Below are 56,417 nucleotides of genomic sequence, written 5' to 3' on the forward strand. Positions count from 1 at the left end.
ACACGGCGCTCGAACTACCCGAGCCCACCACAGTCGCTCTGAACAGCCTGGATTCCGGGCCCTGTTACTCCCACGGGTTCATGCAGATCGACAAGACGGAGCCGGGCGTGGTCAGCGTTCGGCACTCCTGGGGTGTCGCACGCGTCCCGCAGGTCACTGCCGACGCGGCTCTGGACCGGCTGGAGGCTCGGCTTGCCGCCCGGGGGTGGACGCGGACCTCCGATGATGACCGAAGCGGTCCGGGATGGAGCGAGCTCGGTTTCCGCTACGAGGATCCGCACGGCGGCGACAAGCTCGACGCGCACTGGAACAGCTCCGGCGGCGGCCTGTACGTCGACGTCTACGCCCCCTGCGCCACGATCCCGACCGGCAATCCGGCCCACGACGACGCGCCCCTGACGTGGACGCCGCATGCTCCCTTCCTCGCCACCAGCCGGCGCGGTTCCTGAGGACAGGGGTGGGCCCGGGCCCGCCTGCGGTGGCGCAGCGTTCAGGGCTGCTGGCGGTTGAGCGCGCGGAGCCGGTCCAGGGAGGAGTGGTCGGCCGGGGCCGGAACGTACTGGCCGGCATTGGGAACGAAGTAGCCCCGGGTGCCGCGACGGCCCTGGCCGCAGGTGCGCGGACCCAAAGCCCGGTCAGTTGCCCGGGGCTTGGTGGTCGGGATCACCCCCGCAGGCGCGGGGACCACACGATGCCTGCGGCGCCCGCGTTGCTGCCGCCGGGATCACCCCCGCATGAGCGGGGGACCACAGGCCGCGACCTGTGGGTTCGGTCGGTCGGGGAGTGGATTCTACTCACTTTCACAGAGTCTGGCATTTCCATCAAATAGCCAATGTTGGCCGAAAGTTGTAGCTCGTGGGGGTGCTTCTCGCAGCAGGTCACCGGTGCTCCAAGCATCCGCAGTGCCCTTAGAACTCCTAACAGAATGATCAGCACCCGCCCCCGGGGACTGGTCGGCTGAGGGCGTGTGCATGATGAGTCGGCGCACTCACACGGCCCAGGAGATATGACATGACCGAGCGCGGTCCAGTGGACCTCATCCACCTTGTTGATGAGGAGAACAGCGTGGTCGTTCGGGTAGCGGGGCCAGCATTCGCAGTGTCCCCATGGGACGGCTGCCTTGAAGTCGACATCGTGGTGACCAGCGAGTTCGCGAAGGGCCACCTCGCAGGGGTGTGCCTACTGCCCGAGGATCTGGATGATTGGGCAGAGGCGCTCGAACTGCTCGCCGTTGGCCAACCGGCGCACTGGATGGACGACGGTCGGAACCCGGAGATCCGGATCACGCCGAAGGGGCCGTATCCTCCCGCGGTGAGATCCTCAACGCGATCGAGGTGGTGGTGAGGGACACAACGGTGTCCCTCACGTCGGTTTGTGTATTGGCGCGCCTGCCCGACGACTGGGTCGATGCCCAGCGTCTGCGGCTCGCCCAGGTGCGTGCCGCGTGGCCCTTCGGCCAGGGTTGAGGACAGCAGCTCTCAGCTGCGGGTAGTGGCCTCACGGGTGATGAGGCGCCTCCAACAGATGAGTGCGCATCCGAGCGTGAGGAAGGCTTCGTGGATGTCATCGCGGATCTCCCACCGGATGCGCAGGCGGCGGAACCAGTGCAGGTGGGCGAAGGCGCGTTCCACGACCCAGCGTTGGGTTCCCAGTCCGGAGCCGTGTTCGGTACCCCGCCGCGCGATCAGCGGTTTCACTCCGAGTGCGCGGACGAGGCGGCGGTACTTGTCGTGGTCGTAGCCACGGTCACCGAGTACGACGTCCGGGCGGCGCCGGGGCCGGCCGCGCTTGCCGCGTACCGGCGGAACGGCTTCGAGCAGCGGAATGAGCTGGGTGACGTCGTTGCGGTTGCCGCCCGTCAGGGTGGCGGCGAGCGGGATGCCGGTGGCATCGGTGATCAGGTGATGCTTGCTGCCGGTTCTACCTCGGTCCACGGGGCTTCGTCCCGTCTTGGGCCCCCTTTTAGCGCCCGGATGTGGGAGCCGTCGACCGCCGCCCGGGAGAAGTCCAGGGCGTTCGCGCTGCGCAGCTCCGCCAGGAGCACCTGGTGCAGCCGGGGCCACACATCGGCCTCGGTCCACTCGGCCAGGCGGCGCCAGTACGTCATGCCCGAACCGAAGCCGAGTTCCTGCGGCAGGTGTTCCCAGGCGATCCCGGTGTGCAGGACGAACAGGATGCCCTGAAACATCAGCCGGTCCGGATGCCGCTTCCGTCCCGGATGCGGAGTTCGGCGTTCCATCTTCGGCAGCAACGGCTCGATCACCGCCCACAACTCGTCATCCACATGCCACGGCTTCGGACGAGCCACCCCACACCCCCGGATCAACAGTCCCGGAGCGATCCAACCACCTCGAAGATCATTTCGTTAGGAGCTAACAGAGCGGATGTCGGCGGTTCGGAACCGTGCGTGCTCGCTTCGCCGCAGAGCCGATCACGGCGGGAGATGTTGATCTCGCCCGGTTGTTGGCCCGGGGGAAGGGGGCGTGCAGGAACGGGACCTCAACGCACGGTGCCACGGTTGTGCGTATCGAAGCGGCGTCGTGCGGTGTCGATTTCGTCGAGGTAGCGGCGGGTCCAGGCGCACATGCCGTTGACCGTGTCGCGCAGCGGCGCGCCTGCCTCGGTGAGGTGGTAGTCGACGCGGGGCGGCACCGTCGCGTAAACGGCCCTGTGCACCACCCCGTCCCGTTCCAGCCCGCGCAGGGTCTGAGTGAGCATTTTGTGGCTGATGCCCTCGACTTCGGCTCTGAGCCCGGTGAACCGCAGCGTGCGCGTCCCCAGGGCGTTGATGACGAGCGGTGCCCACTTGTTGGCCACCCCCGAGAAGATCTCGCGGGCGAGGGAATGGGCGCGTGCCACGTCCGCGTCGTCGGGGACGGGCTGGGGCTGCTCGGTTTCCATGAGGTTCCTCTCTCATCGAAAAGTGCGTTCTTCCACGCCCGAGGCTACGCACCTACGGTTCCAGAGAACCCGGAAGAGACTTGAGCCGGCGGAGACTTGAGAGGGCACGGCCATGACCATCCTGAAGGCCTACGCACGCCTGTGGACCGACGACCTCGACCGCGCGCTGCCTCTCCTGGAGCAACTTACTGGCGAGCAGCCCCACTTACGGCTGGACTTCCACACGGTGGGCCTCGCCGCCATCGGTGACTTCCTGGTGATCGCGGGCCCGGCCGAGGAGCGAGCGAAGTATGGCCACGCCTCCGCCACCGTCGTCGTCGAAGATCTCGACGCCCTCCATGCGACGCTGGTGTCTGCGGAGGCCACCATCACCACTCCCGTAGCCGATGGCCCGACGGGGCGGTTCCTCTATGCGCGCCATGCGGATGGGGCAGGCGTGGAGTATGTCGAGTGGAATCGGAGCTGGTTGACAGGCTCATCCGTGCGTAGGCCCTGATACGGCCCAGATGGTGGGCTGTCCGTACCGGAGTGTGCCGTTCTCACTGCGGATGCGGGCGTGTTCGCGGCGGACGGCCTGCATGGTGAGGTGGCGGACGTCGAGGGCGTGCTGCCGCAGTAGCCCGAAGTCCGCCTGCGTGTACGTGGGGGGGGCACCCGCGCCGTCCACCTTCCTGGTCCGCCAGGTAGCTGGACGGTGTCTTCGGCAAGCCGCTCGGCATGAGGCCCCTGAGTGCGCCCGGCGGGCCGTATCCCGACTGTCATTCACCCGGGCGGGGACGGTTCATGGGTGGTCGACGGGGGATGGGCTCGCGGCCCGGGAGGGGGCGCCGCTTGCGTGGGCCGTGGCCGTGGCCGCGCCCGTGACAGCCTTCACGTCGTACCGGATCAGCCGGTGACCCAGCTCGCCGATGAGCAGGCCGGTGGCGATGATCGCGGCTGCGGGAAGGCCGAGGTGGTTCACGGACACCACGTCGTCCAGGAGGAAGCCGCCGACGATGGGGGCGAGGGAGACGCCGATGTAGTTGGCGGAGGAGCTCAGGGAGATCGAGAGCTGGGAGGCGGCGGGGTTCACGCCGACGAGCCGGTGCTGGATCGGGACGAGCATGGCCCAGCCGCAGGCACCCCAGATCACGACGGCGATGAACGCTGATACGAGGTGTCGGCTGCTCCATGGGGTGGTGAGGAAGACGAGGACCGCCGTGACACCCGCGGTGTTGATGACGATGCGGTTGCCGAACGTGTCGGTGAGGCGGCCGGCGAACAGGTTGCCCACGACGGCGGCGGCGCCCCAGGCGAACAGCAGCCAGGCGAGGGTCGTGCCGTCGCCGCCGGTGGCCGGTCGGAAGACCTGGCTGACGTAGGTGTAGAGGACGAAGAGACCGCTGTAGGCGACGAGCAGGAGGAGCAGGGTGAGGGTGATCCGTGCGTCGGTGAGCGGGGAGAGGCGCTGCTTGAAGGGGACGGCGGGTGGGCGGGGGATGGCGGGCAGCCCGATGAGTACGGCGACGACGGCGAGTGCGCCGACGACGGCCACGAACATCATGGTGCCGCGCCAGTCGGTGATCCCGCTGATGGCGGTGCCGATGGGGGAGCCGAGGGCGGTGGCGGCGCTGAGCCCGCCGAAGAGGATCGACAGGGCGGTGGCCCGCTTCTCGGGTCCGGCCAGGGCGACGACGGCGCCTGCGGCGGTGGGGGTGAACATGGCGCCGCCGAGCGCCGCGACGACGCGGAAGGCCATGGCTGCTTCGAAGGTGGGGGCGAGCCCGGTGCCGACGTTGCCGACGACGAAGACGGCGAGTCCGCCGATGAGCAGCAGCTTGCGGGAGGCCCGCCCGGCGACCGAGGCCACGAGCGGCGACAGGATCGCGTAGGCGAGGGCGTAGGCGGTGATGAGTTCGGCGCTGGTGGGGACGCCGACGTCCAGGTCCTCGGCGACGCTCGGCAGGATGCCGGCGACCACGAAGCTGTCGGTGCCGATGGCGAACATGCCGATGGCGAGCGCGATGAAGCGGAGGTTGAGGCGCTTGTGCGGGTCGGTTGGTGTCATGGGTTGTTCCTAGGTAGGTGCCCTTGGCCGAGAACTCGCGCCCTAACGGTAAGGGCTTTTATTTGCCGTTGTTGGCTGGTCGGCGTGACGGTACGTCGAGTCACGGCAAATCTCAACTGATACCGTTAGGGGCGTGAACGCCGCCGAACGATCTTCCTCAGCGCAAGGGCCCGCCCCTGGCGAGGCCGAGCACCACTCGCTGGCCCTGGTCAACACCGAGTTCGAGCTGCCTGGTGGGCCGTACGAGGGGCTGCCCGACGGGCCGGCTGCGGGCCGGTGGCTACGAGAGCGCGGCCTCGGCCCCGTGGGGTCGGTGACTCAGGCGGAGCTGAGGCGGCTCAGGCTGCTGCGCGAGGCCACGCGAACGATCTTCAGCGCGCACATCGCGGGCGAACGCCCGGAGGAGCAGGCCCTGGAGTGCTTCAACGACGCGTTGGCTGCGGCGCCGGGCGTACGCGAGCTGGCCTGGAGCGTGACGGGCCCGCGACTGGCCGTGCGGGAGAGGCCGGGAACGCGGATGGAGGCGGTGCTTGCGCAGTTGGCCGAGGACGGGGCAGACCTGCTGACCGGGCCGTCGGCCGCCAAACTCTCGATCTGCGGCGCCCAAGGCTGCACGCGCCTGTTCATTCGCTCGCATGCGGCTCGGCGCTGGTGCTCGGACCGCTGCGGGAACCGGGTCCGGGCGGCGCGGCATTACGCGGAGCGGGAGCGCAACCCGAGGTGACGACCGGAGACTGGGGCCCCGTCTATGGCCCATTCTGCTTCAGTGGCGAACGGGCGCTGGAGGGCTCGGCGTTGGCGCCCCTGGGTGTCACGGCGAGAGCTGTCGAACCGCCCGGCCGTCACGGTGAAGGCGGTTGAACTGCCCAGCCGTCACGCCCCTTCGCGCCGCGATCTCGACGACGGCGGTGATGGGATGGTCAGCTCGGCGCGGGCGGCGGTGAGCTCCGCGGCCGCGGCTGAGGCTGTGAGCGACACACGGAGGACCGCGCCCTCGCCCGGGCCGGTCTCTACAGCTCCACCTGGCCGCCGTGGGCACCAGTGCCGAGCCGATGGCCAGGCCGAGACCGACGCCGCCGCCGGTCTGTAGGCTGCGCGAGGCGACGACGCAGCAAAAGCGTGCGAAGACGCGGGCAGCCTGTTCGAGCGCGAGCCCGCGACCCGAGCCGACGACCTCGAAGATGTCGCGGCCTTCCGCGGTGCCCACCCCGATGCGTACGGGAAAGCCCGGAGGTATGTCGCGACGACGTTCACGACGAGGTCCGCGACCACCTGGCGCAGCCGCGCCTCGTCGCCGGGTACCGGGTAGTACATGAGTCCGGACGCCACCGGCGCGGACGAGTCACTCTCGCGTCGGCGGGAAGCACATCGCCAGCGGCAGCAGCGGCACCGGATCACCCCCGCACTGGCGGGATTGATGGGGCTCGTTGAATTTCCCGTGCTCAAGGGTGGGAGAGACCTGCTCAGCGGGATTCCCCACCCGCGTCGACAGCAGCGTCAGTGGGGAACCCTTCCGGCAGTGAAACCCTCGCCGTCCTGGAACTCGATCAGCACTCCGCTGTCGACGAGGTAGATCCAGCATTCAGGAGAGCACGCCAACACCGCTTCCGCCTGGACTGCTACAAGCGCAGCAGGCAAAGCCACGGACGGGACTGCGAGATTGCTCCAGAACACAACTGCGAGTTCGTCTGTCCGAGCACACGAGGCCACCAGCCTGCGCAGCTCGTCCGCGTCGAACGACTCGCACCGCTCGATCACTTCGGCCCCTGCCCAGTCCAACCGAGCCGATCCCACAGCCCCGAAGCGCCCCACACTGAGGGCGGCGAACGCGCGGTCCTCCCGGAAGGACAGCACCATCGCTGCATCGCCGACAGCTTCCAGAAGCGCCGCGATCTCCTCTGGGTGCGTCCCATACATTTCGCCAACGCTCAAAGCGGCCCCTTACCTGCCTCAACCCTCAACGATGTGCCGTGTGGCAGCAGGCTACGTCTTTGCAGACAAGTCAATCGATCATCGGTGTACGGGCGGGGGCTGAGGAACGAAGAGCAGGCCAGACCTGGACCGGGGGCGTTTCTCCCAGATCCCCATCAGGAAGGACGCACGGGAGCGGCGAACGGCACTGGCGGATCAACCCCGCACCGGCGGGAAGCACGGACCAGGTGGTGAAGCCGATCCAACCATCGGCGGATCAACCCCGCGTTGGCGGCAAGCACGGCCGTCTCTCCAATCCCGCTCGGACGCAGAGCGGAACACCCCGCGTCGGCGGGAAGGACCGCGGCTCGGGATGGGACCGGTTCCCGAGGAGCGGAACACCCCCGCGTCGGCGGGAAGGACACTTCCTGACCTGCACTTCAGTAGGGGCTTTGCATTTCCTTTGACTTGGCCGAGGTGCGTGGGGTGCAGAGCATGCGGTCACTGTATAAGACCCCATACCGCGACGGCTTGGCCTGTCCTCTTCTGCCTGCTGGAACAGCCTGCCGGAAGCGAAGCGGGCCTGAACAGCCTCGCCAGCCATCATGAGGAAGCGCCCGAAGTCGACCACCCTCCCTGGCGGGTAGCCGAGGAGCTGTGCTGACTCACCGCACGACGCAGCCCCAGCGCTGAGCCCTGCGAGACGTCGCCGAAGACCACCCCGCACTAGCTACGCCATCTCCCGAACGCTGAAACCCCAACGGTTCCCCGAGACTTGCCAGACTGATCGTTTCCTCCTCTGCCCGTTAACCGGCCAGTCGCAGCCGGCCCGAATCCAGGAAGAGAAACTGTCTGCCGCGAAGAACGAACCACCCCGCCCCGAACACAACGCTGACTGCTCCGCTCGCGCTCACCCTCAGCCCGTCAGAACCCCCGAAACGGAACTCACCGGAGACGCATCACCCGGCACCGACACCTTCACAGCCTGCCCGTGATCCGTGAAGTCCACCGTCACCGCCACATGACCCTGACCCAGATCACAACGCAGACGAGCCCGCACCAACCTGCCCTGACCGTCCACCCACGTGTCCGCGTACATCGGCACCTCCCCGACCGCGCCGCGCAACTGGCTGGTCTGCTCGCGCAGCTTGGCCGAGCCGCGGAGGGTCAGCGCATCGGCGCTGAGGAGTCCGTGATAGCGGACGGCCGCCGTACCGTTCACCTGCTCCGTCTCCTCCTTGGAGATCTTGCCCATGGCGCCGAGCTGGCGCAGCACATGCTCCGGATCGTTCAACGGTGCCCTCAGCAGATAGTGTGCTTCCGCCTTGTCGCGGCCGATCACACCCCATTCGCCATCCAGGCCCGCCGCACCCCGCACGTACACCTTGTTCTCCGCGAACACCTCGTCCACGTGGCTGATGCCGCCCTCAGGGAAATCGACGGCGAGCATCCCCTTGTCGCCGCCGAAGTCGAAACGGCCCTTGACTCCGATCGCGAAATTCTGGCCGTCGCCGGCGATCTCTACCTTCTCGTCGAATGCCGCCGTCGACTTAATCATCGCGGCTACAGCCGTCCGTACCGTCGGGCCGTAATCCGGGGCAGGCGACTCGGCCGCCCCATCCGTCTTCGTACCCGAGCAGGCCGCACAAAGCAGCAAGGCAGCACTGGTCAGTGCGAGGTGAGGGCGGCGCATGAGTGGTTCTCCGAAGTCGTGCAGGAGTTGTACAGGACCGGCCACAGCCAACGTCCGTCCGAGTCCAGGGAAAAGAGGAGTGAGGCCCTGCGTTCGGGGGATGTCGCAGGGCCTCACTCACATCCACTTTACTCTCTCTTTTCCAACCCGGCAGCGGTCGGTCAGCCGATCGGCCAGAGGGTACGGACTACCCGCTTCACCTCCGCCAGAACAAGTGATGCACCACCCCACTCGAACTCGGCACCACCTCCAAATGGAAGCGGTCCCGCAGTTCATCCGGTGAATCCCACAGCCGGATCCCCGACCCCAGCCGCACCTGCGGCGACACCACGACATGCATCGTGTCGACCAAGTCCGCCTCAAGGAACTGCCGGATCGTCGTGACTCCGCCGCCCAGTCGTACGTCCTTGCCCCGCGCAGCCTCCCGCGCCTGCGCGAGCACCGCCGCCGGATCACCGTCCACGAAGTGGAACGTGGTGTCCGAGAGCGTGAACGACGGCCGCTTGTGGTGCGTCATCACGAACACCGGCGTGTGGAACGGCGGCTCATCCCCCCACCACCCCTGCCACTCCTCGTCCTGCCACGGCCCCCGCAACGGCCCGAACTTGTTCCGGCCCATGATCTCCGCACCGATGTTGTGCGCGAAGTCCCGCGTGAAGTAGTCGTCCAGGCCCCGGCCGCCCCCGGGATCGGTACGCATCGGCCAGCTCGCCGTCGCGCCCGCCCAGGCGAACAGCTTGCCCGGATCGGGAAGGCCGAACGGGCTCTCCAGGCTCTGGTCCTCGGCGGCACCCGCGCCGATACCGTCGCTCGAAACGTTGAAGTTCTGCACCCTCAGTAGCTGTGTCACTTGGTCCCTCCTGCTGCTGGCGACATTGCCGACACCGGTGTGACTGTTCGGGCCGCCCAAACTCATCGGCGCGGCGGTCACCCATGACAACGGGCTGCCGCGATGGGCAGGGCCGCGTGGGCACCACCTGATGGGTTACGACGCGCTGTCGGCGGGGCGAGGGCGGGGCCACTCCCACGGCCGGCCCACGCCGAGGCAGCGAAAAAGCTGGTGTGCGGGGCCGACGGAACCGGGTAAGGTCCTTGTCATGTTCTTCCAGACGCCGATTTACGAGTGAGAGCGTGACGGGCCCCCGCTGACGTCCTTCTACGTCGCCGCCCGTCCCCCACCGTTGAATCCGTAGATCACTTCACATCATTACCGGGAGAACCCGTGACCGTGAGCAAGAACATCAACAACCCCGTGGGCCAGGGCGGCGGCCAGCGCAAGAAGCTGTCCCGCGCCGAACGGCAGAACAACGGGCCGCACCGCAACCGCGACCGCCAGAGCGCAGCCGAGCAGAAGGCCGAGCTGGTGCGCAAGATGCGCGAGAAGGCAGCCGGCGCTGAGGGCGCCGCGCAGGCGGGCGACGACACCGCACAGAGCTGACGCACCGCCGCCGCAGGGCGGCACAGCACGGGGCAGGGCCCGGACCGCGACGCGCGGTCCGGGCCCTGCGTTTGCCTCCGCGCCGTACGGCAGCAATACAGCGCACCGTCTCCGCCTACCCCCCAGCACGCCGCCGCGCACAACGGCCTGCCCTCCGCCCCGACGCCTCTGCTCTCGGCATCGGGAGCAGCCCCGGCCGCCGCCAGCCGCAGGCCGGGTGATCTCCGCCTTCCCGTTCACCACCTGGCTCGCGCGCACGAGCTATGGCTCCCGGCCGACACCATCGCGGCTCAAGCCACCGGTTCAGCCTCGATCTCGATCACCTGCGCCGGCCCCGCCCTGAACGCCGGGCTGGCGGCGTCCGCGGCAACCATGTGGGCAGTGACATCGTGGGCCGCCAACGCCTCCCGCGACGCCCACAGCTCGACGAGAACGAACCGATCCGGATCACCGACCACCCGGTGCAGGTCATATTGCAGACACCCCTGCTCAGCCCGCACGGTCGGCGCGAGTCGCTCAAAGGCATCGACCTGCTCCTGGCCGCGGCCCGGAAGGGTGGTGATCAGTATGTGAAGGCGTACGGGCTGTGACATGCGTGCGAGCGTAGATCAGCGGGCACGGCAGGAGAACCGGGATCTCAGCAGGCAGACACCAGCGGTACAACCTGCCCGTGCCCAGCTGGCAACCCCACCAACCCCACCGATCCGGCAGCCATACCAGCTCAGCCGCCATTCCCGGTTGTAAACCTGGCCCTCGCACCCGCACACCCCATCCACCACCACCCCCCACCCCATCGGCCCATCCCCCCGCGCGCCCACCCCGCCCCCCACCTTCCAATAAGAACGTGACCGCCGGACCGCTCACCGCGGTGCTGCCGCCCACCGACGCCGCGGCACCCCACGACTGCCTCGCGCGCAACGAATGGATCTGCGGTGACTACCTCTCCTCCCGCCGCCAGATCCTCTGGGACGCCGTCGTCCAGCACCTCCAGCTGACCGCCGTCTCCGTCGTCATCGGGCTGGCCGTCGCCCTGCCGCTCGCCGTCGCCGCGCGGCGGTGGCGATGGGCCGCCGGGCCCGTCCTCGGGGTCACCACCGTCCTCTACACCATCCCCTCCCTCGCGATGTTCTCGCTGCTCCTGCCCGTGTACGGGCTCTCGGCGACGCTCGTCGTGGCGGGACTGGTGCTGTACTCGCTGACCCTCCTCGTACGGAACATCCTCGCCGGGCTACGAGCCGTACCCGACGAGACGCGGCAGGCCGCCCGCGGCATGGGATACGGGCCCGTACGGCTGCTCCTCGCCGTCGAGCTGCCGCTCGCGCTGCCCGCCGCCATGGCCGGGCTGCGCATCGCCACCGTCTCCGCCGTCTCCCTCGTCACCGTCGGCGCCATCGTCGGATACGGCGGCCTCGGCAACCTCATCTACTCCGGCATGAACACCTACTTCAAGGCGCAGGTCCTCACCGCCTCCGTCCTCTGCGTCCTCATCGCCATCGCCGCCGATCTTGTCCTCCTCCTCGCCCAGCGGCTGCTCACCCCCTGGACCCGGGCGGTACGCGCATGAGCACCCGCGCTGAGTCCCCGGGGGGTACGGACGCGGGCGGTACGGACTCACCCCCGCACCCCGTGCCCCCGGCCGGTACGGCCACAACCCCCCACCCCCCGCCCCCGGCGGTACGACGCCCATGACCACCCTCTCCCACGCCTGGTCCTGGCTCACCACCTCCAGCCACTGGCACGGCGAGAACGGCATCTGGCACCGGCTCGGCGAGCACCTCTGGCTCACCGCCCTCTGCCTCGTCCTCAGCTGCCTCATCGCGCTGCCCGTCGCCCTCGTCCTCGGCCACCTCGGCAAAGGCGGCGCCCTCGCCGTCAACCTCTCCAACATCGGGCGGGCCGTGCCCACCTTCGCCGTACTCGTCCTGCTGCTCCTCACCCCCCTCGGCAGGCACGGCGAGGCACCCACGATCGTCGCCCTCATCCTGTTCGCCGTACCGCCGCTCCTCACCAACGGGTACGTCGGCATGCGCGAAGTCGACCGCGACGTCGTCCGGGCCGCCCGGGGCATGGGCATGACCGGCAGCCAGATGCTGTGGCGCGTCGAGCTGCCCCTCGCACTTCCGCTGCTCCTCACCGGCGTACGCATCGCCGCCGTCCAGCTCGTCGCCACCGCCACCCTCGCCGCACTCGCGGGCGGCGGCGGGCTCGGGCGGATCATCACCGCCGGGTTCAACCTCGCCTCCACACCACAGGTCGTTGCCGGGGCCGTCCTCGTCGCCGTCTTCGCCCTCCTCGTGGAGGCGATCTTCGAGGTCGTCCAGCGCCTCGCGCCCGCCTGGGCGAGGGGCGGCCCCGCATGAGAGTCCGACACGCGCTCCCTGCCGCGCTCCTCACCCTCACCGCCTGCACCACCGGCCCCACCCTCGAAACCCAGGGCACCGTCACCGCACCCCCCGGCGACAGCAAACACCTCACCATCGGCACCGCCGGGTTCACCGAAAGCGACCTGCTCGCCCAGATGTACGCCCTGCTGCTCCAGCAAGCCGGCTACCGCACCACGATCCTTTCCGTCACCAACCGCGAGCTCTACGAACCCGCCCTCGAAGCCGGGCAGATCGACGTCGTCCCGGAATACGCCGCCACCTTCGCCGACTGGCTCAACGCCAAAGCCCACGGGCCCGACGCGCCGCCCGTCGGCTCACCCGACCTCGCCACCACCATGGCCGCCCTCCGCCGCCTCGCCGCCCCCCGCGGCCTCACCGTCCTCGAACCCGGCAAAGCCGTCGACCAGAACGCCTTCGCCGTCACCGCCGAGTACGCCCGGCAGCACGAACTGCACACCCTCAGCGACCTCGGCGCCGCCAAACTGCCCGTACGGCTCGCCGCCGGTGACGAATGCGTCCAACGCCCCTACTGCGAACCCGGGCTGAAGAAGACGTACGGCATCGACATCACCGCCGTCGACCCCAAAGGCGTAGGCACCACCCAGTCCAAACAAGCCGTCCAGAACGGACAGGACCAGATGGTCCTCACCACCACGACGGACGCCACCCTGGACGCCTTCGGGCTCGTCCTCCTCGCCGACGACAAGCACCTCCAGAACGCCGACTACATCGTGCCCGTCGTCAACCGCTCCCGGGCGGGCAGTCAGGGAGTCACCAAGGCCCTCGGTGCGCTCAACACCGTCCTGACGACCGGCGACTTGGCCGGTCTCAACCAGCAGGTCGACAGCTGGCGGCGACTGCCCAAAGACGTCGCCAAGAACTACCTGGTGTCGAAGGGATTGCTCCGGTCCTGACGTCCCCAACGGTCCTGACGTCCCTAACGCTCCCGACGTCCCTACCGGTCCTGACGCCCCTGTCGACCCGGAATCCTGTCCCGCAACCGATCCTTGCCGCGCCGGTGCAGCCGCCGCTGGACACGCCCGAGCGTACGGTCCGGTGGCGCCTCCTCCACCAGGTCGTCGGCGCCCTCCTGCACGCACACATGGACGTGCACGTCGTGCCAGCCGTCCGCGTGCAACTGCGCGCTGCGGCGCGTGCTCTCCGGGACGAAGCCCGACTTCAGGGCCACCCGGCACGCCGCCTCGTTCGCCATCGGATGCGCGATCTCGATCCGGTGCAGCCCCACCGTGTCCAGCGCCCACGACGCCAGCGTGGCCACCGCCGCAGGCGCCACCCCATGGCCCCGCACCGACGGCAGGATCCAATACCGGCAGTCCGCGCGGCCGACCGCCAAGTCGAGGCTGCACAGGGCGACCCACCCGATCAGCGCCCCGTCATGCGCCTGCACAATCGCCCAGTGCGCGTCCGTCTCCGCACGCCAGCCCTGCCGCCAGCGCGCGATCCACCCCCTCGTCTCGATCTCGCAGTCCGCGCGCCGCCGCGTCCAGTGCTGGATCGCCGGATCCTGGTACGCCTCGTAAACGAACGGCGCGTCCTCAAGTTCCCACGGCCGCAAGAAAAGACCGGCTGACACCGCCAGGGCCGGTTGGTCGGACCGACCGAGACGGCCTGCCGGGACAACGGCAGGGACCAACTGGGGCATGGACCCATCATGGCAGCGGATCACCGCCGGAGGGGGCCGCTCCAGACGGACCACCCACCCGATTTTTCACGTCCACATTTTCACGTCCCTACGGGACTTGACGAGACCCGATGTCACTCCCGTACCGCACCCGCGCGACCCGCCCCAACGGCCCGACCCCGACAATGGCGGATAAGAGGAAGCATCGGCGAGAGGGACACGAGGGTATGGATCACGACGAGCTCCGCAGCCGCTTCGCGACACTGACCACCGCACACCTGGCGGACGCCTGCCTCCGCGCGCGCGTGCCCGTGCGGTGCGCGCCGTCCGCAGTACGTCCCGTGGTGGACGGCGGACGCGTCGCCGGGCGGGTGGCACCCGCCCGGCACGTCGGCAGTGTCGACATCTTCCTGGAGGCGTACGAGGAGGCCGCGCCCGGAGACGTACTGGTCGTCGACAACGGCGGACGGCTCGACGAGGCCTGCGTCGGCGACCTCGCCGTCCTGGAGGCCAAGGACGCCGGGCTCGCCGGGGTCGTCATCTGGGGGCTGCACCGCGACACCGCCGACATCCGGGCCATCGGGCTGCCCGTCTTCAGCATGGGCGCCACCCCGGCCGGACCCCAGCGGCTCGACGGCCGCGCCAAGGACGCGCTGGAGGCCGCCACAGTGGGGGAGTGGACTGTCAGCCGCGCGGACGTCGCCTTCGGGGACGACGACGGCGTCCTCTTCGTGCCCGCCGACCGGGCCGCCGAACTCCTCACCGTGGCCGAGACCATCCGCGACACCGAACGCCGCCAGGCCGACCGCATCCGCGAAGGCAACTCCCTGCGTGAACAGGTGCAGTTCGCCCGCTATCTCACCGACCGACGCGGCAACCCCGCGCTCACGTTCCGTGAGCATCTGCGCGCTGTCGGTGGGGCGATCGAGGAATAGCATGGTGTACGTGGCGTATGGCGCGCATGACCGTGTACCTCTCGACGGAAGGGACGGGTGACCGATGCTGATCGGCGCGCACGAACCCCTCGCCGTCGACGTGACGGCGGCGATCCGCACCGGTGACGTCCGGGGCCTCCAGGAGCTCCTCGCCGCCCACCCCGGTCTCGCGGCCGCGCGGCTGGGCGACGAGCTGGTGAACCGCACCCTCCTCCACGTGGCCACGGACTGGCCGGGCCACTTCCCGAACGGCCCGGCGGTCGTGGCCGCGCTCGTCGCGGCGGGCGCGGACGTGGGGGCGCGGTTCACCGGCCCGCACGCGGAGACCCCGCTCCACTGGGCGGCCAGCTGCGACGACGTCGACGTCCTCGACACGCTGCTCGACCTGGGCGCCGACATCGAGGTCGACGGCTCGGTCATCGCGGGCGGCACCGCGATCGCGGACGCGGTCGCGTTCGGCCAGTGGCGGGCCGCCCGCCGCCTGTTCGAACGCGGCGCCCGTACGACCCTGTGGCAGGCGGCCGGCCTCGGCGAACTCGACCGCGTCGCCGCCTACTTCGCCCCCGGCACCCCGCCACCGCCCGCCATCGAGATCACCGAAGCCCTGTGGTGCGCCTGTCACGGGGGCCAGCGGCCGACGGCCGCGTACCTCCGCGACCGGGGCGGCGACATCGACTGGGTCGGCTACGACGAACTGACCCCGCTGGACGCGGCCGTCCGCGCGGGCCACGACGAAGTGGCCGCGTGGCTGCGGGGGCTGGGCGCGAGGTCGGCCAAGGAGCGCACGTAAGGCGTAGTCGTATCTCCTCGACACTCCGCCGTCGCACTGACTCCTCGTGATGACCGCGCCCATTGTCAGTGGGGCGTGCCATGGTGGTTCGCATGGGAACGACACGTACGGCACCTGACGGGCGGCCCATTCCGCCGCCGCACGCCGATGAACGCGCCATGCTGGAGAGCTGGCTGGACTTCCAGCGGGCCACGCTCGCGCTGAAGTGCGACGGCCTGGACGACCACCGGCTGCGGCTGGCGTCGGTGGAGCCGTCCGCGATGACGCTGCTCGGCCTCGTCCGGCACATGGCGGAGATCGAACGGAACTGGTTCCAGCGGGTGTTCGCCGGTCAGGACATACCGTTCCTGTTCGGCAAGGACGGCGACGCCGGGTTCACGCTGGACCCGGACCGGGGAATCGAGGACGAGCTGGCGCTCTGGCGCGCGGAAGTCGCCCGGGGCCGCGAGCTCATCGCCGACGCGTCCCTGGAGGACGCCGGGCCGCTGAGCGCGGAGAACGCGGCCGTCCTGGGCGAATCGACCGTCTCCCTGCGCTGGATCCTCATCCACATGATCGAGGAATACGCCCGGCACAACGGGCACGCGGACCTGCTCCGGGAGCGCGTCGACGGGGTGACAGGCGTCTAGGGGCGCATTGAAGCAGAGGGAGGTTCTGGAGCGCCCAGGTCGCACATCGATCGGACCTGTCGACGTGGGCAAGGCGCTGCCCTTGAAGCACTCCGTTCGGGACACTGGGGTGCGGGGGCGGGGCGCGCGCGGTCCTGTTCCCGTGTGTCGGCGGACGGGAGGCAGTCATGGCCTTGCATCGCAGCACGCGGTCGCGGCCCGTGGCCGTCGCGATAGGTGTGCTCCTCGCCCTGGTGTCCGTCGCGGGCTGCTCGGACGATGGTCTGCCGAAGCGGCGCACCGTACCGATGAACCAGGGGGACCAAGGCAGCGGTGCCGACGACGCCTGGACGGCGGAGGCCCGGGACGCCGTCAAGGTGGTGGACGACTTCTGGCGGTCGCACTGGAACGAGCACTTCACCGGTACCTATCGCTCCCCGAAGGTCGTCGGCACGTACACGCCCCACACTCCCCAGGCCCCGAGGTGCGGGAGCGAACCGGCCACCCCGTACAACGCGTTCTACTGCCCCGCCGGGGACTTCATCGCCTGGGACGGAAAGCTGATGCGCGACGGATACGCCCAGGGCGACTCCTGGGTGTATCTGGTCATCGCCCACGAATGGGGCCACGCCGTGCAGCGCAGGGTGCTGGGACTCAAGGACGTGGCCCAGGAACTCCAGGCGGACTGCCTGGCCGGGGCCACGCTCTTCGGCTCCGAGGAGCTGCGGTTCGAGCCGGGGGACACCGACGAGCTGGCCCAGGCGCTGACCGCGCTCGCCGACGAGTCGCCCTGGACCAACTCCCAGGACCACGGCAACGCCGACCAGCGCCTGTCGGCCTTCAGCACGGGCGGCCGGGGCGGGGCCGACGCCTGTCTGCCCAGGTGAGCGGCCGGGACACCTCCGTCGTCAGCGATTCCGCGCGGACCGGCCCGTACGCTCACATCCCGCCGTGGTGCTCGACGGCGTATAGCCGACCGCCCAAGTCGGCGACGTACACCACCCCGTCCGACACGGTCGGTGACGCCTGTATCGGGCGGGCCGTGGGGAGCCGCCACCGCAGGGCGCCGGTCTCGGCGGACAAGGCGTACAGATGGCCGTCCGCGCTGCCGACGTACACCGTTCCACCGGCCACGGCCGGGGGCGACTGCGTCGGGATGCGCTCGGCGGACACCCACCGGCTCTCGCCCGTCACCGCGTCGATGCCGCACACCGGACCGGCGTCGGTGCAGACACAGACCAGGCCGTCCGCCAGGACAGGCGCCACGCTCACACCGCTGCCCACGGAGGTGCGCCATCTGATCTGCCCGGTCAGCGCGTCGATCGCGTACAGGCCGCCACTGCCGCTGCCCACGTAGAGGAACCACTCGGACAGGGCGGACCGCGACGAGACCGGGGACGGAACCGCGGTCCGCCATTTGCGCTTCCCGGTCGCCGCGTTGACGCCGTACACGGCCCGTGCGGTGGCGGTCCACACCAGGCCGCCCGCCGCCGCCACCCACTGGAAGGGAGCTATGCGCGGGCAGTACGTCCAGCTCCGCTCACCGGTGGCGAGGCTCAGGGCGTACAGGCTGTTCGAGTTCGCGAGGTAGACCGACCCGCCGTCCGTCTCGGGGAGGGCGGTGACCCGTTGGCGCACCCTGAACTGCCAGCGTTCCGCGCCGGTGCGGGCGTCCAGCAGATGGAAGTACGGGCCCGCCGTGACGCCCACGGTCCCTTCCGGCCCGGCGAGGACGGCGTGCACGGGGTTCCCGGCGTCGAAGCACCAGCGGTCCCGGCCGGTGGCCTTCTCCACCGCGTACACCCGCCCCCGGTTGTCGCCGACGTGCACCGAGCCGTTGACGACGGCGAGGGAGGCGTGCACGGATGCCTCGGTGGGGGCCGACCAGCGGACGCGGTCCGGCGCGGGGGACGGGGCCGGTGGCGCCTGGGGCTCCGGCGGAAAGGCCGAGGCCAGGGCCGGGGCCGTGGCCTGTGGTGGCGGGACCGGGGTCGGCGATGTCGGGTCCTCACCGGCCCCCGCCAGCGTCCGCAACCTCCTCTCGGCCGCCGCCGAAACACTGCGGCTGTCGTCGTCCAGGAGACGCCGCATCTCCTCCTCGACCCGCTGCCGTACGGTCGCGTTGCCGATCCGGTGCCGATCGGCGAGGCCCTCGATCGCGCCGAGCCGGTCGGCGGCCAGCGGACTGGCCAGCGCGTGCCGCACGTGCGCGGGCAGCTGCCAGTTGACGTTGCGGGCGATGACGATGCGGCCCTCGACGTTCTCCTGCTTCTTCGGGCGTTGCTGCGGCATCTCCTCGACGACCTTGTCGTGGACGTACGCGTACAGCTCGTCCAGGGTGATGTCCCCGTCGCCGTCGAGGTCCGCGCTGCCGTCACGCAGGCCGGACACCAGATGGCGGGTGAACACCGACTGCTGGGCCAGGCCGTGGACTTGGTCGCCCTCGAAGGAGTACTGGGTGGCGTCGGATGCGGTCAGGACGCTGCGACCGCGGCCCCGGAACCGCTCCAGGGTGTGCATGTCGGCGTCGCCCTTGGCCAGGCGGCCGGCCGGGAAGGCGCCGCTGTAGCAGCAGTCGAGGATCAGCACCTGCTGCCGGGACGCGCACCCGGTCATCGCGCGGTCGATCTGCTCGGCGGGCAGCGAGGTGAACGCCAGATTGTCGCGGCGGGTGTTCCCCATCGCCAGATGCAGATGCCCCTCGTCGTCCTTGAGGCCGTGCCCGGTGAAGTACAACAGCGTCAGATCGTCGCGCCGCCGGTCGCGGAACAGGTCACCGATGGCCTCACCGACCCGGTAATGGGGCTCGTTGATGAGCGTGGTGACCTCGAACCCGGCGATGTCCGGGTCCCGCAGCACGCCCGCGAGGGCCTCGGCGTCGTGCGCGGGCGCCGTGAGACTGCGCAGACCCGCGTCCTGGTACTCGTACGTCGCGACCAGAAGGGCCAGCCGACGGCCCACCGCTACTCGCCCGACCGGTGGCGGCGCACGAACCCGTCGATCAACTCCCGGCGCTCTTCGGCGGTCGCGTGCTCCAGCTCGATCGTGTCGCCGTCGATCGTCACCGAGATGCGGTGCCGGGCCGACTGCCGGCCGAGCCAGTCCCGCAGGGTGTCGATGAGCACCGTGAACACGCCGCCGGACGCGCTCAGCGCCACCACGATCGCCCCGACCGTCACCGGATCGCTGCCCTTGGCACCCGGCGGAAGCTGCCCGACGGGCTCCGGACGAAGCACGTCGACGCCCAACTCGCGCAGCTCCGTACGCAGTCGGCGCACCAGCCGCTCGGCCTCCTCCGCGTCCGACTCCTCGTCAGGTGCCAGCGCCAGCAGCACTTCCATCACGCGCCCCCGCTCCAAACCCGCAGCCCACACATCTCGGTGGTCCGCACGGACAGTACGGTCCATTACATCAGGCGGACCCGAAGCTGGTTTCAACTTCCCTGTCACGGCAACCCGGTCGGCATGTCCAGACGCTACGGCGGAAACCCGGCCGCGACGATCATCCTCATCATCGCGGATGTCACGGCGGTGATCCTGATCCTGTGGATCGCCTTCTTCCTCTTGGACGCCAACACCGCGAACGACCTGGTGTCGTGGGTCCACCACGCGGCGAACTGGCTCTCGGGCTGGTCGCGCGACATGTTCAACGTCGAGTCCGACGACTGGCGCACGATCCTCAACTACGGCCTGCCCGCAGTGGTCTACCTGATGATCGGCCACGCGGTCGCCGGGCGGGTCAACCGGTCCTAGGGCCTGTCGGGCGCCTCACCGCAGCGGCCGCCGACGGGCGCGCCGGGACCACCGCACGGTGAAGAAGGCGATGTCGGCCACCAGGACGACGACACCGATGGCCAGCAGATAGCCCAGGCCGTCCGCGACCGCGCCGATCAGACCCAGGACGACGGCCACCAGGATGAGGAACAGGAACAGCGCCATGGTGTGGCCCTCTCCTTCGTACGTGGACGGTGGTCGGCGTGGTCACGGGCGGGCGAGTCGGCGCTCGCCCGCCGCGCCCGGCCGGTACTCCAGCTCGTAGTACTGGAAGATCGCCTCTTCCTGGTCGGCGGGCAACACGTCGTCCGTCCCGATGGACGGCGCCTGCCGGACCATCCCCCGGGGATACGGGACCTTGACGTAATACGGACCGAGGACCGCCTCGCCGAGCGGGACGAAGACCAGGCGGCGACGGGTCGGCAGACCCGTCAGGACGGTGGCCATCGCCGGTTCGTCGGTGCTCGTGTCCACGTACACCGCCTCCAGCACCCCGATCTTGTGCCCCTTCTCGTCGACCACGTCCTGGTTGCGCCACTCACGGACATCGGCTGAGGTGATCACGGTCGTTTCCTCCGGTAGGGACCCGGATCGGCGGGTCCTCGCCCTTCCAGCCTGCCCCCGATCGCGTACGACCGCCACGGTCGCCACGCCCACCGGCCCCCGAAGTCACCCGAGCCGCGTCACCTTCGCTCCGAACGACGGCTCGCGGAGATCCTTCTGGAGGGCCACCGGCACGGCCGGGGCGTCGGCACCGGAGCCGACCGTCAGGGTGCCCACCACCGCACCGGCCCCGGCCGCGTGCGGTACCGGCTTGCCGGAATCCGTCAGCCGCAGGGGCAGCCGCTGGCCCGGTACGCCGATCGCCTTCAGGTCCCTGGTGGCGATCAGCGGCGTACGGCCGCCGAGCCCGTCGTCCACGTACCCGGCCACCTGGCCCTTCCGCACCACGACAGCGGAGGTCAGCGCGTCGCGCACTGCCGCGATGACCTTCTTGCTGTTCTCCTTCACCAGCGTGAGGCTGTTGCCGCCGTTGGGGTCCGGGCCGTCGACGCGCTGGTCCAGCATCGTGCCGAGGATCAGCGGTGTCCGGTCGCCGACCGTCTTGTACGCCGCCCACATCAGCGCGCCGCCCGCCGCCGTGTTGGATCCCGTCTTGATTCCCTTGATGCTCAGCCCGGCGAGCAGCAGGTTGTCATTGTTGTTGTTGATCGGCTGGGGCAGACCCTTGATCGTCGCGTTCGGCAGCGCCACGATCGGCCGGAAGGCGTCGAACCTCATCACCGCCTCGGCGAGCTTGAGCTGGTCGACGGCCGTGCTCACCGTCTTGGAGTCCAGACCGCTCGGATCGGTGTACGTGGTGTCGTTCATGCCGAGCGCCTTGGCGGCCTCGTTCATCTTCGCCACGAACGCCGTCTCGTCGCCGCTGCCCGTGGACCAACGTGCCAGCAGCCGGGCGATGTTGTTGCCCGAGGGGATCATCAGCATCTTCAGCATGTCCTGCTGACTGAACTTCGCCCCGGCCGTCAGCCCCTCGATGCGCGACTCGTCCTTGGCCTCGCCTTCCCGTACGGCCTTCTCGTCGACCTCGATCGTCGGCCCCGCCTCGTCCTTCTTGAGCGGATGCTCCTTGAGGACCACGTACGCCGTCATCACCTTGGCGACACTCGCCGTCGGCACCGGCTTTTGCTCGCCGAACGTGCCGAGGCTCCCCGCCCCCTGGACCCGCACGGCGCCCTGACCCTTCGCGGGCCACGGGAGGCCGAAGCGCCCGTCGAAGCTGTACGACGAGGTGTCGGCGCCCAGCTTCAGGGACGGCGTGGGCAGGGGGCGGGCCGCCTGGACGACCACGAAGACCAGGGCCAGGAGGAGGACGATCGGCACCCAGATCTTGAAGCGGCGCGTGAGGGTACGGGCCGGGGTCTCCGGCGGTCTGGGCGTGTTGGTGAGCTCCGCGAGCAGGTCCAGGGGCGGGAGCGGGGCCGCTGCGGGTGCGGGCTCCTCGGTGTCGGGGGCGGGTGAGGTCGGTGCGGCCGCCTCGACCGCGGCCCGGGCGCCGGGTGCGGGACCGGCCGTCACCGGCCGCGGCGGCTTCAGGGCCGGTACGTCGACCGGCTTCAGCGCCACGAACTCGCTGGTGCGCTCGGAGTCCGACTCGGAGTCCGGCTCGGAGTCTGATTCGGGGAGCGCGTCGGCGGCATCGGCGGTATCGGGTGTGCCGGCGGGATCGGGTGTGCTGCCCGAACCGACCGGACCGACCGAACCGACCGAACCGACCGCCTTCTCCGTCTCCGCGCTCGTCGCCTCCGCGTCGGTCTTCTGCTTGCTGCCCTCGTCGGGGGACTGGTCCGCCACTGCTCTCTTTCCCTGTTCGCTCTGAAACCGTCGTTGCCACACCGCCGCCGCCACCTGGCGGCGTTACTTCTTCAGCACCGCCCGCATGACCGCCTTCGCGATCGGCGCTCCCAGGCGCCCGCCCGCGATGGCGTCGCGCGAGATGTCCATGTCCTCGGGGTCGACGAGCACCGCCACCGCGACCGGCGAAGTGCCGTCGCTCTGCTTGGCGTACGCCACGAACCAGGCGTACGGGCGCTCGTCGCGCACATCGGCGCCGTGCTGCGCGGTGCCGGGCTTGCCGCCGACCGTCACACCCTCGATCTTCACCTTGCTGCCCGAGCCGTCGGTCACCGTGAACTCCATCATTTCCTGCACCTTCTTCGCGGTGGCCTCGGAGACGGCCTGGTTCAGCACCTCCGGCCGGGTCTTCGCGAGCGGTGACAGATCGGGGCCGCGCAGCTCCTCGACCATGTACGGCTTCATCACCTTGCCGTCGTTGGCGAGCCCGGCCGTGACCATGGCCATCTGCAACGGGGTGCTGGTCAGGCTGCCCTGGCCCATGCCGGTCAGCGCGGTCTGCGGCTTGTCCAGCTTGTCGGGGTAGCCGCTCGCCGCCGTGCGTACAGGAGTGAACTGCTCCTTGTTGAAGCCGAACTTCTCCGCCGTCTCGCGCATCCTGTCCTTGCCGGTCTTCAGCGCGGCGTCGAGGAAGACGTTGTTGCAGGACCACTGGAGGCCGGTCTTCATCGAGACCTTGTCGCACTGGGAGTCGGGGACGACGTTGCCGATCTTCGTCGTGCTCTGCGGCAGCTGGTACGGGGCCGGGGCGCCGGACGGCGCGTTGATGTCGGTGACCGTGCCGTGCTCCAGGGCGGCCGCCGCCGTGAGGATCTTGAAGGTCGAGCCGGGCGGATAGATCTCCCGGATCGCCCGGTTGCTCAGCGGCTTGTCCTTGTCCTGGTCGAGCTTCTTGAACACCTCGCCCTCCTTGCGCGAGATGCCCGCGAAGACCGAGGGGTCGTACGAGGGCGTGCTCGCCATGGCGAGGATCCGGCCGGTACGCGGGTCGAGCGCGACCACCGCGCCCTTCGCCTTCAGGTCGGTGAGCCCCTTGTACGCGGCCTTCTGCGCCTTGGGGTCGATGGTGGTGATGACGTCGCCGCCGCGCGGCTTGACCCCGGTCAGCGTGTCGAGCGGCCCGGCGAGCAGTCTGCTGTCCTTGCCGCTGAGCACGTCACTGTGGACGCCTTCGAGGAAGGTGGCACCCTGGGCCTGGGAGAGATAGCCGGTGACCGGCGCGTACATCGGGCCGTCCTTGTAGACGCGCTTGTACTTGAGGTCGGAGCCGGGCGTCGCCACGGAAGCGGTGATGGGTGCGCCGCCCACGATGATGTTGCCGCGCGGCTGGGCGAAGGTCTCTATCTGCACCCGGCGGTTGTTCGGGTGGTTGGCGAGGGTGTCGCTCTGCGCGAACTGCACCCAGGTCGCCCGTACGAGCAGGGCGAACGTGAGCGCCCCGCAGAAGACGGCTATGCGTCGCAGTGGCCGGTTCATCACTCTCCGTCGGACGTCGTGGGTCGGGCGAGGGGCATAGGAGGAGAAGATCAGCAGTCTGTGCCGTATGTCCAAGTTCAATATCGGCCACAGATCAATAAAATTGCGATATCGTCCCTGGTCGTGGACTTGATACGGCATCTGGAGTGCTTCGCGGCTGTTGCAGAAGAGTCACATTTCGGTCGGGCCGCGGAACGGCTCGGCATGGCCCAGCCGCCCCTCTCACAGCGCATCCAGCGCCTGGAGCGCGAGCTCGGCGTACGGCTCTTCGAGCGCACCAGCCGACAGGTGACGATCACCAAGGCCGGGACGCTGCTCCTGGCGGAGGCGCGTGAGCTGCTCGCCCGCTCCGAAGCCCTGATGGCCACCGCGCGCCGCATCCGGGACGGCGAGAGCGGGCTGCTGCGCGCCGCGCTGCCGCCGGACATCGCGGGCGAGACCGTCGCCGCGATCCTGGCGGACTTCGCACGGCTCCACCCCGGGGTGGAGCTGGAGCTGCGCGAGCTGACCACCACTCAGCAACTGGCCCAGTTCGCCTCCCACGACCTGGACGCCGGGCTCATCCACCACCCCTGCGACGTCTCCGGCCTCGAACTGGGTCCGGTGCTCCGCCGCGAGGTGGGTGTCCTGCTGCCGCGCGACGCCCCGCAGGCGCGGCTCGACGCGGTCCCGCTGGCCGCCCTCTCGCCGTACGACCTGATCCTGTTCCACCGCGCCGCCGCGCCCGCGCTCCACGACGACGTCCTGACCACGTGCGCGCGCAACGGCTATACGCCCGCGGCCGTACGCCACGGCCAGGGCGCCAGTTTCATCCGCGGTCTGATCCTCTCGGCGAACGCCGTCGCCTTCAGCCCGAGGGACGCTCACCCCGCGCACACCGCCGACCGGGACCCCGACCTCGTCTGGCGGCCGCTGGCCGGGGCGCCGCTGTCCTGGCGGCTTTCGGTCGCGTGGCCGCGCGGGCGCAGCGACACGGCGGTGAGTACGTTCGCCGAGGCGGCCACGCGCGCGTTGCGGGAGACTTCGGCCGTGAGCACCGAACTGCCCCCGCGCCCGCTCCATCTGCGCCCGGCCGCGGAGTACTGGCTGTGACCGCCGCCGCCCGCATCCGCGAGGCCTTCGACCAGGCCGGCGTCACCGGCCGGCTGCACGCCCTCGACATCGACTCCGGCGCGGAGATCGGCTCGGGCGGCGACCAGGCGGTGGTGACGGCGAGCGTGCACAAACTCTGCGTGCTGGTCGCGCTCCACGAACAGGCGGCGGCGGGACGGCTGGACCTCACGGAGCAGCTGGAAGTCCCGCTGGAGGGACGGGAGTTGGGCCCGACCGGTATGGCCGCCATGCTCGATCCCGTACGCATGTCGCTACGAGACGCCGCGTACCTCATGATGGCGGTCAGCGACAACACGGCCGCCGAACTCCTCCTGGGCCGTATCGGCCTGGACGCCGTCAACGCCACCACGGCCCGGCTCGGCCTCGCACACACCCACGCGGTCCACACCTTCCGCGAACTCCTCGCCACCATCAAGGAGGACGCGGGCCCGGGCGGCGCCCAGGCGCTCGCGGACCCGTACGTCATCGCCCGCCTGCGGGCGCTGGACCCCGCCCGCACCAACCGCAGCACGCCCCGCGACATGACCCGCCTCCTGAGCGCCGTATGGCGGGACGAGGCGTGCACCCCCGAGCACGGCGCCGCGATCCGCCGCCTCCTGGGCCTCCAGGTCTGGCCCCACCGGATGGCCTCCGGCTTCCCCTTCGACGACGTCCATGTGGCGGGCAAGACGGGCAGCCTGCCGACCCTGCGCAACGAGGTCGGCGTCATCGAATACCCCGACGGCGGCCGCTACGCCGTCGCGGTCTTCACCCGCGCCGCCAGCACCGCCGCGACCCTGCCCCCGGCGGACGCGGTCATCGGCACGACGGCCCGGATCGCGGTGGAGGCACTGCGGGCGGGGTAGTCGCGCCGTACGCCCTGCCCATGCCGTGGGAGGCGGCCGACCCGGGGCTCGTCGGCGAGACCCTCACGCATCCGCCACGGACACCCCTCACGCGTCCGCCACAGAGTCGAACTCCACCTCCCCCCGCTCCACCCCCTGCGCATCCGCGTCCACCGACCGCCGCAGCGCCTCGTGGAGCTTCGCCGGGGTGAGGACGCCCGCGAAGTGGGTGCCGTCCAGGACCGCCACCCAGCCCGCGTCGTACTGGAGCATCTCGCTGAACGCCTGCTTCAGCGGGGCTCCCAGCGGGACCCAGGCCTCCATGCGGCGGGCCAGGTCCGCCACCGTGGCCGGGGTGCCCGCGAGCGACAGCTCGTCCGTGGAGGCCCAGCCGTGCAGCTCGCCCGAGGCGTTGAGGACGACCGCCCAGCGCGCCTGCGCCTCGCGCAGCCGCGCCGCGGCGGCGTCGGCGGGCTCGTCGAGGCGGGCCAGCGGCGGCTGCTCCAGATCGGCCTCCTCGACCGTGGTGACCGACAGCCGCTTCAGCCCCCGGTCCGCGCCCACGAACTGGGCGACGTACGGGGTGGCCGGGGCGCCCAGGACCGCCGCCGGGGTGTCGAACTGCTCGATGCGGCCCTGCCCGTACACCGCCATCCGGTCGCCCATCCGCACCGCCTCCTCGATGTCGTGCGTGACCAGCAGGACGGTCTTGCGCACGGTCGCCTGGAGGCTCAGGAACTCGTTCTGGAGCCGCTCGCGCACCACCGGGTCCACCGCGCCGAACGGCTCGTCCATGAGCAGGACCGGCGGATCCGCCGCCAGTGCCCGGGCGACTCCGACCCGCTGGCGCTGGCCGCCCGAGAGCTGGGCCGGATAGCGGGAGCCGAACGTCTTCGGGTCCAGGCCCACCAGGTCCAGGAGCTCCGCCGCCCGGGCCCGCGCCTTCGCCCTCTTCCAGCCGACCAGCGCCGGAACCGTCGCCGTGTTGTCCAGGACCGTGCGGTGCGGGAACAGGCCCACCTGCTGGATGACGTAACCGATGCGGCGGCGCAGTTTCACGGGGTCGACCGACGCGATGTCCTCGCCGTCCACCAGGATCCGGCCCGACGTCGGCTCGATCAGGCGGTTCACCATCATCATCGTCGTGGTCTTGCCGCAGCCCGAAGGGCCGACCAAGGTGACCAGCTCCCCCTCGTCCACCTCGAAGGAAAGGCCGTCGACGGCGCTCGTGCCGTCCGGATACACCTTGCTGACCCGCTCGAACCTGATCATGGATCCACGCTAGGAGCCGCCGTGGCCGTACGCACACGGACCGCCGCCACGGGAGTGCGCTCCCGGTCGGCCGGATGGCATCGGGCGGGGGAGTGCGCCCGGCGGCCGGTGTGATCCACTGGGCCGAGCCGGACGTACGACCGAGAGCAGGAGCCCGCACCCTTGACCACCGCGCCCGCCTACCGCCAGCCCGGAACCGTCCTCGTCGACCACCGGTTCGCCGTACCGCTCGACCACGCCCGCCCCGACGGCGAGCAGATCGAGCTCCACGCGCGCGAGGTCGTCGCCGCGAGCCGTGCCGCCGACCGGGAGCGGCTGCCCTGGCTGCTCTATCTGGAGGGCGGACCCGGCTTCGGCGCCCGGCGGTTCATCGGGCAGCAGGCCTGGCTCGGGCGCGCCCTGCGCGACTTCCGGGTGCTCCTGCTCGACCAGCGCGGCACCGGCCTGTCCACCCCCGCCAACCGCCAGACCCTGCCGCTGCGCGGCGGACCCCGCGAACAGGCCGACTACCTCGGCCACTTCCGCGCCGACTCCATCGTCAAGGACTGCGAGCTGATCCGCCGCCGGCTCACGGGCGGCGCGCCGTGGACCGTCCTCGGCCAGAGCTTCGGCGGCTTCTGCGCCACCCACTACCTCGGCACTGCCCCCGAAGGCCTCGACGCCGTCCTGATCACCGGCGGACTGCCCTCGCTCGACGCCCACGCGGACGACGTGTACCGGGCCGCCTTCCCCCGCATCGAGCGCAAGAACGCCGCGTACTACGCCCGCTATCCGCAGGACGTCGAGCGGGTCCGCCGCGTCGTCGAACACCTCGCCACCGAACGCACCACCCTGAACAGCGGATACGTGCTGACCCCGGCGGCCTTCCAGTCGCTCGGTATCCTCCTCGGCGGCGGCGACGGCGCCCACCAGCTGCACTACCTCCTCGAAGACGCCTTCGTGCGCACGGCCGCGGGCCCCGCGCTCTCCGACGCCTTCCAGGAGGGCGTGCACACGGCCCTCTCGTACGCCGCGCACCCCCTCTACGCCGTCCTCCACGAGGCGATCTACGCCCAGGACACCCGCCCCACCGACTGGTCCGCCGACCGGGTCCGCGCGGAGTTCCCCCGCTTCTGTGCCGAGAAGGCCCTCGCCGGGGACGGCCCCGTCCTCTTCACGGGCGAATCCGTGCACCCCTGGCACTTCGAGACCGACCCCGCGCTGCGCCCCCTGCGCGAGACCGCCGATCTGCTGGCCGCCCGCACCGACTGGACCCCGCTGTACGACCCGGCCGCGCTCGCCGCCAACGAGGTGCCCGTGGCGGCCGCCGTCTACCACGACGACATGTACGTCGACACCGCCCACTCGCTGGCCACCGCCCGCGCCGTCCGGGGCCTGCGCACCTGGGTCACCGACGAGTACGAGCACGACGGCGTACGAGCCGGTGGCGAGCGCGTACTGGACCGGCTGCTCGCCCTCGTACGCGGCGACGCGTAGCCGGAAGGCGGCGCGGCGGTGTCCGCCCGGGCTCGTAAGCTGCGGCTATGACAGAGCAGTTGGAACAGTTGGAAGAGATGCCCGACGACTGGCAGCGGGCCCTCGCGGTGGTCGCCCACCCGGACGACCTGGAGTACGGGTGCGCCGCCGCGATCGCCGGATGGACCGACGCGGGCCGTGAGGTCACGTATCTGCTCGCCAGCCGCGGCGAGGCGGGCATCGACGGCATCGAGCCCGCCAAGTGCGGGCCGCTGCGCGAGCAGGAGCAGCGGGCGAGCGCGGCCGTCGTCGGCGTCTCGGCGGTGGAGTTCCTGGACCACAGGGACGGTGTGATCGAGTACGGGACCGAGCTGCGCAGGGACATCGCGGCCGCCATCCGCAGGCACCGGCCCGAGCTGGTCATCACGCTCAACCACCGCGACACCTGGGGCGGCGTCGTCTGGAACACCCCCGACCACCGGGCCGTCGGCCGGGCCACGCTGGACGCCGCCGGGGACGCCGGAAACCGGTGGATCTTCCCCGAGCTCATCGAGCAGGGCCTCCAGCCCTGGAACGGGGTGCGGTGGGTGGCCGTGGCCGGTTCCGACTCCCCGACGCACGCCGTGGACGCGACCGCCGGACTCGAACGGTCGGTGGACTCGCTGATGGAGCACCGCAGTTACATCGAGGGCCTGACGGACGAGGAGCCGGAGACGTACTGCCGCACCTTCCTGACCGCCAACGCGGAGCGCGCGTCCGCCCGCTTCGGGGGCCGCCCGGCGGTGGCGTTCGAGCTGTTCCCCCGGTAGGGGCGGACACCGGGGTGCGAGCGGGTCTTCTCCCGCTCGCACCCGACCCCCACTATTCTGACGGGCCATCATCTAACGTTTGTGTGAATGGGGGGCTCTCGATGATCGACACCCTCGACCGGGTGATCCCGGACGGCGAGGAGCGGATGCGCCTTGAGGTCGCGGGGGACGGGCTCGGCGTCCTCACCCTCTGCCGCCCCGAGAAGCTGAACGGCTGGAGCTGGGAGTCCAGCCGTCAGCTCGGCCTCCTCGCCGACCGGATCCGCTTCGACGACGCGATCCGCGCCGTCCTGCTGCGCGCCGACGGCCGCGCCTTCTGCGCCGGGATCGACGTCACCGCCCCCGGCGGCGCCATCACCGGCCGCTCCCCGGCCGAGCGCACCCACCGCTACCACGAGGGCATCCGCTGGGTCCACGAGCGCTTCGCCGCCTTCGCCCGGCTGCCGCAGCCCGTGGTCGCGGCCGTCCAGGGCTACTGCCTCGGCTTCGGCTTCGAGCTCGCGCTGATGGCCGACATCAGGATCGCTGCCGAGGACGCGGTCTTCGCGCTGCCCGAGACCGGGATCGGCGTCGCCGTCGACGCGGGCGGCGACCTGCGGATCGCCCGGGACGCGGGCGCGGGCTGGGCCAAGCTCCTGGCACTCACCGGCCGCCGTATCGACGCACCCACCGCCGAGCGGCTCGGACTCGTACAACAGGTCGTGCCCGAGGCGGAGTTGGAGAAGGAAGCGCGAGCGCTCGCATGTGAGATCGCGGCCAACGCCCCGCTCGCCGTGCGGGCGGTCAAGCGGAACATCGACGCCTTCGCCGACGCCGGGCTGGCCGAGGCCCTCGACCGTACGGCCATGGCCGCCGCGCTCACCCTCACCTCGGAGGACGCCCGCGAGGGGTACGCGGCGAAGGCGGCCCGCCGCCCGCCGACGTTCGAGGGCATGTGATCCGGGCGGCGCCGGTGGGCTCACCTCCTGAACGGCTCCCGCCCCAGCTGTTCCCGTACGGGAGTCACCGGCGGGGCCACCACCGTGCGGCGCTGCCAGTTCGCGCCGTCGACCACCAAGGTGTGGCCGCTGATGAAACGTGCGTACGGGGAGGCGAGGAAGGTCGCCGCCCAGCCGAGCTCGCGCGGCTCGCCCACCCGTAACGCGGGCTGCCGGGCGTCGAGTTCACCGCGCGCCGCCGCCTCGTCGAGCCCCGACCGGATGGCCTCGGGCATGTCCGGGTGCGGGAAGAGTCCGGGGACGAGCCCGTTGACCTGGATGCCGTAGGGGCCCCACTCCACGGCGAGTGTCTCCACCAGGTTGCGCACCCCGGCCTTGGCCGCCGCCGAGTGGGCGTACCCCGGGCCGCCCGTCCAGGCGTACGACGCCCCCACGTTGATCACCGACCCGGGCGTCCCGGCCGCGAGATGGCGGCGGCCGAACTCGCGGGTGGTGAACCAGGTGCCGGTCAGCGTGATGTCGACGACCGCGCGCCAGGCGTTGGGCGACAAGTCCTCGGCGGGAGACGGGAAGTTGGCGGCGGCGCTGTTGACGAGCACGCCGGGCAGGCCGACCTCCCGTTCGGCCAGGTCGAAGGCGGCGCCGACCTCCTGCGGCTCCCGGACGTCGCACACGGCGACGACCACCCGGCCCCCGAGCCCTGCCAACTCCTCCCGAGCCGCCCTCAGCCGCTCCTCGGTGCGCCCCACGAGCACCAAGTCGGCCCCCAGACGGGCGAATTCGGCGGCCATCGCCTTGCCGAGCCCGGATCCGCCACCGGTCACCAGGACCACGGCCTTGTCGTACGTCCCCGGCGGCAGCGCGCGGGCGCCGGGCGGGGGAGGGGCGGGCAGCCCGGGGAGTGGTGCGGTGTCGTCCGTCATGGCGGCCATCCCTATCGCCGACACCTCGAATCCACCAGACACGACCGCTGAGTTGCCGTCAAAATCCTTCTGTGGCAGTGACTCAGGACGAATCGGCGATCGCGGCGGTCTGGGACCAGCAGAACGTCTGGTCGCGCAGCGCGGACCGGCTGAAGAAGGCTGTGGAGGGGGCGCGCAGCAAGGCGCTCGCGCTCGCCATCCTCGCGGCGGTGCTCGGCACCGGCTCGGCCCAGGCGATGGGCCGGAACGAGGCGGCCGGCAAGGCGCTCGCCTTCGCCGCGGCCCTGGCGGCCGCAGCGGCCCCGCTGTTCGCCCAGCGCGGCGGGGCGGCCCGGCTCAGCGACTGGATCCGGGTGCGCGCCGTGTCCGAGGCGCTGAAGGCGGAGGTGTACACGTGCCTGGCGCGGGTCGGGCCCTACCGGGACCTGGCGGGCGCGGGGGCACTGCTGGCCGAGCGGGGGCGTGCGTACCGGACGGACGGCGGCGACCTGATTCGCTACACCGCCGGGATCGCCGCCCTGCCGAGGCCGCTGCCGCCGGTGACCGACCTCGATTCGTACGTCGAGCACCGGCTGCGGCGCCAGATCGAGACGTACTACCGGCCCAAGGCCGAGTGGATGCGCCGCAAGGTGGTCCTGGCGGGCCGCGTGGAGCTGGGTCTGGGTGGTCTGGCAGCCGTGCTGGCCGCGGCGGCGGGCGTGTTCTCCGTCGGTGGGCTCGCCGCGTGGGTGCCGGTGGTGGCATCGGTCTCGGTCGCCCTGACCGCGCACGCCATCGCGCAGCGATACTCGTACCAGCAGCTGGAATTCCTGCGTACGGCCGAGGAGTTGGAGCGGTTGCTCGCTCGCCGGGAGGGGGCGCCCGGGGCGGTGGGGACGCCCGAGGCGGCCGAGGCGTTCGTCGCCGAGTGCGAGCACGTCATCTCGATCCAGAACGAGGCGTGGATGATTCGCTGGACGGTGGGCTGATGGAACAATCCCGTGTGCCGCTGCCGGACGCGGCGTTCGAGAGCCGGTATCTCGACTACGTGGCCAAAGCCTACGACCGGGTCGAGATCTTCGGCATCGACATGCAGTCGAGGCGGGCCATGCGCAGCTGGCCGTTGCGCGATCTGTACACCGATCCGATGGCGTTCGGCGATACCGGGACCCCCACGGAGACGACTGCGGGGATAGCCCTGGCCGGGCGCCGGCGGACGCTGGTGCGCGGCGCGGCGGGCTCCGGGAAGACGACGCTGCTGTGGCACATGGCCGTCTCGGCCGCGCAGGGACAGCGCACCGCGAGCGATCATCTCCACGAACACATCCCCTTCGTCCTGCCGGTGAGGAGCCTCCAACGGCGTCGGCAGGGGCTGCCCCGCCCCAAGGACTTCCTCGACGCGGCGCGCTCGGTCATCGCGGACGAGCAGCCGGCCGGCTGGGCGGAGCGCGTCCTGGTGGCCGGGCGGGGCCTCCTGCTCATCGACGGCGTCGACGAGGTCGGGGAGTCCGAGCGCGCCGGGATCCGCGCCTGGCTGGGCGAGTTGCTCACCGCCTACCCGCTCTGCTCGTACGTCGTGACCACGCGCACCCAGGCCGTACCCGAATCATGGCTGTCGGAATGGGACTTCGCCGCCCTGGAACTGGGGCCCTTGGACCCCGACGGCATTCGCGGGCTCATCACCCGTTGGTACGCGCTGAACTCGGCGGACGTGGGCGGCCCGGTGGAGAAGGCTGCCTCGGCGGGCAGACGCGACGGGCTGCTGGCCGTCGTCGTCGAACGGCCCGACCTGCGGGAGATGGTGGGCAACCCGCTGATGTGCTCGTTGCTGTGCGTCGTCAACGAGCGCGGCGGGCTTCGTCCTCGTACTCATGGGGAGCTCTACGGCGCCGTGCTTTCGATGATGCTGGGCCGACGGGACGAAGCGCGGGCCATCTCCGCGCACGACATCACCTCATTTAGGGAAGAGGCGCAGATCCTCCTGCTGCAGCACCTCGCCTACTGGTTGCAGCGCAACGGCCGCACGGAGACGGACCTCGACAGGGCCGGCACCCTGATCGCCGGGCTCCTGAGATCCATGCCCGGCCTCGCCGCCGAACGGCCCCCGAAGCTGCTCGCGTATCTGCGCGAACGCACCGGCCTCCTCCAGGAAACCGCACCCGGCCGTATCGGCTTCGCGCACCGAAGCTTCCAGGCCTACCTGGCGGCGAAAGAGGCCGTCGAACAGGGAGACTTCGGGCTGCTGGTCGACAAGGCCGACGACCCGGGCTGGCAGGACGTCGTGCTGATGGCGTTCGGCCACGCCCGGCGGCGCGATTCAACAGAGCTGTTCACGAGCCTCCTGGACCGCGGTGAGCGGGATCCGGCGAGCCGCGTCCGCCTCGATCTGCTGGCCGCGGCGGCGCTGAAGTACGTCCATGAGGTCGACCCCGGGATCCGTGAACAAGTCGAACACCGGCTGGCGCAGTTGATCCCGCCCCGGACACCCGACGAAGCGGACGCCTTGGCCGAAGTGGGTTATCTGGTGGTGGAGTTGATGCCGGGGCCCGACAATCTCGACCCCGACGGTCCCGAAGCGCGCATGATCGTGCGCACCGCCCAGCGGATCGGCGGCTCCGCCGCCCATGAGCTGGTGCGCCGTTTCGTCGAGGCCCGCAGACTGCGGGCCGCCCGGGTGCCGCGCCCGGCCGCCCGGCCCGCCGCGGAGTCCGTCCCGGTGGAGTCGTGGACCACCGCATCACAGCAAGGGGGCTACGGGGCAAGGGTGTTGGAGATCGCAGGTTCCGATCCGCCGCCGGACCTCGACCGCCTCGCGTACACCGTCCACCACGTCGTCTGGCGCGGCGCCGCAGCCCCGTACACCGTCCTGGGCCGGCTCCCCCTGCTGCGCACACTGGTCATCGCCGACAGCCCGGCCCTGACGGACCTCGACGGGCTCCCACGCCTGCCCCGGCTGCGTACGTTGCGGATCACCGGATGTCCGGCCCTCCGCGACCTCACGGCCCTCGCCCGCACCGGTGTCGTGTTCCTCGACGTGGCGCCGAATCCGGGGACCGCCGCGCTCGCCGCACTCGCCGGGGTTGCGCGGCTGCGGGTGCTCGGATTCCCTTGGCTCGAAGGGGAGTTCGACCTTGAGGCGCTGCGGCGCAGACTGCCGGGCGTGGAGCTCGTGCCGCGTTCCGGCGTCCGCACGTGAGGCGGGGCGCGGGCGTGCAGAATGACGTGCGGACGCACCGTTGAGGGAGGGCCGCGTGCTGCGGTACGACAAGGAGTTCGACCCGAGGAGCGACGGTTCGGGAGGCGACGGCCCGGGAGGTCCGGTCGCCGGTCCTGGGCGGTACGCCGCCGACGACGAGGTGTACGTGTTCGACGACGACGAAGCCGTCCTCGCGGTCAACGTCGCCCTCAAGACGGGGCGTCCCCTCCTCCTGTTCGGCCCGCCGGGCTCCGGCAAGTCCACCCTCGCCCCCAACGTGGCCAGGATCCTGGGCTGGGAGTACTACGCGCACGTCGTGACGGCCCGCACCGAGCCGGAGGACCTGCTCTGGCGGTTCGACGCGCTGAAGCGGCTCAACGACGCCCAGGCGCAGCGGCTCGTCGACGACATGGGGCACTACTACACCAAGGGCCCGCTGTGGCGGGCCTTCGAGGCTCCCGGCGGAAGGCGTTCGGTCGTCCTCATCGACGAGATCGACAAGGCGGACCCGGACCTGCCGAACAGCCTGCTGGGACCGCTGGGTTCGCTGTCGTTCCCGGTGCCGTGGGACGACGAGCAGTCGGTCTCCGTGCCGCCGGAGCAGGCGCCCTTCGTGGTGATCACGACCAACGACGAACGCGAGCTCCCCCGGCCGTTCCTGCGCCGCTGCATCGTCTTCGAGCTGCGCTCACCCACCAAGAAACATCTGCTGAAGGTCGCGGGCTCCCACCTCGGCGAGCGGTACGAGCCGGAGCTCGCGGACAAGGTCGCCGAGCACATCCTGGACGTCCGCAAGAAGCTGGAGGATCCGGCGGCCGGGCCCAGCACCGCCGAGTACCTGGACGCGCTCAAGGCCAGCCAGCAGCTCGGTGTGGTGCCCGGCACGCCCGAGTGGGCGGCGCTGGAGGCGGTGACCCTGCGCAAGCGGCGCGACGGAGCGGAGCCCACCGGGTGAGCGGGCGCGGCGAGCTCTTCCTCGGCGATCTGGCGCGGGCCGTCGCCGAGTTGCGGCCCGCGGACCTGGCCACCGCCGCCGCCATGGCCGCGCTCCTTGGGCAGGGGCACCGTACGCCCACGGCTCTGTCGCAGAGCGACTCCGTGCGGGCCGTCGTCGGGGGCGCCGGCCGTCCCAGGGCCGTACGGCTGGAGGGGGCGTCCGGCGGGCCCCTGCGCGGCACGTCCGCGCAGCCTCCCCGGACCGTCACCGCCGAGCGGACACCACGTCCGGCGCCGCCCGAACCGTCCGAGTCCGAGGAGGACGGCGCCGGACACGACGGCGAGCCGCGGGCGGTCCGGCTGGCCCACCGGCCCGTCGACTTCTCGCTCACCGCGATCGGCGGTCCCGCGCCCCCGGCCGGCGAGGCGAACGGCGCGAACGGTACGCAGCCCGGCGCCGGGCTGCCGCGGCGCAGGACCGCCGCCGTCCCGCTCACCCACGAGCCGCCCTGGAAGAAGGACTGGGCCCGGGGAATCATGTTCGCGGCGGTGGCCACCCCGGTCGAGAGCAGGGAGGTCGACCAGCGGGCGCTGCTGCGGGGCGTCGCGGGCCGCCAGGCGCTGCGGGCCGTACCGCGCAGGCGGCGGCTGAGCACCCGGCGCGGAGTGCAGCTGCTGCTCGACCACGGCCCGGGCATGGCGCCGTTCCGCGACGACGGACTGTGGCTGCGCGACCTGGTGGGCAGCATCGCCGGGCGCGACCGGATCGAGGTGCTGAGGTTCCGGGGCGCGCCGGGACGCGGGGTGGTGCGCAACGATCCCCTCACCATCGACCCGTACCGGCCGCCGCCGCCCGGCACCCCGGTGATCCTCTTCTCCGACCTCGGCCGGATGCGGCCGCCGTTCGCGGGTCAGGTCGTCGCGGGTCCGCGGGAGTGGCGCGCGTTCGTCCACACCGTGGCGCACTCCGGCTGCCCCGTCATCTGCCTGACCCCGTACGAGAGCACGGACTATCCGGCACTGCTGCGCAAGAAGGTGGCGTTCGTCCCGCTGGACCGGCGTGTCTCGCTGCGGCACGCCCAGCGGGCGACGGCGCGGGTGCGGGGATGGCTGGAGCGCCCGTGACACAGCCCGAGGCGCCGCGGGCGCAGCTGCCGCCACGGTCCGGCCGCACGATGGAGGAGTACATCCCGCAGCTCGCGCGCAGCCGTCCCCAGCTCGTCCGGCTCGCCGAGTGCCTGTCGCTCGCGGCCGGGGTGGAGCGGCCGCTGCTGCGGCGCGCCCGGCTGCGCTTCCTGCCGCGCTCGTCGGCGGGTCTGGAGGCCGAGCTGTGGTTCTCCCCGCTGGTGGAGTCGGCGAGCGACCACTCCCTGGTGCTCGACCCGGCCGCGGCGGCCGTGCTGCGCCGACGCCTCGCCCTGCGGCCCCGCCGGTTCGTGCAGGACGTACGGGACCTGATGGTCCAGGCACATCTGGGCGCGCAGCCGGTCGCGCGCTGGTTCGAGGACCTGCTGTGGGCCGACCTCTTCCCGGCCACCTCGACCCCCGAGTACGTCGAGGAGCAACTGCGGCGCGTCCTGCGCGCGGTCACGGCCACCGGTGCCGCGGGCGACGAGGTCGGGCGCTGGGCGCTGCACTATGTGCCGCGCCTGCCGAGCGGGGTGCGGCGGTACGACGACGCCTGGCGGATCCAGGTCGCGTCCTCCGAACGCCTCGGCCTGGCGCCGCCGCAGGACCACTTCCCGCGCCCGCCGGGCATGACGGCGGCGGCACGGGCGCTGGTGCAGCGGGACATCCCCGTCGGGGTGGTGGCCCGCTCCGACGGGGTGGTGCTCAGCTGTCCGCCTCTGGACGGTGTGCGTACGGTGTCGGCTCCGGGGGTGCGGACGGCCCGCATCGAGGTGGCGAGCGTGCTCGCGCCCCAATCGACCCCGGTGCGGCTGGAGTTGGGGGAACGGCAGAGCGTCCGCCTCCCCTTCACCGTGGTGCAGCGGCTGTCCGTGGACGGCGAGCCCGTCCAGGGCCTGGCGCACGCCGGGGTGGCTTACGAGGTGGCGATCGCGGCGGGTGCGGTGGTGGAGCATGCGCGGTACGCCGTACTGCTTTCGGACAGCTCGATCGTGCTGCACGCCGACGACGGCACGGAGTTCGGCCGCATCCCCGCCGCCGTCAACGGCGCGCCTCGGCGATCCCTCACCTTGTCGGCGGACGGGGCGGCCGTCGCCTGGATCGAGGGGGAGAGGGTGATCGAGTGCGAGCTCCTCATGGGAAGGCAGGGCCTCCACGAACGGCGCAGCGGTGAGGCGGCGGTGCTGGGTGTGCGGTTCCTGGCGCACCGCGCCGGGGGTCTGGCGCAGCTGTCCCTGTGGAATGACAACCAGGTTCTCCTGACCACACCGACGGGACAGCGGATCTGGGTCAGTGCCGAGTCGGCCATCGTGCGGGCGTGGTGGCTGTCGGACGGGGGAGGGCATGTGGCCCTCATCGACAGAGCGGGCGAGCTGAGCATGTACGGAGTGGAAGCGAGGCGGGTGTTCATGGCCCGCCAGGTCACCGCCGTCGCCGGTTCCCCGGACGGGTCGCGCTTGGTCTGGGCGTGCGCGGACGGAAGGGTGGAGGGGTGGTCCGCCGACAGCGGGGGTACGCCGATGCACTACGGCACGGCGCCCTGGCAGGTCACCTCGCTGGGCATGAGCGCGAAAGGCAGGCGGGTCGCCGCGGTGGGCGGCGACTACCGGCTCCTGTTCTGGAACCTCGGCAGAGGGACGGCCGTCGGCAGCGAACGACGGCTGGCCTTCTGCGCCGACCGCGTCTTCGCCCTGCCCGACGGCGAGTGGGCCGTGTCCGGCACCGGCGGGCCGGTCGAGCTCACCACCGACGACGGACGCCAGTACGTCGTCACACCGGACACCGAAGCCCTGTCCGGCCCGGTGGACGTGCCCGCCTGGATCCGGGGCGAGGTGATCGCCGAGGTGCGCGCGGGCCGGGCCCCGGTCACGTTCGTCGACCTGGCGGAGTCGATGGCGTCCATCCGGGCGGCCGGCGTCACGTGCCTGACGGTCGGGCCGATCACCCCGACCGTCAGGGGCGACGTGGAGGGAATCCCCGACGAGGAGATCCCCGACTCCCTGGGGGACTTCGGAGGGTTCGCGTCGCTGCTCATGTCCGCCCACCACCACGGCGTACGGATCGTCGTCGACATGGATCTGCGGGCCGTGTACGCGGTCGGCCGGATCCTCAACTCGATGCGCCAGTGGCTGGACCACGACATCGACGGCCTGCGCCTGGTCGGGGACCGCCGCCTCGACGCGGACGTACTGCGCGATGTGCGCCACCTGCTGGACGGCTACGACGACCGGGTGCTCATCGGAACGCACACCACCGGGCTCCCCGCCACGGCGGACTCCGACTTCGGTGCCACTGGTGCCTTCCTGGCCTGCGATGTCGTGGTGCGGGCCCTGCAGGGGGAGCTGATCACTGGTATGACGGAAGGCGCCCTGGTCAAGAACGCCCTCGTCAACGCCCGGTTGCCGCTGGGCACGGCCAGGCCCGGAGCGCAGTGGGGCCATCTGCTGCCCGACTACCTGAGCGCATCCGGACGAACGACGTTGGCCCTGCGGGTGTTGCTCGGCCTGCCGGGATGCCCGATCGTTCCCCTGTCGCTCCTCCAGAACCAGGACCCGGAGGTGTCGAGAATGCTGGAGCTGCGCCGGGACCATCTCGCCCTGTCCCGAGGTGACTGCCGTGAACTTCCTTTGCCGCGACCGAACTTGCACGGAGTGATACGGCGACACGGCGACGAGATCGTCTTGTGCGTGGCCAACGCCGGTACGGATCGGGAGGTGATCCGCGTCACCCCGGACGACCTGAACGCCCCGGGCGACGCCCGGCTGCTCGACCTCTTCGACGGAACCGTCGTCCCCTGCGCCGACAGCGCCCCCGCGACCGTGGCCGTCGAGGGCGGCGCCGTCCGCTGGTACCGGCTGCTCCCCATACCGCGCACCTTCGGCCCGGGGGAGTAGCGGCCATGGCACGTCCCCGGATCTTCCTCAGCCACAGTTCGCAGTGCACCCCCGAGTCGGGGTGCGACTGCCGGGCCTATCTGCTCGCGCTCGAAGCGCACCTCGTCGACCTGGGCTGCGAACCCGTCGTCGACAAGGGCGTCCTGAACGGCGGCGACACCTGGTACGGCAAGGTGCTCACCGAGATCAAGAAGTGCCACGGCATGATCATCCTGCTGTCGCCGCACGCGCTCGGCTCGTACTACGTGATGGTGGAGGCGATCGTTGCCGACGCCGAGCGGGCCGGGACCGACGACGCCTTCGTGGTCCTGCCCGTGACCCTGCCCGGAGTGCGGCGGCGCCAGCTTCCCGACAGCGGGCTCGGCAAGCTGAACCTCGGGCGGTTCGACATGGTGGACTGGAGGCGGCAGGACGGCCCCGCCCGGCCCCCGGAGAAGATCGCCACGTCGCTGCGGCCCCTGATCGAGAGGCAGGGCGCGCTGCCGTACCCGGAAGTCACCGACTTCCTCGCGGGGCGGATCTCCGACCTCTCGGACGCGGCCCTGGAGCACACCGCCGAGATCCTGGGCGTCGCCACCTTCGCCTACGCGCGCGGCCACTCGCGCTACGCCGTGGCCCAGGGGCTGCTGACCGAGCGGCCGGTCGAGAACGTCGGCGACAGCTGCGCGATGCGCAAGGCGGTCAAGCACTTCCTGCCCAAGGTGAGGAGCCGGGAGCACCGGCAGGAGATCGTCGACCTGGTGGTGCCGTTCGCCCGCGTCCCCAAGAAGGCGGCCGAGCAACTGCGGGTGGTGGGGGAGAGCGCGGGCGAGCGGGTGGCGCTCCTCGGGTCGACGCTCAAGGAGACCCCGGACATGTACGTGCGCCGGGCGAGCGAGACGCCCAAGCCCTGGCTCATGAGCAAACCCGCGCCCCGGCACGACGGGGCGGACTTCGTCGAGAGCGTGATCGCCGAGGTGCGCGCCTGCGTGGTCGCCTCGATCGGGTACGGCTTCGAGTGCGACGACGACACCCTGCGGCGGCTGCTCGCGCGGCACGAGGAGGAGTCGGGGCCGTTCACGGTCGTGCTGTACCAGCCGCCGGACGCCGACCTCCTCGACCGGCTGCTCGCCGTGTTCCCCAGGTTGCTGTTCGTCTTCGCCCACCAGCAGGCACCGACCGCGCCGGGGCGGAACGGCTCGGTGCGGCTCGCGGGGCTGACGCCGGGGCAGGAGCAGGACATGGTGATCACACACGGGGAGTTCCAGGAGCTGGCCGCCACGCGGGAGCGGCCTGCGGTGAGCCCCGATTGACAAACGGCCTTGCCGATTCTGCAATGGACGGATGGACGAGGAACGCGCACTCGACGACGTGCTGACCGAAGTCGGCCCCCGGCTCCGGCGGATCCGCAAGGAGCGCGGGGCCACGCTCGGGGACCTGTCGGCGGCGACCGGGATCTCCGTCTCCACCCTCTCCCGTCTGGAGTCCGGGAACCGGCGGCCCAGCCTCGAACTCCTGCTGCCGATCGCCCGCGCCCATCAGGTGCCGCTCGACGATCTGGTGGGCGCGCCGCCGGTCGGGGACCCCCGGGTGCGGGCCAAGCCGATCGTGCGCGGCGGCAAGACCCTGGTGCCGCTCACCCGCCAGCCCGGCGGGCTCCAGGCGTACAAGGTGGTGGACCGGGAGGTGGGCGGCGCGCCCGAGCCGCGCGTCCACGAGGGGTATGAGTGGCTGTACGTCCTGGCGGGGCGGCTGCGGCTGGTGCTCGCCGGGAACGACGTGGTGCTGGGGGCGGGGGAGGCGGCCGAGTTCGACACGCGGCTGCCGCACTGGTTCGGGCCGGCCGGGGACGCGCCGGTGGAGTATCTGAGCCTGTTCGGGCCGCAGGGCGAGCGGATGCACGTACGGGCGCGGCCCAAGCGGGGGTAGCCGGAATCCGGCGGGGAACAGTGTCCTGTATCGCCTGCCTCCAGCTGTTCCCTCAGCAGCAAGCGACCGCTTAGTATGCCGGGGAGCAAGGGTACGCAGCCGTACCGCCTACAGCGCGTGGAGGCCCCGAATGCAGGCATGGCGAGTGCACGAGAACGGCGAGCCGGGCGAGGTGATGCGGCTCGAAGAGGTCGAGCGCCCCACCCCGGGCCCGGGGCAGGTGCTGCTGAAGGTGCGCGCCGCGAACATCAACTTCCCGGACGCGCTGCTGTGCCGGGGGCAGTACCAGATCAAGCCGCCGCTGCCGTTCACGCCCGGGGTGGAGATCTGCGGGGAGACCGAGGACGGGCGGCGGGTCATCGCCAACCCCGTGCTGCCGTTCGGCGGGCTGGCCGACCATGTGATCGCCGACGAGCGCGCGCTGCTGCCCGCGCCCGAAGCGCTGGACGACGCCGAGGCCGCCGCCCTGCACATCGGCTACCAGACCGGCATGTTCGGGCTGCACCGCAGGGCCGGCCTCCAGGCGGGCGAGACGCTGCTCGTGCACGCCGCCGCCGGAGGGGTCGGCAGCGCGGCCGTCCAGCTCGGCAAGGCGGCCGGGGCGAAGGTCATCGGCGTGGTCGGCGGGGCCGACAAGGCCGAGATCGCCCGGCAGCTGGGGTGCGACCTGGTCATCGACCGGCGCACCGACGACATCGTGGCCGCCGTGAAGGAGGCCACCGGCGGGCGCGGCGCGGACGTGATCTACGACCCGGTCGGCGGCGACGCGTACGCCAAGTCCGCCAAGTGCGTCGCCTTCGAGGGCCGCATCCTCGTCGTCGGCTTCGCCAGCGGCAGCATCCCCGCCCCGGCCCTCAACCACGCGCTGGTGAAGAACTATTCGATCGTCGGTCTGCACTGGGGGCTGTACGCGCAGAAGGACCCCGCGTCCATCCTGCGCTGCCACGAGCAGCTGACCGAGCTCGCCGCCAAGGGCGCCGTGAAGCCGCTCATCAGCGAGCGCGTGGCGATGAAGGACGCTGCCGCCGCCGTGCAGCGGGTCGCCGACGGCACCACCACCGGTCGGGTGGTCGTGCTCCCGGACGGAGCCGCCCGATGAGCGAGCAGCAGCCCGACGCGGACGAACTGCGCGCTCGTACACAGGAGTTGCTCGCCGCGCATCCGCCCGCCGCCACCGAGGCGATCGACTTCCTCAAGGCCCGCTTCGACGCCGGGCTCGCCTGGGTGCACTACCCGGTGGGTCTCGGCGGGCTCGGGGCGCCGCGCTCGCTCCAGCCGGTCGTCGACGCCGAGCTGGCGGCGGCCGGCGCGCCCGACAACGACCCGCGCCGGATCGGGATCGGGCTCGGCATGGCCGCGCCGACCGTGCTCAAGTACGGCACCGACGAGCAGAAGCGGCGGTTCCTGCGGCCGCTGTGGGTCGGCGAGGAGGTGTGGTGCCAGCTGTTCAGCGAGCCGGGCGCCGGCTCCGACCTGGCCGCACTCGGCACTCGGGCCGTCCGGGACGGTGACCACTGGGTCGTCACCGGGCAGAAGGTGTGGACCTCCAGCGCCCATCTCGCCCGCTGGGCCATCCTGATCGCCCGCACCGACGTCGATCTTCCCAAGCACCAGGGCATCACCTATTTCATCTGCGACATGACCGACCCCGGCGTCGAGGTGCGGCCGCTGCGCCAGATCACCGGCGAGGCCGAGTTCAACGAGGTCTTCCTCACCGGCGTCCGCATCCCCGACGCCCACCGCCTCGGCGCGGTCGGCGAGGGCTGGAAGGTCGCGCAGACCACCCTGATGAACGAGCGGGTCTCCATCGGCGGGATGCGGCTGCCCCGCGAGGGCGGCATGATCGGGCCGGTCGCCAGGACCTGGCGCGAACGCCCCGAACTGCGCACCCACGACCTGCATCAGCGCCTCCTCACCCTCTGGGTCGAGGCCGAGGTCGCCCGCCTCACCGGCGAGCGACTGCGCCAGCAGCTCGTCGCGGGCCAGCCGGGACCCGAGGGCTCGGGCATGAAGCTCGCCTTCGCCCGGCTCAACCAGGAGATCAGCGGCCTGGAGGTCGAACTCCTCGGGCAGGAGGGGCTGCTGTACTCCGACTGGACCATGCGCCGGCCCGTGCTCGTCGACTTCACCGGCCGCGACGCCGGATACCGGTATCTGCGCTCGAAGGGCAACTCCATCGAGGGCGGCACCAGCGAGGTGCTCCTGAACATCGTCGCCGAGCGCGTCCTCGGGCTGCCCGCCGAGCCGCGCAACGACAAGGACGTCGCCTGGAAGGACCTGGCCCGATGACCGAGACCGCCCCCGACCTGCTGTACTCCGAGGCCGAGGAGGACCTCCGGGCCGCCGTGCGCTCCCTGCTCGCCGACCGCACCGACACCCCGTCCGCGCCGGCCCGCGCCGAGTCCGACACCCCCTACGACCCCCGACTGTGGCAGGCGCTCGGCGCCGAGATGGGGCTCGCGGGTCTTCTCGTCCCGGAGAAGCTGGGCGGCCAGGGCGCGGGACACCGCGAGGCGGCCGTGGTCCTGGAGGAGATCGGCCGGAGCGTCGCCCCGGTCCCGTACCTCACCAGCTCGGTCGTCGCCACCGAGACGCTGCTCGGCCTCGACACCGCGACCGGTGAAGTCGCGGCGCTGCTCGGCGAGTTGGCGTCGGGCCGCAGGACCGCCGCGCTGGCCGTGCCGTTCTCGTACGGGCCCGACTCGCTGCGGCTGCGCGGCGGGCTCGACGGGATCGTGCGGACCGTGGCCGACGCCGCCACCGCCGACGTGCTGCTCGTGCCGACCGGCCAGGGGCTCTACGCCGTCGAGGCGGGCGAGGCGGCCAGCACCGCGCTCACCCCGCTCGACCTCACCCGCCCGCTGGCCGACGTCGCCCTCGACGGGGCGCGCGGCACGCTGCTCGCCGATGTGGACACCGGCCGGGCCGCCGCCCGCCGGGGGCTGCTCGCCGGGGCCGGGCTGCTCGCCTCCGAGCAACTCGGCGTCGCGGAGTGGTGCCTGACCGAGACCGTCGCGTACACCCGGGACCGCAAGCAGTTCAACCGGCCCGTCGGCTCCTTCCAGGCGCTCAAGCACCGGATGGCGCAGCTGTGGCTGGAGGTGGTCTCCGCGCGGGCCGCCGCGCGCAACGCGGCCGACGCGCTGGCGACCGGGAGCCAGGAGGCGCCGCTGGCGGTGGCGGTCGCGCAGGCGTACTGCTCGCGGGTCGCGGTGCACGCGGCCGAGGAGTGCGTCCAGTTGCACGGCGGCATCGGGATGACCTGGGAGCACCCCGCGCACCTCTACCTCAAGCGGGCCAAGTCGGCGCAGAGCGCGCTGGGTTCGGCCGGTGAGCACCGCGCCTCGGTCGCGGAGATCGTGGGGCTGCCCGGCCCTGCATAGTCTGCGCCGAGTGTCCCGTTTTTGACCGCCCCTTTGCAGGCTGTTTAAATGGCGAGCTGTTGCGACCAGTTCGCAATAACAGTCGATCTTCAATAAGGGGTGTGGGGCATGGCCGCCCGTTCGATCCACGGGGCGATGCGAGGAGCGGGCGCCGCGGCGCTGGCCGGAGCACTGGCCCTCACCGCGAGTGCCTGCTCCAACCCGGGCGGGGAGAGCGGCGGCACGGCCGTCAAGGACACGGCTGTCGTCGGCATCGCGTACGAGCCCGAGACGCTCAGCCCGCTCCTCGGCTACGGCAAGGACGGCAACTCCAAGATCTTCGACGGGCTGCTCACGCAGGACGCCGACATGAAGCTGAAGCCCGCGCTCGCCGTCGCGCTGCCCGAGGTGAGCGCCGACCGGCTGACCTACACGTTCAAGCTCCGCAAGGGCGTGACGTTCAGCGACGGCAAGCCGTTCACGGCCAAGGACGTCGTCTTCACCTACTCGACGATCCTCGACCCGAAGACCAACAACCCCTCCAAGGGCGAGCTCGACGCCGTCAAGGAGGTCCGCGCCGAGGGCGACGACACGGTGGTCTTCACGCTCAAGTACCCCTACGCACCCTTCGCGCAGCGCACCGTGCTGCCGATCGTGCCCGAGCACATCGCGGGCAAGCAGGACGTCAACACCGGCGACTTCGCCACCGCGCCCGTCGGCACCGGGCCGTACAAGCTCGTCAAGTGGTCCAAGAGCGAGAAGATCGCGTTCGAGGCCAACCCGTCGTACTGGGGCGGCGCGCCGAAGGTGAAGAAGTTCACCATGGCGGTCATCAAGGACGACGACGTGCGCGCCACCCGGCTGCGCTCCGGCGACCTCGACGGCGCGATCCTGCCGCCCAACCTCGCCCAGGGCTTCGAGAAGGACAAGCACAAGAAGACCTGGACGGCGAAGACCTACGACTACCGCAACGTGACCCTGCCCACCGGCAACAAGGTCACCGGCGACACCGCCGTGCGCCGCGCGCTCGACCTCGCCGTGGACCGCGAGGCGATGGTCGACAAGATCCTCGACGGCGCCGGCAAGCCCGCCTACGGACCGGTGCCCACCGGCAGCCCCTGGTTCGCCAAGGGCACCGAGCGGCCGCACGACCTGGCCGGGGCGAAGAAGATCCTCGACGAGGCGGGCTGGAAGCCCGGCGCCGACGGCATCCGCGAGAAGGACGGCGTCCGCGCCGCCTTCCCGCTCTGGTACCTCTCCGGCGACAAACTCCGCCAGGACCACGCCCTCGCCTACGCCTCCGACGCCAAGAAGGCGGGCATCGAGATCACCACCAAGTCCGGCACCTGGGAGGTCATCGAGCCGAGGATGAAGGACGAGGCGGTCCTCGCGGGCGGCGGCTCGCCCGGCGACCCCGACTTCGACCAGTACACGCTGCTCAAGTCCTCGCTCGCGGGCGACGGGTTCAACAACATGGCGTGGTACACCGACCCGGCCGTCGACAAGGCGCTCGACGACGGCCGCAGGAGCGGTGACACCGCCGTCCGCAAGGCCGCGTACGACACCGTCCAGCGCGAGCTGGTGAAGAACCCCGGCTACACCTTCCTCACCCACATCGACCACCTCTACGTCGTCAACGACCGCTGGGACGGGCTCTCCACCCAGACCGAGCCGCACGACCACGGCCTGGCCTCCGGCCCGTGGTGGAACGTCGAGACGTGGGCGCCGAAGAAGTGAGCCGCCGCCTCCCCTGGGGGCCGATGGCACGGATGGCGGGGCGGCGGACCCTGTTCGCCGGCCCCGTCCTGCTCGTGGTGACCTTCGGCGTCTTCGCGGTGGCCGCCGCGTCCCCCTTCGACCCGGTCAAGGCCTACGCGGGCACCGCCGGGCTCACCGCCTCGCAGGACAACCTCGACCAGCTGCGCGCCAACCTCGGCGTCGACCAGCCGCTGGTCACCCGCTGGTGGGACTGGCTGACCGCCGCCCTCACCGGCGACCTCGGCGACTCCAGCACCCTGCGCCAGCCCGTCGCCGACGTCATCGGCGATCGGCTCGGCTGGTCGGTGCTGCTCGCCGCCACCGCGTTCCTGGTCGCGATCGTGCTCGGCACCGGGCTCGGTGTGCTCGCCGGGCGCCGCCCGGGCGGCTGGCTCGACCGGTGCGTCAGCTCCGCCGCGTACACCCTGGAAGCGGCGCCCGCCTTCTGGCTCGGGCTGCTCGCCATCTGGTTCTTCGCGCTCAAGCTCGATGTGCTGCCCGCCGGCGGGCTGACCGACACGGCGAGCGACACCGTCACCTTCGGCCAGGTGGCGAACCACCTGGTGCTGCCCGCCGCCGTCCTCGGCATCTCCCAACTGCCCTGGTTCTACCTGTACGTACGCCAGGGCGTCGCCGACGCCCTGGAGGAGGACCCGGTACGCGGCGCCCGCGCGCGGGGGCTGAGCGAGCGGACCGTCCTGCTCGGCCACGCCCTGCGCTCGGGCATGCTGCCGATGCTGACCCTCGTCGGCTCGCGCGTCCCCGAACTCATCACCGGCGCCCTCCTCGTCGAGACCGTCTTCAGCTGGCCCGGCATCGCCGCCGCCACCGTGCAGGCCGCGACCTCCGTGGACTTCCCGCTGCTCGCCGCGCTGACCGTGCTCGCCACCGCGGCCGTGCTGCTCGGCAACCTCCTGTCCGATCTGCTCTACGGCATCGCCGACCCGAGGGTGGGCTTCGATGGCTGACACCGTCTGGCGCCCGTGCGGGCGCACCCGCCGCTCCACCCGGACGCTGCGGGTCCGCGTCTCCGCCGTGATTCTCGCGGCGGCGGTCCTCGCCGTCCTGCTCGTACCGCCGCTCGTCCACCTCGACCAGCAGGCCGTCGACCTGTCGCACAAGCTCCTCCCGCCGTCCTGGGAGCACCCGTTCGGCACCGACGACGTCGGCCGCGACCTGCTGCTCCGCTGTGTCTACGGGCTGCGGATCTCGCTCCTCGTCGGTGTCGTGGCCGCGCTCGTCGCCACCGTCGTCGGCACGGTCGTGGGCGCGGCGGCTGCGGCCCTCGGCGGCTGGACCGACCGGCTGGTGATGCGGCTGGTGGACGTGTTCTCGTCGGTGCCGCACCTGCTGCTTGGCATCTTCGTGGTCGCGATGTTCCGCCCCGGGGTGTGGCCGGTGATCGCCTCGGTCGCCGTGACGCACTGGCTCTCCACCGCCCGTATCGTGCGCGCCGAGGTGCTGTCCCTGCGCTCGCGCCCCTACATCGACGCGGCGATCTCCGGCGGCGCCTCCAGGCTGCGGGTGACGACCCGTCATCTGCTGCCGGGCGTCCTGCCGCAGGCCGGGCTCGCGGCCGTCCTCATGGTGCCGCACGCCATGTGGCACGAGTCGGCGCTCTCCTTCCTCGGCCTCGGCCTGCCCAGCCACCAGGCCAGCCTCGGCAACCTCGTCCAGTCCGCGCGCGGCTCGCTGCTCGCCGGGCACTGGTGGCCGACCCTCTTCCCCGGCCTGCTGCTCATCGTGCCCACCCTCGCCGTCGCGGGCCTGGCCGGCGCCTGGCGCGAACGCCTGGACCCGCGCCGCCGATCGGAGCTGATGCTGTGACCAAGGCTGCTGTGACCAAGGCCGCTGCGACCACGGTCCTTTCGGTACGCGGCCTGTCCGTGCGCTTCCGGATGCGCGGCGGGCGCCATATCGCCGCCGTCACCGACGTCTCCTTCGACCTGGCGGCGGGCGAGTGCCTGGCCCTGGTCGGCGAGAGCGGCTGCGGCAAGTCCGTCCTCGCCTCGGCGCTGCTCGGCCTGCTGCCGGGCAACGCCCAGACAGCGGGCAGCGCCGTGCTGCGCGGCGGTGGCGACCCCGTCGACCTGCTCGCCGCCGACGAACGCACACTCGCCCGTACGGTACGGGGCCGCCGCATCGGTCTCGTACCGCAGAGCCCGGCCGCCCACCTCACGCCCGTGCGGACCGTACGGGCGCAGCTCGCGGAGACCCTGCGCGAGCTCACCGGAACGCCCAGGCGCGAGCTGCGCGCGGCGACCGAAGCAGCGGCCGAACGGGCCGCGTTCCCGCTCGGGCACCTCGACCGCTATCCGCACGAGCTGTCCGGCGGGCTCGCCCAGCGCGCCGCGACCGCGCTCGCCCTCGTCGGGGACGCGCCGCTGCTCCTCGCCGACGAGCCGACCACCGGGCTCGACCGCGACCTGGTGGACCGCACGGCCGACGAGCTGCGCCGCACCGCCGACGACGGCCGGGCGCTGCTGATGATCACCCACGATCTGGCGGCCGCCGAGCGGATCGCCGACCGGGTCGCCGTGATGTACGCCGGGCGCGTCGTGGAACTCGCCGACGCAACCTCGTATTTCGGCGGGACCGGACCCCGTCACCCGTATGCTCGGGGCCTGCTCGACGCGCTCCCGGAGCGGGCTTTCACGCCCGTCCCCGGGATGCCGCCCGAGCTGGGCGATCTGCCGGACGGCTGTGCGTTCGCACCCCGTTGCGAACGGGCCACCGGCCAGTGCGGCACCCTGCCGCCGTTCGACGGCCGGGTCGCCTGTCACCACCTGGAGGAGCCCGGCCGTGCTTGACCTGAAGAACATCACCGCCGGGTACGAGCGCGGCAGGCCCGTGGTCCGCGAGGTGAGCCTCGCCGTCGCCCCCGGCGAGGCGGTCGGCCTGCTCGGCCCCAGCGGCTGCGGCAAATCCACCCTGGCCCGGGTCGCGGCGCTGCTGCACCGGCCGGACGACGGCACGGTGACCCTCGACGGCGCCCTCGTCACCGAGTGGCGCCACCGGGCCCCGCGCGCCCAGCGCACCACCGTCGGGGTCGTCTTCCAGTCGCCCCGGCTCGCCGCCGACCCCCGGCTGCGGCTGCGCGAGATCGTCGCCGAGCCGCTGCGGGCCACCGGCCGCCAGATCGAGGTGCGCGAGCGCGTCGACGAACTCGCGGACCTGGTCGGCCTCGGCGGGGACCTGCTGAACCGCCGCCCCCACGAGGTCAGCGACGGCCAGCTCCAGCGCGCCTGCCTGGCCCGCGCCCTGGTCCTGCGCCCGCGCCTGCTGGTCTGCGACGAGATGACGGCGATGCTGGACGCCTCGACGACGGCGGCCCTGGTGGCGGCGGTCGAGCGCTACCGCAGGGAGACGACGGCCTCCCTCCTCGCGGTGGGCCACGACCGGACGCTCCTTGAGCGGTGGTGCGACCGGGCGGAGCAGTGGGGCGAACTCTCGGGGTGACCGCGCAGTAACGTGCCTGCCACCCGGATCTCCCCGGACGGCCGCCGGGTGGCCGGGCGGCGAAGTACCGGCCAACTCTGCGAAGCAGCCTGCCCGTTGGGACAGGCGCGCCCGCATACTCGGTCGCGTCCGCCCGTCCCACCGCCCCGGGAGCACCCCTATGGCTCGACTGACCCGCCGCGGCGCCGTCGCCGCCCTCGCCGCGGCCGCCGCCTCTGCCGCCATCGCGCCCGCCGCCTCCGCGGCCGAACGCGCCCACCCCGCCGGGCCCAGACCGCTGCGCCGGACCCACGCGCACAACGACTTCGAGCATCCGCACCCGCTCTTCGACGCCCTCGACCACGGGTTCACCAGCGTCGAGGCCGATGTCTTCCTGGTCGACGGGCAGCTCCTGGTGGCCCACGACCCCACCCAGCTCGACCCGACCCGTACGCTCGAATCGCTCTACCTCGACCCGCTGCTGGCCCGCGTCCGCGCCCACCACGGCTCGGTCTACCGGGGCTACCACCGCCCCGTACAGCTCCTGGTGGACATCAAGACCGACGGCGCCGCCGCCTACCGGGAACTCGACCGGCGGCTGCGCCCGTACCGCCGGATGCTGACCGGTTACGCGCACGGCCGCGTCTCGACCGGCGCCGTCACGCCCGTCGTCTCCGGCGACCGCGCCGCCCGGGTGCCGATGGAGGCGCAGAAGGTGCGGTACGCCTTCTACGACGGGCGCCTGGACGACCTCGGCACCGCCGCCACCGCCGCCTTCATCCCGCTCATCAGCAGCAACTGGACGCAGAGCTTCAGCTGGCTGGGCGCCGGGCCGTTCCCGGCCGCCGAGCGCGAGAAGCTGCGCGCCATCGTGGCGCAGGCCCATGCGCACCGGCAGCGGGTGCGGTTCTGGGCGACCCCCGACGTCGCGGGACCGGAGCGGGACGCCCTGTGGCGCGAACTGCTCGCCGCCGACGTCGACCACATCAACACCGACGACCTCGCGGGGCTTGAGGCCTTCCTCCGCACGCACGGAGAGTAGTACCGGCCGCATACCGGGGCCGCACGCGTCACTCGCCTCCCGGGCCGTCACCCGCAGTCAACACCCGTACGGCGGACACGCCATACGCCCGACCGGCCCGCCTCCTCCGCCACACTGGCCGCCGAATGCCGCAATTCCGGCGCGGTGGAGGAGGTTGGCCATGGCCATTTCGATCTCGGTGGTGCTGTTGCTCGTGGTGCTGGCGGTGATCTTCCTGCGCAGCGGCGGACTCAAGGCCTCGCACGCGATGGTCTGTGTGCTCCTCGGCTTCTTCCTCGCCGGTACGAGCATGGCCCCCACCATCCAGGACGGGCTGAACGCCACCGCGAGCGTGGTCGGTAGCCTCAGGCCATGACCCCGGCCCGCCAGAAGATCACCGCCGAGGCGCGGCGCGCCCGGCTCGGCCCCCGCCACCTCCTCACCCCGGCCACCCGCGCGGCCACCCCCGAGGCGGTCGCGGACGCGCTGGTGGCGCTGCACGCCACCGACCCCGCGACGGTGTATCTGGCGGTCGCCGCCCGGATGGGGAACGCGTCGGTGGGGGAGCTGGAGCGGGCGCTGTACGAGGACCACTCACTCGTACGGATGCTGTGCATGCGCCGCACCATGTTCGTGCTGCCCACGGCGTTCGCCCCGGTGGCCGACGCGGCGGCCGCCCGGGCCGTCGCCGTCCGTGAGCGCGCGGGTCTGGCGAAGGTCGTCGAGGAACAACTGGGCTTCGGCGCCCAGTGGTTCGCCGCCACCCAGGAAGCGGTCCTCGCCGCCCTCGCCGCGCGCGGCGAGGCGACGGCGGCCCAGCTCGCCGACGACGTGCCCGACCTGAAGTCGCAGATCGTCCAGTCCCCGGGCAAGCCGTACGAGGCACGGCCCCGCATCACCAGCCGCTTCCTCGGCGTCCTGGCCGCCGAGGGCCGCATCCGGCGCGGCCGCCCGCTGGGCACCTGGGCGTCCAGCCAGTTCCGCTGGACCGTCGCCGAGCCGCACCCCGAGCTCGCGGCCGACGAGGCCAGGGCCGAGCTCGTCGCCCGCTATCTGGACGCCTTCGGCCCCGCCACCACGGACGACGTGAAGTGGTGGACGGGCTGGACCCTCACCGACACCCGTAAGGCGCTGGCCAGGACCGACGCCGTCGACATCGAGCTGGACGAGGGCCCGGGGCACGCCCTGCCCGGCCAGTTGGACAAGCCGCCCGCCGCCGAGCCCTGGGCCGCGCTGCTCCCGGGCCTCGACCCGACCCCGATGGGCTGGCGCCACCGCGACTGGTACCTCGACACCGGGCACAAGGCCGAACTCTTCGACGGCACCGGCAACATCGGCCCCTCGGTGTGGTGGAACGGCCGCATCGTCGGCGGCTGGGCCCAGCGCCCGGACGGCGAGATCGTCACGCACGTGTTCACCGACCAGGGCCGCGACGCGGCCGCCGCGATCGAGGCGGAGGCGGCCCGGCTCGCGGCCTTCTTCGGCGACGTACGGATCCGGCCGAGCTTCCGCACCCCGCTCGAACGACGGCTCTCCGCCTGAGAGCCCGTCTCTGAGTGTCGGCCGATCATGAAGCGTGTGTGAAGCGCCCATCGATTCCATGGACACTTCAACCCCGCGGCTCTAGCGTCGGGCGCCGGCGCGACACCCGATGTACGTACCCGGCGTACGTGTGGACCACGTACGCATGCCGACGTACGCACCCAGAGGAGCCGTATGTCCCGCAGAGCGCTCGCCCGCGCACTGGCCCTGACGCTCACCGTCTCCGCGACCGCCCTCGCCGGGCCCGCCGGAGCCGCCGAGATACCCAAGGCGCCCGGCCACCGCCTGGTCAGCCAGTACGAGGGCGCCCCCGCCACCGCCCGGCCGGTGCCGGGACCGGCCCCCGCCCAGCACCCCTACCTCGCCCCCAACGGGCGCAGCGGGATGCACGGCGACGCCTGGGGCAGCGGCACCCATCCGTACGCGGGCCCGCTGGGCCGGGACCCGCAGGTGACCAGCGAGCGGATCGCGGCACTCGGCGGCGAGTGCGCGACGGCGACGTTCGACGCGGCCGGGCGGCTGATCACCGTCTGCGGCACCTTCCAGGGATTCAAGCTGAAGCTCTTGGAACCGCGCACGCTCGCCACCCTCGCGGAGTACCAGCTGCCCCAGCGGTCGTCGACCGTCGAGGCGATCACCCGCCTGGACTTCTCGAAGATCTTCAAGGACACCTCGGGCGGCGCCTACTTCTACCTCGACAACGAGGACCGGGTGGTCCTCGCCGACTCCCGCCACCACATCCTGCGCATCGCGCACGAGCAGGCGGCGGACGGCAGTTGGCGCTTCGCCGTGGTGGACGACTGGGACCTCACCGGGGTGGTCCCGCACGACTGCGTCAGCTGGACCAACCTCTTCCCCAGCGGCACCTGCGACCCGGTCACCTCCGTGATGCCGGACTGGCAGGGCCGTATCTGGTGGGTGACGCGGCTGGGCCGGGTCGGCACGGTGGACCCCGGCACGGGCCGGATCCGCTCGGTCGAGCTGCCCGGGGAGGAGATCCAGAACTCCTTCTCGGTGGCCGAGGACGGCGTCTCCATCGTCTCCGACCACGCCCTGTACGGCTTCCGCGCGGGCGCCGACGGCACACCGGTGGTGCGGTGGCGCCAGACGTACGACCGCGGCACGGGCACCAAACCCGGCTCGGTGAACCAGGGTTCGGGCACCACCCCCGACCTCTTCGGCGACGGCTATGTGGCCATCACCGACAACGCCGACGACCGTATGAACGTGGTCGTGTACCGGCGCGGGGCGGACGTTCCCGACGACCGACGCCTGGTCTGCAAGGTCCCGGTGTTCGGGGCGGGCCGGTCGACGACCGACAACTCCCTGATCACCTGGGGCAACAGCATCGTCGTGGAGAACAACTACGGCTACGAGAACGTGACCTCGCTGACCTTCGGCAGGAGCGTGACCGGCGGCGTGACCCGCATCGACGTGCGCCCGGACGGCAGCGGCTGCGACACGGTGTGGGATAGCGCCGTCCGATCCCCGTCGACGGTCCCCAAGCTCTCGACGGCGAATGGGCTGTTGTATTTCTACGAGAAGGAGCCCAACGCCCTCGGGATCGACGCCTGGTATCTGACCGCCGTCGACTTCCGTACGGGCGCGGTGCGCTGGAAGCGGCTGACGGGGACCGGCCCGGCGTACGACAACAACTGGGCTCCTGTGACGATCGGCCCGGACGGCACGGCGTACGTGGGCGTGTTCAACGGGATCGTGGCGGTGCGCGACCGGGACTGACCCAGGGCGGAAGCCTGGGGCACGGCCGTCAGATCAGCCGGGAGCGGATGAGGAAGCGCACGCCTTCCGGAGCCTCCAGGGAGAAGCCGCTGCCGCGCCCCTCCACGACGTCGACGATCAGCCGGGTGTGCCGCCACACCTCGTGCTGGCTCACCGACATCCAGAACGGGACGGGCTCCTCCACCCCGTCGACGGCGAGGCGTTCGAGCAGGACGTCGGAGCCTCCCGTACGGAACTCGCCGTCCGGGTAGCACATGGGCGCGCTGCCGTCGCAGCAGCCGCCCGACTGGTGGAACATCAGGGGCCCGTGGGCCGCCCGCAGCCGCCGCAGCAACTCGGCGGCAGCAGGCGTCAGTTCCACGCGCGCGTGCCCGGTGCTCGTGTCGCTTCCCGCGTTCGGCTCGGACATGAGGATCACGGCCCTTCGGTACGGCGTCCGGACCCCCAATCAACCACGGAAGGGGTTGCCGTCACGTTGCGGGCAGGTCGGACGACCGTCACCGGGTCCGCTACCCCTTGAGGTGCGCCCGTACCGAGTCGTCCTGGGCCTCGCGCGGATGCGGGACCGGGAGCGGTGACGAGGGCGTCGGTTCGTCGTGCTGGAGCGAGACCGTCCGGGTGGGGGCCGGGATCGCGATGCCCTCCGCGCGGTAGCGCTGGTGCAGGCGCTTGATGAACTCGTGCTTGATCCGGTACTGGTCGCTGAACTCACCCACGCCCAGGATCACGGTGAAGTTGATCCGCGAGTCCGCGAAGGTGTGGAAGCGGACCGCCGCCTCGTGGTGGGGGAGCGCGCCGGTGATGTCGACCATCACGCTGTCGATGACTTCGAGGGTCACCCGCTCGACGTGCTCCAGGTCGCTGTCGTACCCGACGCCCACCTGGACGAGGATCGACAACTCCTGTTCGGGGCGGCTGTAGTTGGTCATGTTCGTCCGGGCGAGCCGGGCGTTGGGGATGATGACCAGGTTGTTCGACAGGTTGCGCACCACGGTGTTGCGCCAGTTGATGTCGACGACGTACCCCTCCTCGCCGCTGCTGAGCCGCATGTAGTCACCGGGCTGCACCGTCTTGGAGGCGAGGATGTGCACGCCCGCGAAGAGGTTGGCGAGGGTGTCCTGGAGGGCGAGCGCGACCGCGAGGCCGCCCACGCCGAGGGCGGTGAGCAGCGGCGCGATGGAGATGCCCAGGGTGTCCAGGGCGATCAGCGAGCCCATCGCGACCACCACGACGCGGGTGATGTTCACGAAGATGGTGGCCGACCCGGCCACACCGGTCCGCGAGTGCGCCACGGACTGCACCAGCCCCGCGATCACCCGGGCCGTGGAGAACGTGGTGATCAGGATGAGCACGGCGGTCAGCGAGTGGTTGACGATCGCCGCGATCCGCGTGGTGAGCGGCAGCGCCGAGGCCGCCGCCGCGGTGCCCGCGATGACGGCGGCCCAGGGGGCGGAGGTGCGCAGCGCGTCGACGATGATGTCGTCCCCGCTCCACCGTGTCCGCAGCGCGTGCTTGCCCAGCCACCGCAGCAGCGCGCGCAGCAGCACCGCGGCGAGGAGCCCCGCGGCCACCGCGATGGCGGCGACCACCCAGTCGTGCAGGACGAGGCCCCGGGTCAACGGACACCCTCCGAGGCGCGTCGGGCCGGGGAGACGCCGTGGGGGGCCGAAGGAACGGCGAGGGCCGCCACTGGCCGCCGTATATGAAGTGTCGCCATCTTGTCACCTGTCAGTTCGTCTTGCGCGAAGCCTCGTTCGGCGGTCCGCGTACGCGCCGAACGGGCTGCCATCCTGCCCCATGGGCGGAGCGACGTCGCAGGTGGGCCGGGGTGACACCGGGCACCGGCTCATCCGCACGGGGTCTCGCCCCGGACCACCGGGTCCTCGGGCGCGGTGAGGCGGGCGCGTTCGGCGAGCACACCGCCCTGGAAGCGGCTCTCGGCGCCCAGCTCCTCCAGCAGGTCCGCGATGTGGCGGCGGCAGGTGCGCAGGGACATGCCCATGCGCCGGGCGATCACCTCGTCCTTGGCGCCCTCGGCGAGCAGCCCCACCAGCGCCCGCCGCAGACTGTGGCCGACCTCCTTGTACGCGGCCTCACTGGTGCCCAGGAACGGGGTCGCGCCGGACCAGTGCTGCTCGAACACCCGGCAGAGGTAGGCGACCACATCG

56 protein-coding genes and 1 pseudogene (2 of these 57 running past the window's edge) are annotated in these 56,417 nt (G+C 71.5%); 38 read left to right on the top strand and 19 right to left on the bottom strand.

What is annotated here, in order from left to right:
- The 3 genes from BX283_RS33575 to BX283_RS42495 form a co-directional block, all read left to right on the top strand.
- Positions 1 to 449: the 3' portion of a hypothetical protein gene (locus BX283_RS33575; RefSeq protein ID WP_143676518.1), read on the top strand. Its footprint begins 211 nt before the window's first position; only the last 449 of its 660 coding nucleotides appear in the window; its start codon lies off the left edge, out of view; its stop codon occupies positions 447 to 449.
- A 562-nt stretch (positions 450 to 1,011) separates the two neighbouring features.
- Positions 1,012 to 1,344 (top strand): DUF5959 family protein, encoded by a 333-nt coding sequence (locus tag BX283_RS33580; RefSeq protein ID WP_101391180.1) that lies wholly within the window; start codon positions 1,012 to 1,014, stop codon positions 1,342 to 1,344.
- Positions 1,345 to 1,355: 11 nt separating this feature from the next.
- Positions 1,356 to 1,466, top strand: coding sequence for a DUF5959 family protein (locus BX283_RS42495; protein ID WP_373979320.1), 111 nt, complete (start codon positions 1,356 to 1,358; stop codon positions 1,464 to 1,466).
- 12 nt (positions 1,467 to 1,478) lie between these two features.
- Here the strand turns inward: BX283_RS42495 and BX283_RS33585 are convergent.
- Positions 1,479 to 2,239, bottom strand: a protein-coding gene (locus BX283_RS33585; protein WP_218976588.1) for an IS5 family transposase whose coding sequence is annotated in 2 segments (ribosomal slippage) — positions 1,479 to 1,966 and positions 1,966 to 2,239 — 762 coding nt in all. Because the reading frame shifts where the segments join, the coding sequence is not laid out codon by codon here.
- Positions 2,240 to 2,499: 260 nt separating this feature from the next.
- Positions 2,500 to 2,901 carry a helix-turn-helix domain-containing protein gene (locus BX283_RS33590; protein WP_101391182.1) on the bottom strand — a complete coding sequence of 134 codons (402 nt, stop codon included), beginning with the start codon at positions 2,899 to 2,901 and terminating at the stop codon, positions 2,500 to 2,502.
- 112 nt (positions 2,902 to 3,013) lie between these two features.
- Between BX283_RS33590 and BX283_RS33595 the strand changes: the two are divergent.
- A pseudogene (locus tag BX283_RS33595) lies at positions 3,014 to 3,390 on the top strand (VOC family protein).
- A gap of 292 nt (positions 3,391 to 3,682) precedes the next feature.
- On the opposite strand, the gene BX283_RS33605 reads toward BX283_RS33595, so the two are convergent.
- Positions 3,683 to 4,948: an MFS transporter gene (locus tag BX283_RS33605; protein WP_101391185.1), complete on the bottom strand. Its 1,266-nt coding sequence runs from the start codon at positions 4,946 to 4,948 to the stop codon at positions 3,683 to 3,685.
- A gap of 133 nt (positions 4,949 to 5,081) precedes the next feature.
- Between BX283_RS33605 and BX283_RS33610 the strand changes: the two genes are divergently transcribed.
- Complete coding sequence (locus BX283_RS33610) at positions 5,082 to 5,672, top strand: ABATE domain-containing protein (RefSeq protein ID WP_101391186.1); 591 nt, start codon at positions 5,082 to 5,084, stop codon at positions 5,670 to 5,672.
- A 773-nt stretch (positions 5,673 to 6,445) separates the two neighbouring features.
- Here the strand turns inward: BX283_RS33610 and BX283_RS33615 are convergent.
- The 3 genes from BX283_RS33615 to BX283_RS33625 all read right to left on the bottom strand — a co-directional run bounded on the left by BX283_RS33615 (position 6,446) and on the right by BX283_RS33625 (position 9,402).
- Complete coding sequence (locus BX283_RS33615; protein ID WP_101391187.1) at positions 6,446 to 6,865, bottom strand: hypothetical protein; 420 nt, start codon at positions 6,863 to 6,865, stop codon at positions 6,446 to 6,448.
- 910 nt (positions 6,866 to 7,775) lie between these two features.
- Complete coding sequence (locus BX283_RS33620) at positions 7,776 to 8,417, bottom strand: hypothetical protein (RefSeq protein ID WP_101391188.1); 642 nt, start codon at positions 8,415 to 8,417, stop codon at positions 7,776 to 7,778.
- A gap of 331 nt (positions 8,418 to 8,748) precedes the next feature.
- Positions 8,749 to 9,402, bottom strand: a complete 654-nt coding sequence (locus BX283_RS33625) for a dihydrofolate reductase family protein (RefSeq protein ID WP_101391189.1) — start codon at positions 9,400 to 9,402, stop codon at positions 8,749 to 8,751.
- A 372-nt stretch (positions 9,403 to 9,774) separates the two neighbouring features.
- On the opposite strand from BX283_RS33625, the gene BX283_RS33630 reads away from it, so the two are divergent.
- On the top strand, positions 9,775 to 9,990 hold the full coding sequence (locus BX283_RS33630; RefSeq protein ID WP_180357325.1) for a DUF6243 family protein: 216 nt from the start codon (positions 9,775 to 9,777) through the stop codon (positions 9,988 to 9,990).
- A gap of 290 nt (positions 9,991 to 10,280) precedes the next feature.
- On the opposite strand, the gene BX283_RS33640 is transcribed toward BX283_RS33630, so the two are convergent.
- The gene (locus BX283_RS33640) at positions 10,281 to 10,583 is read right to left on the bottom strand and encodes a putative quinol monooxygenase (RefSeq protein WP_101391190.1); all 303 of its coding nucleotides are present in this window, start codon (positions 10,581 to 10,583) and stop codon (positions 10,281 to 10,283) included.
- A 251-nt stretch (positions 10,584 to 10,834) separates the two neighbouring features.
- On the opposite strand from BX283_RS33640, the gene BX283_RS33645 reads away from it, so the two are divergent.
- The 3 genes from BX283_RS33645 to BX283_RS33655 all read left to right on the top strand — a co-directional run bounded on the left by BX283_RS33645 (position 10,835) and on the right by BX283_RS33655 (position 13,288).
- Positions 10,835 to 11,554, top strand: coding sequence for an ABC transporter permease (locus BX283_RS33645; protein WP_257584047.1), 720 nt, complete (start codon positions 10,835 to 10,837; stop codon positions 11,552 to 11,554).
- 121 nt (positions 11,555 to 11,675) lie between these two features.
- Entirely contained in the window at positions 11,676 to 12,350 is a 675-nt protein-coding gene (locus tag BX283_RS33650) for an ABC transporter permease (protein ID WP_101391191.1), read from the top strand.
- Positions 12,347 to 13,288, top strand: coding sequence for an ABC transporter substrate-binding protein (locus BX283_RS33655; RefSeq protein WP_101391192.1), 942 nt, complete (start codon positions 12,347 to 12,349; stop codon positions 13,286 to 13,288). Before BX283_RS33650 ends, BX283_RS33655 begins: the two co-directional genes overlap by 4 nt.
- Before the next feature lie 41 nt (positions 13,289 to 13,329).
- On the opposite strand, the gene BX283_RS33660 is transcribed toward BX283_RS33655, so the two are convergent.
- Entirely contained in the window at positions 13,330 to 13,950 is a 621-nt protein-coding gene (locus BX283_RS33660; protein ID WP_306822833.1) for a GNAT family N-acetyltransferase, read from the bottom strand.
- Between the two features lie 293 nt (positions 13,951 to 14,243).
- Here BX283_RS33660 and BX283_RS33665 point away from each other — a divergent pair, with 293 nt between their 5' ends.
- The 4 genes from BX283_RS33665 (at position 14,244) to BX283_RS33680 (ending at position 17,236) form a co-directional block, all read left to right on the top strand.
- A complete protein-coding gene (locus tag BX283_RS33665) occupies positions 14,244 to 14,951 on the top strand; it encodes an RraA family protein (protein WP_101391194.1) in 708 nt (235 codons plus the stop codon).
- A 64-nt stretch (positions 14,952 to 15,015) separates the two neighbouring features.
- The gene (locus tag BX283_RS33670; RefSeq protein WP_101391195.1) at positions 15,016 to 15,741 is read left to right on the top strand and encodes an ankyrin repeat domain-containing protein; all 726 of its coding nucleotides are present in this window, start codon (positions 15,016 to 15,018) and stop codon (positions 15,739 to 15,741) included.
- A 92-nt stretch (positions 15,742 to 15,833) separates the two neighbouring features.
- Entirely contained in the window at positions 15,834 to 16,370 is a 537-nt protein-coding gene (locus BX283_RS33675) for a DinB family protein (RefSeq protein WP_180357326.1), read from the top strand.
- A 167-nt stretch (positions 16,371 to 16,537) separates the two neighbouring features.
- A complete protein-coding gene (locus BX283_RS33680; protein ID WP_101391197.1) occupies positions 16,538 to 17,236 on the top strand; it encodes a neutral zinc metallopeptidase in 699 nt (232 codons plus the stop codon).
- Between the two features lie 52 nt (positions 17,237 to 17,288).
- Here BX283_RS33680 and BX283_RS33685 read toward each other — a convergent pair whose 3' ends face one another.
- The gene (locus BX283_RS33685; protein WP_101391198.1) at positions 17,289 to 19,310 is read right to left on the bottom strand and encodes a PQQ-binding-like beta-propeller repeat protein; all 2,022 of its coding nucleotides are present in this window, start codon (positions 19,308 to 19,310) and stop codon (positions 17,289 to 17,291) included.
- A 2-nt stretch (positions 19,311 to 19,312) separates the two neighbouring features.
- Positions 19,313 to 19,690, bottom strand: a complete 378-nt coding sequence (locus BX283_RS33690) for a hypothetical protein (protein ID WP_101391199.1) — start codon at positions 19,688 to 19,690, stop codon at positions 19,313 to 19,315.
- Between the two features lie 123 nt (positions 19,691 to 19,813).
- Here BX283_RS33690 and BX283_RS33695 point away from each other — a divergent pair, with 123 nt between their 5' ends.
- Positions 19,814 to 20,101, top strand: coding sequence for a hypothetical protein (locus BX283_RS33695; protein WP_101391200.1), 288 nt, complete (start codon positions 19,814 to 19,816; stop codon positions 20,099 to 20,101).
- Between the two features lie 15 nt (positions 20,102 to 20,116).
- Here the strand turns inward: BX283_RS33695 and BX283_RS40855 are convergent, their stop codons facing one another.
- From BX283_RS40855 to BX283_RS33710, 4 genes are all read right to left on the bottom strand, one after another.
- Entirely contained in the window at positions 20,117 to 20,287 is a 171-nt protein-coding gene (locus tag BX283_RS40855; protein WP_180357327.1) for a hypothetical protein, read from the bottom strand.
- Between the two features lie 42 nt (positions 20,288 to 20,329).
- On the bottom strand, positions 20,330 to 20,686 hold the full coding sequence (locus tag BX283_RS33700) for a PRC-barrel domain-containing protein (protein ID WP_101391201.1): 357 nt from the start codon (positions 20,684 to 20,686) through the stop codon (positions 20,330 to 20,332).
- 105 nt (positions 20,687 to 20,791) lie between these two features.
- Positions 20,792 to 22,477 carry a D-alanyl-D-alanine carboxypeptidase family protein gene (locus BX283_RS33705; protein ID WP_101391202.1) on the bottom strand — a complete coding sequence of 562 codons (1,686 nt, stop codon included), beginning with the start codon at positions 22,475 to 22,477 and terminating at the stop codon, positions 20,792 to 20,794.
- Positions 22,478 to 22,540: 63 nt separating this feature from the next.
- Positions 22,541 to 24,013, bottom strand: a complete 1,473-nt coding sequence (locus tag BX283_RS33710; RefSeq protein WP_101391203.1) for a penicillin-binding protein 2 — start codon at positions 24,011 to 24,013, stop codon at positions 22,541 to 22,543.
- Positions 24,014 to 24,136: 123 nt separating this feature from the next.
- Here BX283_RS33710 and BX283_RS33715 point away from each other — a divergent pair, with 123 nt between their 5' ends.
- Together BX283_RS33715 and BX283_RS33720 are read left to right on the top strand one after the other, a co-directional pair.
- Positions 24,137 to 25,105 carry a LysR family transcriptional regulator gene (locus BX283_RS33715; RefSeq protein ID WP_101391204.1) on the top strand — a complete coding sequence of 323 codons (969 nt, stop codon included), beginning with the start codon at positions 24,137 to 24,139 and terminating at the stop codon, positions 25,103 to 25,105.
- Entirely contained in the window at positions 25,102 to 25,971 is an 870-nt protein-coding gene (locus BX283_RS33720; protein ID WP_180357329.1) for a serine hydrolase, read from the top strand. The genes BX283_RS33715 and BX283_RS33720 overlap by 4 nt, the downstream gene beginning before the upstream one ends.
- 87 nt (positions 25,972 to 26,058) lie before the next feature.
- On the opposite strand, the gene BX283_RS33725 is transcribed toward BX283_RS33720, so the two are convergent.
- Entirely contained in the window at positions 26,059 to 27,222 is a 1,164-nt protein-coding gene (locus tag BX283_RS33725; RefSeq protein WP_101391205.1) for an ABC transporter ATP-binding protein, read from the bottom strand.
- Between the two features lie 162 nt (positions 27,223 to 27,384).
- Here BX283_RS33725 and BX283_RS33730 point away from each other — a divergent pair, with 162 nt between their 5' ends.
- The 3 genes from BX283_RS33730 (at position 27,385) to BX283_RS33740 (ending at position 30,424) form a co-directional block, all read left to right on the top strand.
- Positions 27,385 to 28,698 carry an alpha/beta fold hydrolase gene (locus BX283_RS33730; RefSeq protein WP_101391206.1) on the top strand — a complete coding sequence of 438 codons (1,314 nt, stop codon included), beginning with the start codon at positions 27,385 to 27,387 and terminating at the stop codon, positions 28,696 to 28,698.
- Between the two features lie 47 nt (positions 28,699 to 28,745).
- Complete coding sequence (locus BX283_RS33735; protein WP_101391207.1) at positions 28,746 to 29,486, top strand: PIG-L deacetylase family protein; 741 nt, start codon at positions 28,746 to 28,748, stop codon at positions 29,484 to 29,486.
- Between the two features lie 101 nt (positions 29,487 to 29,587).
- Positions 29,588 to 30,424 (top strand): enoyl-CoA hydratase/isomerase family protein, encoded by an 837-nt coding sequence (locus tag BX283_RS33740; protein ID WP_101391208.1) that lies wholly within the window; start codon positions 29,588 to 29,590, stop codon positions 30,422 to 30,424.
- 20 nt (positions 30,425 to 30,444) lie between these two features.
- Here BX283_RS33740 and BX283_RS33745 read toward each other — a convergent pair whose 3' ends face one another.
- Entirely contained in the window at positions 30,445 to 31,347 is a 903-nt protein-coding gene (locus BX283_RS33745; RefSeq protein WP_101392730.1) for an SDR family oxidoreductase, read from the bottom strand.
- Between the two features lie 71 nt (positions 31,348 to 31,418).
- Between BX283_RS33745 and BX283_RS33750 the strand changes: the two genes are divergently transcribed.
- The 19 genes from BX283_RS33750 (at position 31,419) to BX283_RS33840 (ending at position 54,249) form a co-directional block, all read left to right on the top strand.
- Entirely contained in the window at positions 31,419 to 32,315 is an 897-nt protein-coding gene (locus BX283_RS33750; protein ID WP_101391209.1) for a DUF4231 domain-containing protein, read from the top strand.
- Positions 32,315 to 34,522 carry an NACHT domain-containing NTPase gene (locus BX283_RS33755; RefSeq protein ID WP_101391210.1) on the top strand — a complete coding sequence of 736 codons (2,208 nt, stop codon included), beginning with the start codon at positions 32,315 to 32,317 and terminating at the stop codon, positions 34,520 to 34,522. Before BX283_RS33750 ends, BX283_RS33755 begins: the two co-directional genes overlap by 1 nt.
- Positions 34,523 to 34,577: 55 nt before the next feature.
- Positions 34,578 to 35,477 carry a MoxR family ATPase gene (locus tag BX283_RS33760; RefSeq protein WP_101391211.1) on the top strand — a complete coding sequence of 300 codons (900 nt, stop codon included), beginning with the start codon at positions 34,578 to 34,580 and terminating at the stop codon, positions 35,475 to 35,477.
- Positions 35,474 to 36,583 (top strand): hypothetical protein, encoded by a 1,110-nt coding sequence (locus BX283_RS33765; RefSeq protein WP_101391212.1) that lies wholly within the window; start codon positions 35,474 to 35,476, stop codon positions 36,581 to 36,583. The genes BX283_RS33760 and BX283_RS33765 overlap by 4 nt, the downstream gene beginning before the upstream one ends.
- On the top strand, positions 36,580 to 39,480 hold the full coding sequence (locus BX283_RS40860) for a hypothetical protein (RefSeq protein WP_180357330.1): 2,901 nt from the start codon (positions 36,580 to 36,582) through the stop codon (positions 39,478 to 39,480). Before BX283_RS33765 ends, BX283_RS40860 begins: the two co-directional genes overlap by 4 nt.
- 5 nt (positions 39,481 to 39,485) lie before the next feature.
- Positions 39,486 to 40,772: a TIR domain-containing protein gene (locus BX283_RS33775; protein ID WP_101391213.1), complete on the top strand. Its 1,287-nt coding sequence runs from the start codon at positions 39,486 to 39,488 to the stop codon at positions 40,770 to 40,772.
- A gap of 31 nt (positions 40,773 to 40,803) precedes the next feature.
- Positions 40,804 to 41,388, top strand: a complete 585-nt coding sequence (locus BX283_RS33780) for a helix-turn-helix domain-containing protein (protein ID WP_101391214.1) — start codon at positions 40,804 to 40,806, stop codon at positions 41,386 to 41,388.
- Positions 41,389 to 41,518: 130 nt separating this feature from the next.
- The gene (locus BX283_RS33785; RefSeq protein WP_101391215.1) at positions 41,519 to 42,487 is read left to right on the top strand and encodes an NADPH:quinone oxidoreductase family protein; all 969 of its coding nucleotides are present in this window, start codon (positions 41,519 to 41,521) and stop codon (positions 42,485 to 42,487) included.
- Entirely contained in the window at positions 42,484 to 43,677 is a 1,194-nt protein-coding gene (locus BX283_RS33790; RefSeq protein ID WP_101391216.1) for an acyl-CoA dehydrogenase family protein, read from the top strand. The genes BX283_RS33785 and BX283_RS33790 overlap by 4 nt, the downstream gene beginning before the upstream one ends.
- On the top strand, positions 43,674 to 44,771 hold the full coding sequence (locus BX283_RS33795) for an acyl-CoA dehydrogenase family protein (RefSeq protein ID WP_101391217.1): 1,098 nt from the start codon (positions 43,674 to 43,676) through the stop codon (positions 44,769 to 44,771). Before BX283_RS33790 ends, BX283_RS33795 begins: the two co-directional genes overlap by 4 nt.
- 108 nt (positions 44,772 to 44,879) lie before the next feature.
- Positions 44,880 to 46,487, top strand: a complete 1,608-nt coding sequence (locus BX283_RS33800; protein WP_101391218.1) for an ABC transporter substrate-binding protein — start codon at positions 44,880 to 44,882, stop codon at positions 46,485 to 46,487.
- Between the two features lie 23 nt (positions 46,488 to 46,510).
- Positions 46,511 to 47,476: an ABC transporter permease gene (locus BX283_RS33805; protein ID WP_180357505.1), complete on the top strand. Its 966-nt coding sequence runs from the start codon at positions 46,511 to 46,513 to the stop codon at positions 47,474 to 47,476.
- The gene (locus BX283_RS33810; protein ID WP_101391219.1) at positions 47,469 to 48,335 is read left to right on the top strand and encodes an ABC transporter permease; all 867 of its coding nucleotides are present in this window, start codon (positions 47,469 to 47,471) and stop codon (positions 48,333 to 48,335) included. Before BX283_RS33805 ends, BX283_RS33810 begins: the two co-directional genes overlap by 8 nt.
- Positions 48,336 to 48,406: 71 nt before the next feature.
- Positions 48,407 to 49,318 carry an ABC transporter ATP-binding protein gene (locus BX283_RS33815; protein WP_101392731.1) on the top strand — a complete coding sequence of 304 codons (912 nt, stop codon included), beginning with the start codon at positions 48,407 to 48,409 and terminating at the stop codon, positions 49,316 to 49,318.
- Complete coding sequence (locus BX283_RS33820) at positions 49,311 to 49,967, top strand: ABC transporter ATP-binding protein (RefSeq protein ID WP_101391220.1); 657 nt, start codon at positions 49,311 to 49,313, stop codon at positions 49,965 to 49,967. Before BX283_RS33815 ends, BX283_RS33820 begins: the two co-directional genes overlap by 8 nt.
- Before the next feature lie 160 nt (positions 49,968 to 50,127).
- Complete coding sequence (locus BX283_RS33825; RefSeq protein WP_101391221.1) at positions 50,128 to 50,988, top strand: phosphatidylinositol-specific phospholipase C/glycerophosphodiester phosphodiesterase family protein; 861 nt, start codon at positions 50,128 to 50,130, stop codon at positions 50,986 to 50,988.
- 160 nt (positions 50,989 to 51,148) lie between these two features.
- The gene (locus BX283_RS33830; RefSeq protein WP_101391222.1) at positions 51,149 to 51,343 is read left to right on the top strand and encodes a hypothetical protein; all 195 of its coding nucleotides are present in this window, start codon (positions 51,149 to 51,151) and stop codon (positions 51,341 to 51,343) included.
- On the top strand, positions 51,340 to 52,509 hold the full coding sequence (locus tag BX283_RS33835) for a winged helix DNA-binding domain-containing protein (RefSeq protein WP_101391223.1): 1,170 nt from the start codon (positions 51,340 to 51,342) through the stop codon (positions 52,507 to 52,509). Before BX283_RS33830 ends, BX283_RS33835 begins: the two co-directional genes overlap by 4 nt.
- Positions 52,510 to 52,683: 174 nt before the next feature.
- Entirely contained in the window at positions 52,684 to 54,249 is a 1,566-nt protein-coding gene (locus BX283_RS33840) for a hypothetical protein (RefSeq protein ID WP_101391224.1), read from the top strand.
- Positions 54,250 to 54,277: 28 nt separating this feature from the next.
- Here the strand turns inward: BX283_RS33840 and BX283_RS33845 are convergent, their stop codons facing one another.
- From BX283_RS33845 to BX283_RS33855, 3 genes are all read right to left on the bottom strand, one after another.
- Positions 54,278 to 54,658 carry a DUF779 domain-containing protein gene (locus BX283_RS33845; protein ID WP_101392733.1) on the bottom strand — a complete coding sequence of 127 codons (381 nt, stop codon included), beginning with the start codon at positions 54,656 to 54,658 and terminating at the stop codon, positions 54,278 to 54,280.
- 100 nt (positions 54,659 to 54,758) lie between these two features.
- Positions 54,759 to 55,868 carry a mechanosensitive ion channel family protein gene (locus BX283_RS33850; protein WP_101391225.1) on the bottom strand — a complete coding sequence of 370 codons (1,110 nt, stop codon included), beginning with the start codon at positions 55,866 to 55,868 and terminating at the stop codon, positions 54,759 to 54,761.
- A 227-nt stretch (positions 55,869 to 56,095) separates the two neighbouring features.
- Positions 56,096 to 56,417, bottom strand: the final stretch of a protein-coding gene (locus BX283_RS33855) for a hypothetical protein (protein ID WP_143676522.1). The gene runs 737 nt beyond the window's last position; the window shows 322 of its 1,059 coding nt (coding positions 738-1,059); its start codon lies off the right edge, out of view; its stop codon occupies positions 56,096 to 56,098.

Source organism: Streptomyces sp. TLI_146, assembly GCF_002846415.1.
In the GTDB taxonomy this organism is placed as follows: domain Bacteria; phylum Actinomycetota; class Actinomycetes; order Streptomycetales; family Streptomycetaceae; genus Streptomyces.

Bases quoted from the DNA above. Each gene is read 5' to 3' on its own strand.
- BX283_RS33580 (WP_101391180.1), top strand. From the start codon at position 1,012: ATGACCGAGCGCGGTCCAGTGGACCTCATCCACCTTGTTGATGAGGAG.
- BX283_RS33590 (WP_101391182.1), bottom strand. From the start codon at position 2,901: ATGGAAACCGAGCAGCCCCAGCCCGTCCCCGACGACGCGGACGTGGCA.
- BX283_RS33605 (WP_101391185.1), bottom strand. From the start codon at position 4,948: ATGACACCAACCGACCCGCACAAGCGCCTCAACCTCCGCTTCATCGCG.
- BX283_RS33615 (WP_101391187.1), bottom strand. From the start codon at position 6,865: ATGTATGGGACGCACCCAGAGGAGATCGCGGCGCTTCTGGAAGCTGTC.
- BX283_RS33620 (WP_101391188.1), bottom strand. From the start codon at position 8,417: ATGATTAAGTCGACGGCGGCATTCGACGAGAAGGTAGAGATCGCCGGC.
- BX283_RS33640 (WP_101391190.1), bottom strand. From the start codon at position 10,583: ATGTCACAGCCCGTACGCCTTCACATACTGATCACCACCCTTCCGGGC.
- BX283_RS33650 (WP_101391191.1), top strand. From the start codon at position 11,676: ATGACCACCCTCTCCCACGCCTGGTCCTGGCTCACCACCTCCAGCCAC.
- BX283_RS33655 (WP_101391192.1), top strand. From the start codon at position 12,347: ATGAGAGTCCGACACGCGCTCCCTGCCGCGCTCCTCACCCTCACCGCC.
- BX283_RS33665 (WP_101391194.1), top strand. From the start codon at position 14,244: ATGGATCACGACGAGCTCCGCAGCCGCTTCGCGACACTGACCACCGCA.
- BX283_RS33670 (WP_101391195.1), top strand. From the start codon at position 15,016: ATGCTGATCGGCGCGCACGAACCCCTCGCCGTCGACGTGACGGCGGCG.
- BX283_RS33675 (WP_180357326.1), top strand. From the start codon at position 15,834: ATGGGAACGACACGTACGGCACCTGACGGGCGGCCCATTCCGCCGCCG.
- BX283_RS33680 (WP_101391197.1), top strand. From the start codon at position 16,538: ATGGCCTTGCATCGCAGCACGCGGTCGCGGCCCGTGGCCGTCGCGATA.
- BX283_RS33690 (WP_101391199.1), bottom strand. From the start codon at position 19,690: ATGGAAGTGCTGCTGGCGCTGGCACCTGACGAGGAGTCGGACGCGGAG.
- BX283_RS33695 (WP_101391200.1), top strand. From the start codon at position 19,814: ATGTCCAGACGCTACGGCGGAAACCCGGCCGCGACGATCATCCTCATC.
- BX283_RS40855 (WP_180357327.1), bottom strand. From the start codon at position 20,287: ATGGCGCTGTTCCTGTTCCTCATCCTGGTGGCCGTCGTCCTGGGTCTG.
- BX283_RS33710 (WP_101391203.1), bottom strand. From the start codon at position 24,013: ATGAACCGGCCACTGCGACGCATAGCCGTCTTCTGCGGGGCGCTCACG.
- BX283_RS33725 (WP_101391205.1), bottom strand. From the start codon at position 27,222: ATGATCAGGTTCGAGCGGGTCAGCAAGGTGTATCCGGACGGCACGAGC.
- BX283_RS33735 (WP_101391207.1), top strand. From the start codon at position 28,746: ATGACAGAGCAGTTGGAACAGTTGGAAGAGATGCCCGACGACTGGCAG.
- BX283_RS33740 (WP_101391208.1), top strand. From the start codon at position 29,588: ATGATCGACACCCTCGACCGGGTGATCCCGGACGGCGAGGAGCGGATG.
- BX283_RS33745 (WP_101392730.1), bottom strand. From the start codon at position 31,347: ATGACGGACGACACCGCACCACTCCCCGGGCTGCCCGCCCCTCCCCCG.
- BX283_RS33755 (WP_101391210.1), top strand. From the start codon at position 32,315: ATGGAACAATCCCGTGTGCCGCTGCCGGACGCGGCGTTCGAGAGCCGG.
- BX283_RS33775 (WP_101391213.1), top strand. From the start codon at position 39,486: ATGGCACGTCCCCGGATCTTCCTCAGCCACAGTTCGCAGTGCACCCCC.
- BX283_RS33780 (WP_101391214.1), top strand. From the start codon at position 40,804: ATGGACGAGGAACGCGCACTCGACGACGTGCTGACCGAAGTCGGCCCC.
- BX283_RS33785 (WP_101391215.1), top strand. From the start codon at position 41,519: ATGCAGGCATGGCGAGTGCACGAGAACGGCGAGCCGGGCGAGGTGATG.
- BX283_RS33790 (WP_101391216.1), top strand. From the start codon at position 42,484: ATGAGCGAGCAGCAGCCCGACGCGGACGAACTGCGCGCTCGTACACAG.
- BX283_RS33795 (WP_101391217.1), top strand. From the start codon at position 43,674: ATGACCGAGACCGCCCCCGACCTGCTGTACTCCGAGGCCGAGGAGGAC.
- BX283_RS33800 (WP_101391218.1), top strand. From the start codon at position 44,880: ATGGCCGCCCGTTCGATCCACGGGGCGATGCGAGGAGCGGGCGCCGCG.
- BX283_RS33805 (WP_180357505.1), top strand. From the start codon at position 46,511: ATGGCACGGATGGCGGGGCGGCGGACCCTGTTCGCCGGCCCCGTCCTG.
- BX283_RS33810 (WP_101391219.1), top strand. From the start codon at position 47,469: ATGGCTGACACCGTCTGGCGCCCGTGCGGGCGCACCCGCCGCTCCACC.
- BX283_RS33815 (WP_101392731.1), top strand. From the start codon at position 48,407: ATGCGCGGCGGGCGCCATATCGCCGCCGTCACCGACGTCTCCTTCGAC.
- BX283_RS33825 (WP_101391221.1), top strand. From the start codon at position 50,128: ATGGCTCGACTGACCCGCCGCGGCGCCGTCGCCGCCCTCGCCGCGGCC.
- BX283_RS33830 (WP_101391222.1), top strand. From the start codon at position 51,149: ATGGCCATTTCGATCTCGGTGGTGCTGTTGCTCGTGGTGCTGGCGGTG.
- BX283_RS33835 (WP_101391223.1), top strand. From the start codon at position 51,340: ATGACCCCGGCCCGCCAGAAGATCACCGCCGAGGCGCGGCGCGCCCGG.
- BX283_RS33840 (WP_101391224.1), top strand. From the start codon at position 52,684: ATGTCCCGCAGAGCGCTCGCCCGCGCACTGGCCCTGACGCTCACCGTC.
- BX283_RS33845 (WP_101392733.1), bottom strand. From the start codon at position 54,658: ATGTCCGAGCCGAACGCGGGAAGCGACACGAGCACCGGGCACGCGCGC.